Source organism: Stenotrophomonas sp. GD03680, from assembly GCF_029844625.1.
In the GTDB taxonomy this organism is placed as follows: domain Bacteria; phylum Pseudomonadota; class Gammaproteobacteria; order Xanthomonadales; family Xanthomonadaceae; genus Stenotrophomonas; species Stenotrophomonas maltophilia_P.
This window is the reverse complement of sequence record NZ_JAOCKC010000022.1, coordinates 1-51,199: the sequence shown is the minus strand read 5'-3', so window position 1 is coordinate 51,199 and position 51,199 is coordinate 1. Positions and strand designations below refer to the sequence as shown.

50 protein-coding genes, 1 other RNA gene and 1 riboswitch are annotated in these 51,199 nt (G+C 67.1%); of the genes, 25 read left to right on the top strand and 26 right to left on the bottom strand.

Features of this window, described 5'->3' with window-relative positions; genetic code table 11:
- Positions 1–84 precede the first annotated feature (84 nt).
- The 3 genes from N5J29_RS16495 to pepQ all read left to right on the top strand — a co-directional run bounded on the left by N5J29_RS16495 (position 85) and on the right by pepQ (position 4,133).
- Positions 85–2,355 carry a DUF1631 family protein gene (locus N5J29_RS16495; RefSeq protein ID WP_164150883.1) on the top strand — a complete coding sequence of 757 codons (2,271 nt, stop codon included), beginning with the start codon at positions 85–87 and terminating at the stop codon, positions 2,353–2,355.
- Positions 2,352–2,726: a PilZ domain-containing protein gene (locus tag N5J29_RS16490; protein WP_065175725.1), complete on the top strand. Its 375-nt coding sequence runs from the start codon at positions 2,352–2,354 to the stop codon at positions 2,724–2,726. The genes N5J29_RS16495 and N5J29_RS16490 overlap by 4 nt, the downstream gene beginning before the upstream one ends.
- A gap of 75 nt (positions 2,727–2,801) precedes the next feature.
- Positions 2,802–4,133, top strand: a complete 1,332-nt coding sequence (gene pepQ, locus N5J29_RS16485) for a Xaa-Pro dipeptidase (protein ID WP_065181689.1) — start codon at positions 2,802–2,804, stop codon at positions 4,131–4,133.
- Positions 4,134–4,577: 444 nt separating this feature from the next.
- Here the strand turns inward: pepQ and N5J29_RS16480 are convergent, their stop codons facing one another.
- Both N5J29_RS16480 and N5J29_RS16475 read right to left on the bottom strand, forming a co-directional pair.
- On the bottom strand, positions 4,578–5,900 hold the full coding sequence (locus tag N5J29_RS16480; protein WP_111186809.1) for an aminopeptidase P N-terminal domain-containing protein: 1,323 nt from the start codon (positions 5,898–5,900) through the stop codon (positions 4,578–4,580).
- A gap of 5 nt (positions 5,901–5,905) precedes the next feature.
- Complete coding sequence (locus N5J29_RS16475; RefSeq protein ID WP_164150881.1) at positions 5,906–6,454, bottom strand: UPF0149 family protein; 549 nt, start codon at positions 6,452–6,454, stop codon at positions 5,906–5,908.
- A gap of 153 nt (positions 6,455–6,607) precedes the next feature.
- On the opposite strand from N5J29_RS16475, the gene N5J29_RS16470 reads away from it, so the two are divergent.
- The 8 genes from N5J29_RS16470 (at position 6,608) to N5J29_RS16435 (ending at position 10,678) form a co-directional block, all read left to right on the top strand.
- Positions 6,608–6,829: a TIGR02449 family protein gene (locus N5J29_RS16470; protein WP_005410898.1), complete on the top strand. Its 222-nt coding sequence runs from the start codon at positions 6,608–6,610 to the stop codon at positions 6,827–6,829.
- Positions 6,826–7,122 (top strand): cell division protein ZapA, encoded by a 297-nt coding sequence (locus N5J29_RS16465; protein WP_279924483.1) that lies wholly within the window; start codon positions 6,826–6,828, stop codon positions 7,120–7,122. The genes N5J29_RS16470 and N5J29_RS16465 overlap by 4 nt, the downstream gene beginning before the upstream one ends.
- A gap of 98 nt (positions 7,123–7,220) precedes the next feature.
- A non-coding RNA gene (ssrS, locus tag N5J29_RS16460) (6S RNA) lies at positions 7,221–7,406 on the top strand.
- An 83-nt stretch (positions 7,407–7,489) separates the two neighbouring features.
- On the top strand, positions 7,490–8,083 hold the full coding sequence (locus tag N5J29_RS16455) for a 5-formyltetrahydrofolate cyclo-ligase (protein ID WP_111186786.1): 594 nt from the start codon (positions 7,490–7,492) through the stop codon (positions 8,081–8,083).
- Positions 8,080–8,559, top strand: a complete 480-nt coding sequence (locus N5J29_RS16450; protein WP_053519831.1) for an EVE domain-containing protein — start codon at positions 8,080–8,082, stop codon at positions 8,557–8,559. Before N5J29_RS16455 ends, N5J29_RS16450 begins: the two co-directional genes overlap by 4 nt.
- Before the next feature lie 22 nt (positions 8,560–8,581).
- A complete protein-coding gene (rpiA, locus tag N5J29_RS16445) occupies positions 8,582–9,229 on the top strand; it encodes a ribose-5-phosphate isomerase RpiA (RefSeq protein ID WP_065175077.1) in 648 nt (215 codons plus the stop codon).
- A 23-nt stretch (positions 9,230–9,252) separates the two neighbouring features.
- Positions 9,253–9,699, top strand: a complete 447-nt coding sequence (locus tag N5J29_RS16440) for a DUF192 domain-containing protein (protein ID WP_164150879.1) — start codon at positions 9,253–9,255, stop codon at positions 9,697–9,699.
- 133 nt (positions 9,700–9,832) lie between these two features.
- On the top strand, positions 9,833–10,678 hold the full coding sequence (locus N5J29_RS16435) for a SirB1 family protein (protein ID WP_053519834.1): 846 nt from the start codon (positions 9,833–9,835) through the stop codon (positions 10,676–10,678).
- Between the two features lie 39 nt (positions 10,679–10,717).
- Here N5J29_RS16435 and N5J29_RS16430 read toward each other — a convergent pair whose 3' ends face one another.
- Positions 10,718–10,942 carry a rubredoxin gene (locus N5J29_RS16430; RefSeq protein ID WP_053519835.1) on the bottom strand — a complete coding sequence of 75 codons (225 nt, stop codon included), beginning with the start codon at positions 10,940–10,942 and terminating at the stop codon, positions 10,718–10,720.
- 34 nt (positions 10,943–10,976) lie between these two features.
- Between N5J29_RS16430 and thiE the strand changes: the two genes are divergently transcribed.
- Positions 10,977–11,603, top strand: coding sequence for a thiamine phosphate synthase (gene thiE, locus N5J29_RS16425; protein WP_164150877.1), 627 nt, complete (start codon positions 10,977–10,979; stop codon positions 11,601–11,603).
- Between the two features lie 15 nt (positions 11,604–11,618).
- A complete protein-coding gene (gene hemL / locus N5J29_RS16420; protein ID WP_164150876.1) occupies positions 11,619–12,908 on the top strand; it encodes a glutamate-1-semialdehyde 2,1-aminomutase in 1,290 nt (429 codons plus the stop codon).
- Positions 12,909–13,067: 159 nt separating this feature from the next.
- Here the strand turns inward: hemL and azu are convergent, their stop codons facing one another.
- A complete protein-coding gene (gene azu / locus N5J29_RS16415; protein WP_050509801.1) occupies positions 13,068–13,517 on the bottom strand; it encodes an azurin in 450 nt (149 codons plus the stop codon).
- Between the two features lie 123 nt (positions 13,518–13,640).
- On the opposite strand from azu, the gene N5J29_RS16410 reads away from it, so the two are divergent.
- Positions 13,641–14,243, top strand: coding sequence for an HAD-IA family hydrolase (locus N5J29_RS16410; RefSeq protein ID WP_164150874.1), 603 nt, complete (start codon positions 13,641–13,643; stop codon positions 14,241–14,243).
- A 110-nt stretch (positions 14,244–14,353) separates the two neighbouring features.
- On the opposite strand, the gene N5J29_RS16405 is transcribed toward N5J29_RS16410, so the two are convergent.
- Positions 14,354–15,580, bottom strand: a complete 1,227-nt coding sequence (locus N5J29_RS16405; protein WP_164150873.1) for an acetylornithine transaminase — start codon at positions 15,578–15,580, stop codon at positions 14,354–14,356.
- A gap of 63 nt (positions 15,581–15,643) precedes the next feature.
- On the opposite strand from N5J29_RS16405, the gene N5J29_RS16400 reads away from it, so the two are divergent.
- Complete coding sequence (locus N5J29_RS16400; RefSeq protein WP_053519846.1) at positions 15,644–16,516, top strand: ion transporter; 873 nt, start codon at positions 15,644–15,646, stop codon at positions 16,514–16,516.
- Positions 16,517–16,621: 105 nt separating this feature from the next.
- Here N5J29_RS16400 and N5J29_RS16395 read toward each other — a convergent pair whose 3' ends face one another.
- Together N5J29_RS16395 and N5J29_RS16390 are read right to left on the bottom strand one after the other, a co-directional pair.
- Positions 16,622–17,602, bottom strand: coding sequence for a YiiG family protein (locus N5J29_RS16395; RefSeq protein ID WP_164150871.1), 981 nt, complete (start codon positions 17,600–17,602; stop codon positions 16,622–16,624).
- 76 nt (positions 17,603–17,678) lie between these two features.
- Positions 17,679–18,497, bottom strand: a complete 819-nt coding sequence (locus N5J29_RS16390) for an NAD(P)-dependent oxidoreductase (RefSeq protein ID WP_065181697.1) — start codon at positions 18,495–18,497, stop codon at positions 17,679–17,681.
- 108 nt (positions 18,498–18,605) lie between these two features.
- Here N5J29_RS16390 and N5J29_RS16385 point away from each other — a divergent pair, with 108 nt between their 5' ends.
- Positions 18,606–19,289 carry a hypothetical protein gene (locus N5J29_RS16385; RefSeq protein WP_111186792.1) on the top strand — a complete coding sequence of 228 codons (684 nt, stop codon included), beginning with the start codon at positions 18,606–18,608 and terminating at the stop codon, positions 19,287–19,289.
- A gap of 34 nt (positions 19,290–19,323) precedes the next feature.
- Here N5J29_RS16385 and N5J29_RS16380 read toward each other — a convergent pair whose 3' ends face one another.
- Complete coding sequence (locus N5J29_RS16380; RefSeq protein ID WP_053519843.1) at positions 19,324–19,830, bottom strand: DUF2867 domain-containing protein; 507 nt, start codon at positions 19,828–19,830, stop codon at positions 19,324–19,326.
- Positions 19,827–20,489 carry a phosphotransferase gene (locus N5J29_RS16375; protein ID WP_164150869.1) on the bottom strand — a complete coding sequence of 221 codons (663 nt, stop codon included), beginning with the start codon at positions 20,487–20,489 and terminating at the stop codon, positions 19,827–19,829. Before N5J29_RS16375 ends, N5J29_RS16380 begins: the two co-directional genes overlap by 4 nt.
- A gap of 85 nt (positions 20,490–20,574) precedes the next feature.
- On the opposite strand from N5J29_RS16375, the gene N5J29_RS16370 reads away from it, so the two are divergent.
- The gene (locus N5J29_RS16370; RefSeq protein WP_164150867.1) at positions 20,575–22,572 is read left to right on the top strand and encodes a bifunctional DedA family/phosphatase PAP2 family protein; all 1,998 of its coding nucleotides are present in this window, start codon (positions 20,575–20,577) and stop codon (positions 22,570–22,572) included.
- Between the two features lie 44 nt (positions 22,573–22,616).
- On the opposite strand, the gene N5J29_RS16365 is transcribed toward N5J29_RS16370, so the two are convergent.
- The 3 genes from N5J29_RS16365 to N5J29_RS16355 all read right to left on the bottom strand — a co-directional run bounded on the left by N5J29_RS16365 (position 22,617) and on the right by N5J29_RS16355 (position 25,442).
- Entirely contained in the window at positions 22,617–23,195 is a 579-nt protein-coding gene (locus tag N5J29_RS16365; protein ID WP_065175087.1) for an LON peptidase substrate-binding domain-containing protein, read from the bottom strand.
- Complete coding sequence (gene mpl, locus N5J29_RS16360) at positions 23,192–24,556, bottom strand: UDP-N-acetylmuramate:L-alanyl-gamma-D-glutamyl-meso-diaminopimelate ligase (protein WP_065181702.1); 1,365 nt, start codon at positions 24,554–24,556, stop codon at positions 23,192–23,194. Before mpl ends, N5J29_RS16365 begins: the two co-directional genes overlap by 4 nt.
- A 322-nt stretch (positions 24,557–24,878) precedes the next feature.
- Positions 24,879–25,442, bottom strand: a complete 564-nt coding sequence (locus tag N5J29_RS16355) for an adenylate kinase (protein ID WP_053519211.1) — start codon at positions 25,440–25,442, stop codon at positions 24,879–24,881.
- Positions 25,443–25,577: 135 nt separating this feature from the next.
- Between N5J29_RS16355 and N5J29_RS16350 the strand changes: the two genes are divergently transcribed.
- Positions 25,578–26,834 (top strand): 6-phosphofructokinase, encoded by a 1,257-nt coding sequence (locus N5J29_RS16350; protein WP_053519209.1) that lies wholly within the window; start codon positions 25,578–25,580, stop codon positions 26,832–26,834.
- Between the two features lie 8 nt (positions 26,835–26,842).
- Positions 26,843–27,232 (top strand): DUF488 family protein, encoded by a 390-nt coding sequence (locus N5J29_RS16345; RefSeq protein ID WP_164150863.1) that lies wholly within the window; start codon positions 26,843–26,845, stop codon positions 27,230–27,232.
- Between the two features lie 119 nt (positions 27,233–27,351).
- Here the strand turns inward: N5J29_RS16345 and N5J29_RS16340 are convergent, their stop codons facing one another.
- Positions 27,352–27,855 carry a hypothetical protein gene (locus tag N5J29_RS16340; RefSeq protein ID WP_065175090.1) on the bottom strand — a complete coding sequence of 168 codons (504 nt, stop codon included), beginning with the start codon at positions 27,853–27,855 and terminating at the stop codon, positions 27,352–27,354.
- Between the two features lie 282 nt (positions 27,856–28,137).
- Here N5J29_RS16340 and N5J29_RS16335 point away from each other — a divergent pair, with 282 nt between their 5' ends.
- The gene (locus N5J29_RS16335; RefSeq protein ID WP_065175091.1) at positions 28,138–30,165 is read left to right on the top strand and encodes a sodium-translocating pyrophosphatase; all 2,028 of its coding nucleotides are present in this window, start codon (positions 28,138–28,140) and stop codon (positions 30,163–30,165) included.
- 49 nt (positions 30,166–30,214) lie between these two features.
- Here the strand turns inward: N5J29_RS16335 and N5J29_RS16330 are convergent, their stop codons facing one another.
- The gene (locus tag N5J29_RS16330; protein WP_065181703.1) at positions 30,215–30,646 is read right to left on the bottom strand and encodes a YbaN family protein; all 432 of its coding nucleotides are present in this window, start codon (positions 30,644–30,646) and stop codon (positions 30,215–30,217) included.
- A gap of 31 nt (positions 30,647–30,677) precedes the next feature.
- Positions 30,678–31,265, bottom strand: coding sequence for a biliverdin-producing heme oxygenase (locus N5J29_RS16325; RefSeq protein ID WP_164150861.1), 588 nt, complete (start codon positions 31,263–31,265; stop codon positions 30,678–30,680).
- A 107-nt stretch (positions 31,266–31,372) separates the two neighbouring features.
- Here N5J29_RS16325 and N5J29_RS16320 point away from each other — a divergent pair, with 107 nt between their 5' ends.
- On the top strand, positions 31,373–31,630 hold the full coding sequence (locus N5J29_RS16320; protein WP_053519195.1) for a DUF2789 domain-containing protein: 258 nt from the start codon (positions 31,373–31,375) through the stop codon (positions 31,628–31,630).
- 67 nt (positions 31,631–31,697) lie between these two features.
- Here the strand turns inward: N5J29_RS16320 and N5J29_RS16315 are convergent, their stop codons facing one another.
- The 5 genes from N5J29_RS16315 to N5J29_RS16295 form a co-directional block, all read right to left on the bottom strand.
- Positions 31,698–34,613 (bottom strand): TonB-dependent receptor, encoded by a 2,916-nt coding sequence (locus tag N5J29_RS16315; RefSeq protein ID WP_164150859.1) that lies wholly within the window; start codon positions 34,611–34,613, stop codon positions 31,698–31,700.
- Between the two features lie 169 nt (positions 34,614–34,782).
- Positions 34,783–35,721 carry a FecR domain-containing protein gene (locus tag N5J29_RS16310; RefSeq protein WP_164150857.1) on the bottom strand — a complete coding sequence of 313 codons (939 nt, stop codon included), beginning with the start codon at positions 35,719–35,721 and terminating at the stop codon, positions 34,783–34,785.
- Positions 35,722–35,826: 105 nt separating this feature from the next.
- Positions 35,827–36,333 carry an RNA polymerase sigma factor gene (locus N5J29_RS16305; RefSeq protein ID WP_164150855.1) on the bottom strand — a complete coding sequence of 169 codons (507 nt, stop codon included), beginning with the start codon at positions 36,331–36,333 and terminating at the stop codon, positions 35,827–35,829.
- Positions 36,334–36,412: 79 nt separating this feature from the next.
- The gene (locus N5J29_RS16300; protein ID WP_164150854.1) at positions 36,413–36,889 is read right to left on the bottom strand and encodes a hypothetical protein; all 477 of its coding nucleotides are present in this window, start codon (positions 36,887–36,889) and stop codon (positions 36,413–36,415) included.
- A complete protein-coding gene (locus N5J29_RS16295) occupies positions 36,889–37,389 on the bottom strand; it encodes a hypothetical protein (protein ID WP_164150852.1) in 501 nt (166 codons plus the stop codon). Before N5J29_RS16295 ends, N5J29_RS16300 begins: the two co-directional genes overlap by 1 nt.
- A gap of 187 nt (positions 37,390–37,576) precedes the next feature.
- On the opposite strand from N5J29_RS16295, the gene ppa reads away from it, so the two are divergent.
- On the top strand, positions 37,577–38,116 hold the full coding sequence (gene ppa, locus N5J29_RS16290; RefSeq protein ID WP_053519183.1) for an inorganic diphosphatase: 540 nt from the start codon (positions 37,577–37,579) through the stop codon (positions 38,114–38,116).
- A 151-nt stretch (positions 38,117–38,267) separates the two neighbouring features.
- Positions 38,268–39,389: an HDOD domain-containing protein gene (locus tag N5J29_RS16285; RefSeq protein ID WP_053519181.1), complete on the top strand. Its 1,122-nt coding sequence runs from the start codon at positions 38,268–38,270 to the stop codon at positions 39,387–39,389.
- A 68-nt stretch (positions 39,390–39,457) separates the two neighbouring features.
- Here the strand turns inward: N5J29_RS16285 and N5J29_RS16280 are convergent, their stop codons facing one another.
- The 6 genes from N5J29_RS16280 to thiC form a co-directional block, all read right to left on the bottom strand.
- Positions 39,458–39,667, bottom strand: a complete 210-nt coding sequence (locus N5J29_RS16280) for a hypothetical protein (RefSeq protein WP_164150850.1) — start codon at positions 39,665–39,667, stop codon at positions 39,458–39,460.
- Between the two features lie 166 nt (positions 39,668–39,833).
- Entirely contained in the window at positions 39,834–42,713 is a 2,880-nt protein-coding gene (locus N5J29_RS16275) for a TonB-dependent receptor (protein ID WP_053519177.1), read from the bottom strand.
- Positions 42,714–42,762: 49 nt separating this feature from the next.
- Positions 42,763–43,662, bottom strand: a complete 900-nt coding sequence (locus N5J29_RS16270) for a helix-turn-helix transcriptional regulator (RefSeq protein WP_053519175.1) — start codon at positions 43,660–43,662, stop codon at positions 42,763–42,765.
- 114 nt (positions 43,663–43,776) lie between these two features.
- Complete coding sequence (locus N5J29_RS16265) at positions 43,777–46,089, bottom strand: winged helix-turn-helix domain-containing protein (RefSeq protein ID WP_164150848.1); 2,313 nt, start codon at positions 46,087–46,089, stop codon at positions 43,777–43,779.
- Positions 46,090–46,349: 260 nt separating this feature from the next.
- Positions 46,350–47,021, bottom strand: a complete 672-nt coding sequence (locus N5J29_RS16260; protein WP_053519170.1) for an ion channel — start codon at positions 47,019–47,021, stop codon at positions 46,350–46,352.
- Positions 47,022–47,118: 97 nt separating this feature from the next.
- Entirely contained in the window at positions 47,119–48,963 is a 1,845-nt protein-coding gene (gene thiC, locus N5J29_RS16255; protein WP_128990693.1) for a phosphomethylpyrimidine synthase ThiC, read from the bottom strand.
- 82 nt (positions 48,964–49,045) lie between these two features.
- A riboswitch (TPP riboswitch) is annotated at positions 49,046–49,146 on the bottom strand.
- Between the two features lie 244 nt (positions 49,147–49,390).
- On the opposite strand from thiC, the gene N5J29_RS16250 reads away from it, so the two are divergent.
- Both N5J29_RS16250 and N5J29_RS16245 read left to right on the top strand, forming a co-directional pair.
- The gene (locus N5J29_RS16250; protein ID WP_053519166.1) at positions 49,391–50,968 is read left to right on the top strand and encodes a BCCT family transporter; all 1,578 of its coding nucleotides are present in this window, start codon (positions 49,391–49,393) and stop codon (positions 50,966–50,968) included.
- Positions 50,965–51,199, top strand: a 235-nt coding sequence (locus tag N5J29_RS16245; protein WP_279924482.1) for a hypothetical protein, incomplete at its 3' end; no start/stop codon positions are given. The genes N5J29_RS16250 and N5J29_RS16245, both read left to right, overlap by 4 nt.

Genomic DNA, 51,199 nt, shown 5'->3' with positions numbered 1-51,199 from the left:
GCATTCACCCTAAAGTAGCGCCGGCCTCGGCCGACACGGTAAATTCACAGGATCGCTCCGCGGGAATCCGGGTACCGCACGCCGATGTCAGCTGTCTTCTCCCTCTCCGCCACCGACGCTGCCCGCCTGGCCAGCACCGACCTGCCACCGCGGGTACGTGAACTGCTGGGGGCGTTGACCGGCCTGTGCCGGCAGGCACTGACCGCGCCGCTGATCCTGACCGTCGAAGCGCTGGAACAACTCCTGTTGCACGATGCCGACCGCGCGCGCAGTCCGCAGCAGCAGGCTGAACTGATGGCGCAGCGTAGCCAACTGCATGCCTTCGCCGGCCACTTCAGCGAGCGCATGCTCGATGCGGTGGCCGAGGCACTGGCGCGGCTGCGCGAACCGACCGCCTTCACGGCAGCAGCACCACCGCCCGCACTGCCGGGCACGATCGGCCTGTCGCTGGTCGACGAGCACGAGGTCGACCGCGACCTGCTGCTCACCGAAATGGTCCGGCGCGAGACGCAGCGCTCGGCCAACGCCCTGAACCTGCTCGGCCAGCGCCTGGGCGTGCTGGCTGCGGCGCCTGCGTTCGAAGCCGATACCCTTCCGCTGGCACCGCAGGCGCTGTGCGCGATGGTGCGCAGGGTCGCCGAACAGGATGGCCTCGGGGCAGAGGTGCAGCTGGCGCTGTATCGCAGTTTCGAGCGCCAGGTGCTGGAACGCCTGGGCGACCTGCTTGATCGGGCCAATGCCCTGCTCGCCCAGCAAGGCGTGCTGCCGGGCCTGGTCTACACCCCGTATCTGGCCCGCTCGTCGAGTACGCGACGGATCATCACCCAGTCCGTCGCTGGCGGCCGTGCCACGCAGCCAGCCAGGCGCGCGGCGGCCCCCATGACCGGCTGGGGCGAGAACCTGCCTGCCGGCTCCTGGTCGACCCTGATGCAGGATGCCTTCCAATCCGGTTCCGCATCCACTGCAGCGCCCCCCGGGCTGACCACCGCCACCGGCACCCTGCTGCACGACCTGCTGCAGCGCGCGCGTACCACGCCGGCGGCAGACGCGCCTGCGGTACCGACTGCTGCCGTCGATGCGGTATTGGCAAGGCTGCAAAACCAGGCCAGCGCCGCTACCGGTGTGGTCGACCTGCAGGCCGCCGTGGTCGCGCAGCTGCGCAGCGAGCATGGCCCGCATGCGCAGATCGGCAGCCATGATCGCGACAACCTGGACCTGCTGCGCCTGTTGATGCAGCAGATCCAGCAGCAGCAGCGCCCGGACCCGGTGCCCGCCGCCCTGCTGGCGCGCCTGCAGGTACCGTTGGCACGTGCAGCGATGGCCGATCCGGGCTTCTTCGTACGCGACGAGCATCCTGCGCGCGAGCTGCTCAACCATATCGCCGAAGCCGGTGCCCGCTGGCTGGGGGACGACGACGTCGATCCGCAGTTTCTGCAGCGCATGGCACAGAGCGTGCAGAGCCTGCTCGGCGAGGATGCACGCACGCCGGAAGCCTTCGCTGCTGCCAACGAAGAGGTGCAGCAGCACCAGCGCGCGGCCGCCCATCGCGCCGAACTGGCCGAACGCCGCCACGTCGAAGCCGCGCGCGGCAGGGAGCGCCTGGAACTCGCGCGGCGCCAGGCCAGCGCCCAGATCGAGCAGTGCTGCAGCACGCAGCAGCCGCCGCGCTTCGTCCAGACCCTGCTGCGCCAGGCCTGGTCCGACGCGCTGACCCTGACCCGGCTGCGCCATGGCGAGGACTCGCCCCAGTGGCAGGAGCGGCTGCAGCAGACCGAGCGCATCGCGGCCGTTACTGCAACCGCCGCCAACGGCGTCGATGGCACCGATGGCGCCTTGGCCGCCGATGTGGAGGCCGCGCTGCTGCAGGTGGGCTATCACGCCGAGGAAGCCTCAGCGGTGGCCCGTCGCCTGGCCACGCCCGGGGGCGAGGACGACAGCACGTCGCGTACCGAACTCAGCGCGCGGCTGAAGGCCCGCGCCCGGCTGGGCGAGCACACCGACAGCCGCAGTGCGTCCGCCCCTGCCGCGCCACGCAGCAGTGCGGAGGAGGCCGCCTACGAACAGCTGTGCTCCCTGCCCTTCGGCAGCTGGTTCGACATCGACAACGGCGATGGCACGCTTCGCCGCCAGCGCCTGTCCTGGTACAGCCTGCTGACCGGCCATGTGCTGTTCGTCAATCCGCGCGGGCAGAAGATTGCCGAAACCGACCTCGACAGCCTGGCGCGGCAGATCAGCGCTGGGCGTGCGCATCTGGTCACCGAAGACAAGGGCCGGCTGGTCGACCGCGCCTGGAAGGCCAGTCTGGGCGCCCTGCGTGCCCTTGCCGGCCGCAACCCGCAGGACACCCCCGCATGAGCATGACGCCGCCGCAGGACACCCGTCGCGCCCCCCGACGCCAGGTGTCGGACCTGGTGCCGGTGACCGACCAGATGCGCGACTGCGTGGTCGGTCGCCTTGGCAATGTGTCCGAAACCGGCATGCTGATGCTGGCCAGCACTGCGCTGCGCGACGACGCGCTGTATCAGTTCCGCTTCCCGCTGCCGCTGGGCGATGGCCAGCAGGCAGCCATCGACGTGGGCGTGCACCTGTTGTGGAGCGAGCCGGCGCACGCCCCGGGACAGAGCTGGGTGGGCTTCCGGTTCCTCACCCTGTCACGCGAACACCGCCAGCTGCTGCGGCAGTGGGTAGGCGAAGACAGCGACGAAGGACCGCTTTCGACGGACTGACTGCCGGTTCCGGCACAGCGGTTTCCGCCGGTATGCGGCAGAATCTAGGGCCGTTTTCCGTGTCGAGCCACCGCAATGATCCAGCAAGACCCCGGCGCCCTGTATCCCGATCACCTGGCCGTGCTGTGCCGACGCGCCGAGCAGGCGCTGGCGCGCGGCGGCTTTGATCACCTCGTCGTGCCCAGCGGCACCCTGCACTACCAGGTGTTTGATGATCGCGACTATCCCTATGCGGTGAATCCGCAGTTCAAGGCATGGTTGCCGCTGACGCGCGTGCCCAACAGCTGGATCGTGTTTACGCCCGGCAAGCGGCCGGTGGTGATCTTCCATCAGCCGTTCGATTACTGGCACGTAGTGCCGGACGCGCCGAGCGGCTGGTGGGTGGAGCACTTCGACATCCACATCATCCGCACGCCGGATGAAGCGCTGGCGTTGCTGCCGGCCGATCCGTCGCGCTGCGCGATCCTGGGTGAGCCGCAGAGCGCACTGGGCAGCCACGTGCCGAACAATCCTCCGGCGGTGGTGAATTACCTGGAATGGCACCGTGGCAGCAAGACGCCCTACGAGATCGCCCTGATGCGCCAAGCGCAGGTGCTGGGCGTGCGCGGCCATCGCGCCGCCGAAGCCGCGTTCCGCAACGGTGCCGACGAGTTCAGCATCCACATGGCGTACTGCCAGGCGGTGGGCCAGGACGCCAATGAACTGCCCTACGGCAACATCGTGGCGTTGAACGAGCACGCCGCCGTTCTGCACTACACCGAATTGGGCCGCAAGGCACCGCAGCCGCTGCGCAGCTTCCTCATCGATGCCGGCGCCAGCGCGCACGGCTACGCCAGCGACATCACCCGTACCTACGCGGCGCACGGCCACGACGAATTCGCTGCGATGATCGCTGCCGTCGATGCCGCCCAGCAGCAGATGTGCGCGGCGGTGCGCCCGGGCGTTGATTACAGGACGCTGCATGTGGACGCGCATCTGTCGCTGATGGGCGTTCTGAAGGACTTCGGCGTCATCAGGGTATCGCCGCAGACCGCGCTGGAAACCGGCGTCAGCGCCGCATTCTTCCCGCACGGCATCGGCCATCTGATCGGCCTGCAGGTGCATGACGTGGCCGGATTCGCCGCCAGCGACGAAGGCGGCCGGATCGAACGTCCGGCGGGTCATCCCTACCTGCGTCTGACCCGCGTGCTGGAACCGGGGATGGTGGTGACCATCGAGCCGGGCCTGTACTTCATCGACATGCTGTTGAACGAGGTCAAGGACGCCGGCCATGGCGATGCGATCAACTGGGAGCGCGTGGACTTCTTCCGTCCGTATGGCGGCATCCGCATCGAGGACGAAGTGCTGTGCACCGATGGCGAAGCGGACAACCTGACGCGACCGGAGTTTGCGGCAGCCAACGGCTGAGCCCCTCGTGGTTGGCCTCAAAGGTAGAGTCGACTGTTAGTCGACTGGCATCATGCGTGATGCGCGCTGGGCGGGGCGGGTAGGCCATGCAGGGGACGCTGCAAGTACGTCCCTGCATGCCCCCCCGCCCCACCTCTGACAGTCTTCTGCGCGCATCCAACCACGGAAAAGAAGAAAGAAAAGCAAAAGCGGGTCGCTCGCTGCGCTCGCTCTGTGTCGACCAAGGTCGACACCTACCAACAGCCACCGGCCAGCTGTCGAAGGCGGGGCACTGTGGGTTTGCGGGGTGTGAGCCGCATGGATGCGGCGACCAAGCCTCCAGGGATGGATTCACGGCGTCCCCGCAAACCCACAGTGCCCCGCCATCCCACGGATAGCCCGCTGTTGCTGTTGCTCCAGCTGTTGCGTCTGCGGGTGCAGGGCTGCAAGCCCTGCCGGCAACCCTCAACCCGCCATCACCGCTTCGATCTCGTCCGCACTCCGCGCCAGCCCTTCGGTCAGCACGCGATGGCCATCGTCGGTGATCAGCACATCGTCCTCGGTGCGGATGCCGATGCCACGCCAGCGCGGCTCCACCGTCGTATCGTCCACGCCGATGTACAGGCCCGGCTCGATGGTGAACGCCATGCCCGGCTCCAGCAGCCGCGAGTCCCCGGCCAGGCGGTAGTCGCCCACGTCGTGCACATCCAGCCCGATCCAGTGGCCGGTCTTGTGCCGGTAGAAGCGCTGGTACAGGCCTTCGGAAAGATTCTTCTCCAGCGTGCCCTTCAGCAGGCCGAGCCGCAGCAGGCCTTCGGTCAGCGTCTGCACCGCCGCCAGGTGGCCGGCTTCGTAGGGTACGCCGGGCCGGGCCTGGGCCAGCGCCGCCGCCTGGGCCTGGCCGACCAGATCATGCAGCGCGCGCTGCTCGGCGCTGAAGCGCCCGTTCACCGGGAAGGTACGGGTGATGTCGCTGGCGTAGCCACGGTACTCAGCACCCGCATCGATCAGCACCAGCTCGCCGTCGCGCGCACGCCCGTTGTTGTCGCGATAGTGCAGGATGCACCCGTTGCGGCCGGCGCCGACGATGCTGCAGTACGCCGGCACCGCATCGCTGGCGCGGAACACGCGCTCCAGTTCGGCCTGCAGCTCGTACTCATGGATGCCCGCCTTCGCCGCCTTCATCGCTGCCAGGTGCGCACGCACGCTGATCTGCGCGGCGTGCTGCATCAGCGCCACCTCCGCGCCGGACTTGAACAGGCGCTGCTCATGCAGCAGGTGGCCCAGCTCCAGGAACTCGTGCGGCGGCTGCGCACCGTGGCGCACCTGGGAGCGGACACGGTTGACCCAGCCGATCAGCTTCAGGTCGAAGTCCGCGTCACGGCCGAAGTGGTAGTAGACGCGCGAGCGTCCCTCCAGCAGGCCCGGAAGGATGTCGTCCAGATCGTCGATCGGATAGGCATCGTCCATGCCGAACTGCGCCACGGCGCCTTCCTGGCCGGCGCGGCTGCCGTCCCAGGCCTCGCGCTCGGCATCGCGTTCGCGGCAGAACAGGATCGCCTCGCCGTGACGACGCCCGGGAATCAGCACCAGCACGGCTTCCGGCTCCGGGAAGCCGCTCAGGTACTGGAAGTCCGAATCCTGCCGGTACGGGTAATGGGTATCCAGGCTGCGCACCTTCTCGGACGCGGCGGGCAGCACCAGGATGGCGTCTTCGCCGGCCATGTCCATCAGCTGCCGGCGACGACGCTTGTACTCGCCGGCCGCGATGCCGGTGCGCTGCTTGATGTCCATCAGTTCAGGCGCTGCCGGTGGCGCGCGGCCAGCACCACATCGCCGTGCAGCAGCAGCACCGCCACGCGGATGAATTCCTCGATCTCCGACAGCGCCTCATCGTCGTCCTCGCCACCCGCCTCGAAATCCTCGCTGGAAGCACGCGCCAGGCTGGCCATGTCGGTCAGCGCCTCTTCGCCCTCTTCGGACAGGGCCGGACGACGGCCGCCACTGCCCAGTCCGAATCCACCCAGGAAGGCGCGGGTCCAGCTGAACATGGCGTCGGCCTGCGCAGCCACGTCCTCGCTGTCGCTCAGCAGCAGCTCGAACGCGAAATCGCGGTCCTCCAGCTGCTTGATGGTGGCCTGCAACAACTGCCCGAGGGCGCTGTGGGCCGCCACCGGCGGCAGGCTGTCGTCGGCCAGCACACGCGCCGGCCAGTCGTTGCCGGGAGCTCCACCGGCGGCCAGCCAGCCGCACAGGCCGCCATGCAGCTCGGCAGCGGTGGCGCCCAGGCCCAGGTCCTGGCTGGCGCGGGAAACGTCGTCGACGGAGGGAAGTTCGGTCATCGTGCGGCTCGTTCGGAGAAGGAAACCCCGAGCGCGCACGCGCGCGCCCGTGAGCCCTGTAGTGTAGCAACCCGATAGCGACCTCCCCGTGGCCATCCGGGCGTGCTGCGACAGCGCTTGACCGTCCTGACCCGGCTTGCCTATCGTGCCTGCATGGAACCCGCCGATCCCCTTGCCCAGCTGCAGGACTTCGCCGCCCGCGTGGAAGCGTTGCTTGAACGCAACCAGCGCCTGGCCGAAGAGAACCGCAGCCTGCGCCACCAGCAGGAACAGCTGGTGGCCGAGCGCTCGACGCTGCTGGCCAAGAACGAACAGGCGCGCTCGCGGGTGGAAGCGATGATCAGCCGGCTCAAATCCCTGGAGCAGCACACATGAGCGCCGAACCGGTCAGCGTCCGCATCCTCGACCGCGAGTACACCGTCGGCGTGGGTGCCGATGAACGCGACAGCCTGATGGCGGCCGCGCGCCTGCTCGACGCACGGATGCGCGAGATCCGTGGCAGCAACCGCATGGCGGCGGTCGACCGCATCGCGGTCCTGGCGGCACTGAATCTGGCCCATGAACTGCAGCTGTTGCGTGACGAGAACGCCCGCCAGGCCGTGGCCCTGCAGCAGACGCTGGCCGACCTGAACCGGCGGCTGGACCGCTTCATCGACGGCAATCCCTGACAGATCGCGCGACACGCGTCTTCTCATTTCTGAATTGGCACGGACTGTTGCCGACGAACGGCCTATCCAGATCAGGACCGGCCGCTATAATGGCCCTGCGTTCTCTGCGGTACTCGACGGCATGTGCAAACATTCGCCTTGTCCCTTAAGAACGACACCGGGAGCGCGACAGCGCCGGGAGTGCAGGTCCGCCTTGTAGCGGGAAGCCCGATGGTTCTCCAGCGTTCCCACTTGAGCCCCCGGGTTCAAGGTCGTTTCGCATGCATCGACATTGCGGAGAATGCAATATTCCAGCAAGGGCGGCGTCTTCGGGCGTCGCCCTTGTTCTTTCCGGCACAATGACGGCTGTTCCTTGCCGCACGCTGCCATGACCGACCCGCGCCAGGCCCTGCGCCACGACCTGCGGCAACGCCGCCGCGACCTTTCCGCCAGCGAGCGCATCGCCGCCGCCGATGCCCTTGCCGATGGGCTGCTGGCGTTGCCGTTTGCGCCGCTTCACGGCCACGTTGCCGGCTATTGGGCGCTGGACGGTGAGATCGCGCTGCATCGCTGGCAGCTGCAGCTGCCCGATGGACTCTCCTACTGCCTGCCGGTGCTGGCCGGCGACACGCTGCGCTTCGCGCCCTGGCGGCCCGGTCAGCCCCTGACCGGCAACCGCTACGGCATTCCGGAACCGGACGTGGCCGTGGAAGACACGCTGGAACCGGCGCAGATGGCGCTGGTAGTGACCCCGCTGGTGGGTTTCGACACACAGTGCCGGCGGCTGGGCATGGGGGGCGGCTGGTATGATCGCAGCTTCGCCTTCCGCCACGACCGGCCGGCGCCGCCCTGGCTGGTCGGTGCTGCCTTCGCGGTGCAGCAGGTCGAGTCCTTGCCGGTGGCGTCGTGGGACGTGCCGGTGGATGCGATCTGCACCGAAGCCGGCACCCTGTTCCCCTCCGCTGCCCCCGTGAACGCATGACCGCCCGCAAGCGCTATTGGCTGATGAAGTCCGAGCCGGACGCCTTCTCCATCGATGACCTGGCCCGGGTCAAGGTCGAGCCGTGGAACGGGGTACGCAACTACCAGGCGCGCAACTTCATGCGCGATGGCATGCAGGTCGGCGACGGCATCCTGTTCTACCACTCCAATACCAAGGTCCCCGGCATCGTCGGCCTGGCCACGGTCGCCAGCCCGGCCTACCCGGACGATACCCAGTTCGACCCGAAATCCGACTACCACGACCCGAAAAGCACGCGCGAGAACCCGCGCTGGATGCTGGTGGACGTGGCCTTCGACCGCAAGCTCAGGCAGGTGATCGCGCTGGACGAGATCAAGCTGCACGCCGAAGCGCTCGGCGAGGGCTTCCCGCTGGTTGCCAAGGGCAACCGGCTGTCGGTGTTCCCGGTGACCGCCGCGCAGTGGAAGCTGCTGCTGTCGCTGGAAAAGAAATCCTGATTCCCTGCTGAGAGTTCCTCCCATGTCCGAAGCCAAGCGCCTGGCCGCCGAGAAAGCCATCGAGTACGTCGAAGACGGCATGATCGTCGGTGTCGGCACCGGTTCCACCGTCGCCTATTTCATCGATGCGCTGGCGCGCATCCAGCATCGCATCAAGGGTGCGGTGTCCAGCTCGGAACAGAGCACCGCGCGCCTGAAGCAGCACGGGATCGAGGTGATCGAGCTGAACCACACCGGCAACCTGTCGCTGTACGTCGACGGCGCCGACGAGTGCGATCCCGGCAAGTGCCTGATCAAGGGCGGTGGCGCTGCACTGACCCGCGAGAAGATCATTGCCGAGGCCAGCGAGCGCTTCGTCTGCATCGTCGACCCGAGCAAGCAGGTCCCGGTGCTGGGCAGGTTCCCGCTGCCGGTGGAAGTGATTCCGATGGCACGCAGCCTGGTGGCCCGGCAGATCCGCGACATGACCGGAGGCCAGCCGACCTGGCGCGAGGGCGTGGTCACCGACAACGGCAACCAGATCCTGGACATCCACAACCTGCAGATCACCGATCCGGAAAAGCTCGAGCGCGAACTCAACCAGCTGCCGGGCGTGGTCTGCGTCGGCCTGTTTGCCCGTCGCCGTGCCGACGTGGTGATCATCGGCGGCGAACCGCCGGTCGTGCTCTGACCCTCACGCGAAGGATCCTGACGATGTCGCTGCTGCGTTCGCTGCTGATGCTTCCCTTGCTCGCCCTGGCCGGCTGTGCCACCGATGCGGCCCGTCACTGGGTCGAACTGGACGGCGCCCGCTACCACGTGGAGCTGGCAACCAATGATGAGGCCCGCGCACGCGGGCTGATGTTCCGCGACCAGATGCCCGTTGACCACGGCATGCTGTTCATCCATGACCGCGAGGAAATGCAGGCGTACTGGATGAAGAACACCAAGATCGCGCTGGACATCCTGTACTTCGACAGCCAGCGCCGGCTGGTGAGCCAGCAGCGCGACGTGCCGCCCTGCTCGGCCGGCGACATGTGCCCGCCCTATCCCAGCGGCGGCCCGGCCCGGTACGTGCTGGAACTCAACGCCGGCCAGGCCGAGAAGCTCAAGCTGAAGGACGGTACCGAACTGACCTTCGGCCCGGGCATCGAGAAGTAGGCCCACGCGGCCCGGCGGCCGGCCGGCACCCCGGTCGGGGTCGGATCCCTTTCGCACGCGGACGGGATCTGACCCCTGGATTTTTCACGCCACACCGCTTGAATCCGTCTGCGATTGCCGCCAGTCTGTGACCATGCCGGACCGGATCACACTCCCCGACTGGGATGCACTGGCCGACCTCGAAGACGAGGCGCTGCCGTTGTTGCCGACCGCGCTGCTGATCGCGCGCGATGAATATCCGGATCTGCAGCCGTCCACTTACGACGCGCTGATCCAGAGCCATGTCGACCACCTTCGCGCCGAAGTGGACAGCATCGAGCGCAGTCCGCTGAAAATGGCCGCGATCAATCGCCACCTGTTCGACGAACTGGGCTACAGCGGCGACCACGACGAGTATTACGATCCGCGCAACAGTTATCTCAACCAGGTATTCGAGCGCAGGCTCGGCAATCCGATCTCGCTGGCGCTGGTACAGATGGAGGTCGCGCGGCGGCTGGGCATTCCGCTGGACGGCGTGTCCTTCCCCGGCCACTTCCTGGTGCGCCTGCCGGTGGATGACGGTGTCCTGGTGATGGACCCGTTCAACGGCGGTCGGCCGCTGGATGTGGACGAACTGCGGGAGCGCGCAAAGTCACATCTGGGCGGGCAGATGCCCGACGACCAGGTGCTGGCGCAGATTCTCGATCCGGCACCGTCCCGCGCGATCCTGATGCGGATGCTGCGCAACCTGCACGGCGTGTATGCCGAGGCCGGTGAATGGGACCGTGCCGCGCGCAGTGCCGACCGCCTGCTGAAGCTGGCGCCGGAGCAGGACGACGCCCTGCGCGACCGGGGCCTGGCCTACCTGCAGCTGGAGTACCTGACGGGAGCCCGGCACGATCTGGGGCAGTACCTCAAGCGCAATCCCGAGGCCAGCGACGCGCAGTGGCTGCGCGAGAAGCTGATCGATCTGGGCGGGCCGATGCCACGGCTGCATTGAGGCGGTCGGTGCGCGGACCTGCGGCCCGCCCCACGTCCGTCAATCGACCTCGACCATCTCGAAATCGGCCTTGGTGACGCCGCAGTCCGGGCAGGTCCAGGTGTCCGGAATGTCTTCCCAGCGCGTGCCCGGCGCAATGCCCTCTTCCGGCAGGCCGTCGGCCTCGTGGTAAAGGAAGCCGCAGACCACGCACATCCAGGTACGCAGGGTGGTGGGGGTGGCGTCGCTCATCGGATAATCGGGGTTGAATTCACGGGCCGCCATTGTCCCATCGCGGTCCACTCACCGGTAGCCATCGATGACCTCTGCTTCCCCGGCGCCCCGTGGCGTCTACCTCATCACCCCGGATGAGCCCGACACCGTACGCCTGCTGGCCCGCACCGCGCCCTTGCTGGCCGCCGGCGCCACCTGGCTGCAGTACCGCAACAAGACCGCCAGCGACGCGCTGCGGCTGGAACAGGCCACCGCACTGCAGGCGCTGTGCGCAGAGCACGGCGTGCCGCTGATCGTCAATGATGACCCGGTACTGGCCCGGGCCGTGGGCGCAGCCGGCGTGCATCTGGGCGGTACCGACGGCGACATCGCCAGCGCGCGCGCCCTGCTCGGTGCCGACGCCATCATCGGCGCCTCCTGCTACGACCAGCTGGCCAACGCCGAGGCCGCCGCAGCCGCTGGCGCCAGCTATGTGGCCTTCGGCGCCTTCTTTCCGACCACCACCAAGATCACCACCAGCCGTGCCCACATCGATCTTCTGCGGCAGAGCGGCGCACTGGGCGTACCGCGGGTGGCGATCGGCGGCCTGACGCCGGACAATGTCGGTCCCCTCATCGAGGCCGGCGCCGACCTGGTGGCCGTGGTCAGCGGCATCTACGCCGCAGCGGACCCGGTCGCCACCCAGCGCGCCTACCTCGCCCAGTTCCGGTAACACCCAGGAAACCCGATGAACCACGACCAGTCCCACGCCCTGTTCTCCCGTGCCCAGCACTTGCTGCCGGGCGGCGTCAATTCGCCGGTCCGCGCGTTCAAGTCGGTCGGCGGCGAGCCCTTCTTCGTCGAGCGCGCCGATGGCGCCTACCTGTACGACATGGACGGCAACCGCTACATCGACTATGTCGGTTCCTGGGGTCCGATGATCGTCGGCCACAATCATCCGGCCGTACGCCAGGCGGTGAAGAAGGCCGTCGAACAGGGCCTCTCGTTCGGCGCGCCGTGCGCCGCCGAAGTGACCATGGCCGAGACCATCACCCGCCTGGTGCCGTCCTGCGAGATGGTGCGGATGGTCAACTCCGGCACCGAAGCGACCCTGTCGGCGATCCGCCTGGCGCGCGGTGCCACCGGGCGCAACCGCATCGTCAAGTTCGAAGGGTGTTACCACGGCCATGGCGACTCGTTCCTGGTCAAGGCCGGCAGCGGCATGCTGACCCTCGGTGTGCCCACCTCGCCGGGCGTTCCGGCAGGCCTGAGCGAACTCACCCTGACCCTGCCCTACAACGACTTCGAGGCCGCCACCGCACTGTTCGAGGCACAGGGCAGCGAGATCGCCGGCCTGATCATCGAACCGGTGGTGGGCAACGCCAACTGCATCCCGCCACGCGACGGCTACCTGCAGCACCTGCGCGAGCTGTGCACGCAACACGGCGCACTGCTGATCTTCGATGAAGTGATGACCGGCTTCCGCGTGGCGCTCGGCGGCGCGCAGGCGCATTACGGGATCACGCCGGACCTGACCACCTTCGGCAAGATCATCGGCGGCGGCATGCCGGTGGGCGCCTATGGCGGTCGCCGCGACCTGATGCAGCAGATCGCCCCCGCCGGCCCGATCTACCAGGCCGGCACGCTCAGCGGCAATCCGGTGGCGATGGCGGCCGGCCTGGCAATGCTGGAACTGGTCCAGCAACCCGGCTTCCACGCCGACCTGGCCGAGCGCACCGCACGCCTGTGCGAGGGCCTGGAAGCTGCGGCCGCAGACGCCGGAGTGGCCGTGACCACGACCCGGGTCGGCGCGATGTTCGGGCTGTTCTTCACCAGCGAGAAGGTGGAGACCTATGCGCAGGCCACCGCCTGTGACATTCCGGCGTTCAACCGCTTCTTCCACGCCATGCTGGACCAGGGCGTGTTCCTGGCGCCGTCGGCGTACGAGGCCGGCTTCCTGTCCAGTGCGCACGACGATGCGGTGATCGAAGCGACGCTGGCCGCTGCACGCGTGGCGTTCAAGGCCGCCAAGGGCTGAGCCCTGCCCATGGCGGGTGCCAACCTTGGTTGGCACTGCCTTGCACCGTATCCACGCCTGGCGTGGATCTACTGCAACGTGTAGAGCCGAGCCATGCCCGGCTCATCGTACGCAGCGCGGAAAAGAGCAGTCGAGCATGGTGCGACGCTGCAAACGGCGTCAACCAAAGACGAACGTGCCCTTCATCATCGCGAAGTGGCCGGGGAACGAGCAGAAGAAGGTGTAGTCACCGCCCTTCTGCAGGCCCTGGGTAGAGAAGCGCACGCGCGTGGTCTCGCCGCCGCCGATCACCTTGGTGTGCGCCAACACGCGCTTGTCGGCCTTCGGCAGGTAGCTGTCGGCCAGGGTCATGCGCATGCCCGCCATCGCCACCGGCTGGTAATCGGCACTGCGGGTCAGCACCCAGTTGTGGCCCATGGCAGTGGCGGCCAACTTGCCGGTGTGGCGCAGGGTCAGATCCACGGCGGTGCAGTCGGCGGCGACCTTGATCTCGCGGCTGCTGAAGCTCATCTGGTCGGTGCTGTCGATGCTCACCGCACACACACGCGCCATCGCCGACGGCGCCAGCATCAGCGCGCCCAGTCCCACTGCCACCATCCAAGCCTTCATCGTTGCCTCTCCTGCGGATTCAAGCGCCATTCTAGGCAGCCCCCCGTGGCCGCGTCTGCGACCGTCTGTCGCATGCCCGCTCCAGGGTTTCCCGCACACTTGCCGCAATGGCATGCTCGGCCGATGCGGATCGACCTGTTGCTGCTGGATGTAGACGGCGTGCTGGTGCATTACCAGCGCGCGCAACGCGTGCTGCATCTGGCGAAGGCGCTGGGGGTTCCGACGCAGGCCGTGCAGGCCGCGTTGTACGACAGCGGGCTGGAAGCCGCGCATGACAATGGCTTGCTGGGCGGCCCTGCCTATCTGGCGCGATTGGGAGAGCTTCTGCACAGGACCATCGACGTGGACACCTGGACCGCAGCGCGGCAAGCCGCGAGCCATCCGCAGCGCGCAGTCCTGCAACGGCTGCGGGCCCTGCAGCTGCCGATGGCGGTGCTGACCAACAATGGCGCGCTGATGAAGCAGGCGTTGCCTTCCCTGCTGCCGGAGCTGTTCCCTGCCCTGCTGGGTCGCGTGTTCTGCAGCGCCGATTTTGGCCTGCGCAAACCGGCGCCGGAGGTGTTCCTGCGCACGCTGGAGATGCTTGATGCAGCGCCTGCGCACACGCTGTTCGTCGATGACCTGTTCGCCAACGTGAGCGGCGCACGCGCCGCTGGGCTGCACGCGGAAACGGTGCACGATGGCCGTGGGCTGGGCAAGGTGTTGAAACGCTACCGGATCACGTGACCGCTGTAGAGCCGAGCCCATGCTCGGCTGCTGTTGCCTGACGTGGAGATGAGCCGAGCATGGGCTCGGCTCTACAGCGATTCCGCGGCAGCGGGGTCAGCGCCAAGGCTTCAGCGTGCGGCGACGAACGCCGCAACAGCGGCACGCAGGCGCTTCAGGCCTTCGGCCACTTCTTCGTCGGTGATGTTCAACGACGGCACGAAGCGCAGCACGTCCGGACCGGCCTGCAAGGTCAGCAGGCCGTGTTCGGCCGCGTGATCGAGGATGGCACCGGCCTGCCCGGCGAAGTCCTTGGCCAGGACCGCGCCCAGCATCAGGCCGCGACCGCGTACGCCACTGAACACGCCGAATTCCTCGCTGATGCGGGCGAAACCATCGCGCAGCGCCTTCGACTGGCGGCTGACATTGGCGGCGATCTCAGGCGAGGACAGTTTGCGCAGCGCTACGCGGGCGACGGCAGCAGCCAGCGGATTGCCACCGAAGGTGGTGCCGTGCGCACCGAACTGCATGGTCTCGGCGACCTTCGGGCCGGCCAGCATCGCGCCGATCGGGAAGCCGCCTCCCAGCGCCTTGGCCAGGGTGACCATGTCCGGCACCACGTCATCCTGCCAGTGCGCGAACAGCGTGCCGGTACGGCCCATGCCCGCCTGGATCTCATCCAGCACCAGCAGCGCGCCGTGCTGGTCGCACAGCTCGCGCACGCGCTTGAGGAAACCGGACTTGGCCGGCATCACGCCACCCTCGCCCTGCACCGGCTCCAGCATCACCGCCGCCACGTCGCCCGCGGCCATCGCCGTTTCCAGCTGCACTTCGTCGTTGAAGTCGATGTAGCGGAAGCCACCGGGCAGCGGCTCATAGCCTTCCTGGTACTTCGGCTGGGCGGTGGCGGTCACCGCGCCCAGGGTGCGGCCGTGGAAGCTGCCGCGGAACGTGATGATCACCCGCTTGTCAGCCGGCCGCCCCTGGCTGGAGGCCCACTTGCGCACCATCTTGATCGCCACTTCATTGGCTTCGGCGCCGGAATTGCACAGGAACACGCGCTCGGCGAAGCGGCTGGCCTTCACCAGCTCTTCCGCCAGGTACAGCGGCGGTGCGCTGTAGAACACATTGCTGGTGTGCCAGAGCTTGCCGGCCTGCTCGACCAGTGCCGCCACCAGATCCGGGTCGTTGTGGCCCAGGCCGCACACGGCGATACCGGCCGCCAGATCGATGAACTCACGGCCCTGGCTGTCCCACACGCGGGCGCCCTGGCCACGCTCCAGCACCACCTGGCGAGGCTTGTAGACCGGCAGGTAGTAGTGCGAAAGGGAGATCAGCGGGTCGGTCGCGGCGGTCATGGCAGTCGGCAGGATTCAGGAATGCCCATTCTCGCGCCGGAACCCCTGCGGCACAATGCGCCCATGCGACCGTTCTCCGCCCCCCAGCTGAACCCCGCCACCGAAACCGGCTGGCGCCGCCAGTGGTTCGACATCATCTACCGGCACGATACCCGGCCCTCGCGCAATTTCGACCTGCTGCTGGTGGTGACCATCATCGCCAGCATCCTGGTGGTGATGATCGACAGCGTGCAGCACCTGCACGCCGAGTGGTCCACCAGCCTGTACGTGCTCGAGTGGGGCTTCACCCTCATCTTCACCGCCGAGTACCTGCTGCGGCTGGCGGTGGTCAAGCGCCCGCTGCGCTATGCCGTGAGCGTGTGGGGCATCATCGACCTGCTCTCGATCCTGCCCGCGTACCTGTCGATGTTCATCCCCGGCGCGCAGAGCCTGCTGGTGGTGCGCGCACTGCGCATCCTGCGCGTGTTCCGCATCCTCAAGCTGACCCGCTACATCGAGGAAAGCGGCGTGCTGATGCAGTCGCTGTGGCGCAGCCGGCGGAAGATCCTGGTGTTCCTGTTCACGGTGATCACCATCACCATCATCGCCGGCGCGCTGATGTACGTGATCGAAGGACCGGAGAACGGCTTCAGCAACATTCCTGCCAGCATGTACTGGGCGGTGGTGACCATGGCCACGGTCGGCTTCGGCGACATCGTGCCGCAGACCGTGCTCGGCCGCTTCGTCACGTCCGTGCTGATCCTGATCGGCTACAGCATCATTGCCGTGCCCACCGGCATCTACACCGCTGAACTGGCCAGCACCATGCGCGAGGCCGAGCTGGCGGCACGCCGCGATGCCCGGGGTTGCCCGCACTGCGGGCTGGAAGGCCACGAACCGGATGCACGCCACTGCCGGGCCTGCGGCAACGCGCTGCCGGAAGCCTTCAACCGCTGACCCGTACCTGCGCGGGGCGGTGAGCGGCCTGCCGCCGCTCCCGCCTCAGCGCATCTGATTGCTGGCACTGACCAGTGCGTCGGCACACTGGACTGTCACCCGGATCTACTGCCGGTTGCTCTGGAACACCAGCGCGTTGTAGATATGCAGCAGTCGCCCGGCCGAACCCCGCGGGGCCATCGACGGCGAATCCAGCATGCGCCGCTCGAAGTCGTTGTACGGGGTCTTGCTGCTGACCCGCTGCAGGCGCTCCTTGCCCTCGCGACGGAAGTTCTCGGCTTCGCGCTCGAAGCTGTTCCAGTCCAGCTTGCCCGGCTCCTGATCGGCCACCTTGGCATGTGCTTCGTCGGAAATGCGATTGAAGGCCTGCAGCCGTTCATCGGCCTGCGCCGGATCGAAATCGTCGTCGCCCATCAGGTCCATGATCGCTTTCGCTTCCAGCATCATCGCCAGCCGGTAGTACTCGCGGGTGCGGCCCTCGGCCTGTTCCAGCGCCTTGAGGTGCTCGCGCTGGGCAGCATCGTTCTGGCGTTCCAGTTCAACGTTGAACGTTTCGCTGGCGCCGGCGAAGGCCTTGAACGCAGCCATAAGCGGCGCGTGCAGCTGCTTGCCCTTGGCGAACTGGTCGTCCTCGTAATCCTGGCGCTCGTAGTAGTCGTGTGCCTCATGGCTGACCGGCACCAGTGCCTTCAGCGCCTGCAGGTAGCGGCCAGCCGCCGCATCGAGTTCCGGCAGCGCGGGCTGGGCCGCGATCGCCTCGGTGATCGGTGCGTCGCACTGCTTCATGTCGTAGTCGTCGATCTCGCTCGGTCCGTACACACGGGTCTCGCGTCCGCTCGGACCGGCCTCCAGATCCTTGATCCAGCCCGTGTAGGCGCGGGCGCTGCCATGCACCTCGGAATCGACCGCGTTGAAGCAGCCGATATAGGCGTTGAGCTTGGCGGTCAGCTGCTGCTGGGCATCCTGCGTAGGCGCGGCATCGGTCTTGTCGGACGTGCCGGGCGAAGTGGACGGCTTGCCACCACAGGCGACCAGGGCAAGCGACAACGACGCAGCGAGCAGCGCTGCAGTGGTACGACGGAGCATCTACGCACATCCTTGTTGAAAACGATTACAGCCGCGAATTCTATCGCAGTTGGCCGATCATGACACTCGCATCGGATCAGTCGAGGAACAGATCCGGCACCAGCGGCCGCGACGGATCCACCGCGTAGCCGGACAGGTCGGTGATGCCGGCCTGTGCCAGCACCTCGTCATCGATCAGGAACTGGCCGTGGAAACCCGCGGCTTCGCGTACCAGCACTGCATGCGCGGCATCGGCCATGATCTGCGGCGTGCGGCATCCCGCCGCGTCAACGCCGGGGATCATGTTGATGGCGTCGGTGGCGATCACCGTGCGCGGCCACAGCGCATTGACCGCCACGCCCTGCGGCCCGAACTCGGCGGCAAGACCGAGGGTGACGAAGCTCATGCCCATCTTCGCCAGCGTGTAGCCGGTATGCGCGCCCCACCACTTCGGTTCCAGGCTCGGCGGCGGCGCCAGGGTGAGGATGTGTGGATTCGGGGCCTGCCGCAGGTACGGCAGGCAGGCCTGTGCGCACAGGAAACTGCCACGCGCATTGACCTGCTGCATCAGGTCGAAGCGCTTCATCGGTGTCTCCAGCGTGCCGCGCAGCCAGATCGCGCTGGCATTGTTGACCAGGATGTCGATGCCACCGAAGGTATCGACCGTCGCGGCGACGGCCGCCTGCACCTGCTCTTCCTCGCGGATGTCGCATTTCAACGCCAGGCCCTGGCCGCCGGCCGCATTCACCGCATCGGCAGCGCTGTGGATGGTGCCCGGCAACTTCGGGTTAGGCACCGACGACTTGGCCGCGATGGCCACGTTGGCACCATCGCGCGCGGCACGCAGCGCGATCGCCAGGCCGATGCCACGCGAGGCACCGGTGATGAAAAGGGTCTTGCCCTGCAGACTGCCCACGTTCCAGACTCCAGCGTATGCAATGAGCGGCTAGTATGCCGCGGCGACGCGGAGTTCACCCCGTCTTGACGATACTCGGGCCTCCAGTCAACTCACGAGGTCCACGCCATGCGCCGTTCCCGTCTGCTGCTGCCTGCCCTCGCACTCGCCCTGATGACCGCCTGCCAGGGCAGCTCGCCCGAGCCCGGCAAGGAACCTGTCGCCACGGACACCCCCAGCGCGGAGAAGGCAGCGACCGATGGCCGGATGCGCTGGAGCGAGGCGGTGGTGTGGGACGGCGACCTCAACGCCTGCCGTCAGGGAGGCGATGCGGCGACGCGCGACTGCCTGCGCGATGCGATGCGCAGCGGCGGCGCCAGCTCGGATGCAATCACGGCCGCCGAGCAGCTTTCCACCGGCGGCGAACTGGCCTATGTCAGCGCGTGGCATGAGCATGACGGACTGGGCGTGGCCACGGTTGAATATCCCTTCCGCGCCAACACCAACCAAGGCACGCGCCTGGTGGATGCAGGCGGCAAGCGCATCGATGTCGATGCGGTGCAGCTGGACGATGCGCTGCGCGCCGACCCGACTGTGCAGGCAGTGCTGAAGGCCAACCCGCAGGCGACGCCGTTCGCACCGGCGCAGGCCGCAGGCACCGCACCACTGGAAGGCGGCGGCATCCGCCTGCTGTACCGCACGCCGCTGCGCGACTGCCATGCCTGCCCGGATGTGGGGCAGCTGCAGATCGGCTATGACTTCGATGCCAAGCGGAACTTCATTGGCCAGCAGCTGGTGCCGGCAACGCCCTAGCGCTCCGGTGGCGCCGGGTGCCGCCGGGCCCGGCCTACCCGTACGCGCGTACCTGCCTGCGCAGCAGATGCGGCACGATCAGCCGGTGCATCGGGTCCACAGGCAGCATGTACAGGCGCCCGAACGCGTTGTGCGTATGCACCACCGTCGCCACTTCCAGCGTGTCACCCTGCCACTGCAGCGCCAGCTGCACGTGCAGGTGCCGGTCGTCATCCTCCAGCACGATGGCATCATCGTGCAGCGACTGCAGGGTGAAAATGCCGAGCCGCTGCCCGGGACTCGGATGCTGCGCAGCCTGCACCGCACGCAGCGAACCCAGATCCTTCATCCCGAGCAGGCGCATGCCCTGGTTGCGCAGCGCCATCAGCCCGTCAAACCACGCGGGGACTGTCGCTGCCATGTCGCGATAGGCCTGCAGTGCACTGCGCCCCTGTCGATGGGTGGCGACGCGGCAGGCATGCACGAAACCCGCACCCGCCAGCTGCGGATGCAGGACGCTGGCCGCGCTCGGCAGCGTGGTCACTACGTTCCACCGTCTCACGGCTTCGGCCCCTGCCCTTCGTTGTCTTCCCAGTGCAGGATGCGCCGTGTGACGAAGCGGTAGACCGGCTTGCCGGTGGCGAACCACAGTTCGCGTACCCACGACGTGCGCTTGAGCACGCGCTTCTCCACCGGCGTCAATGACTCGCGGCAGTACATGCGTTTGTGCTTGAGCAGATGGCGCAGATCCTCGCGGGCCAGCAGGCGCATCCAGGGCGAACGCGGATTGCCGATCACCGCCAACTGGAAGTCGATCAGCGCCGGACGACCATCGTCGGTGACCAGCCAGTTGGCCTCCTTGGCCAGGTCGTTGTGGGCGACGCCGCGCCGGTGCAACTGCCGCAGCAGGCGCCGCGCGGCGCGGAACCAGGCGAGGTCGCCGCGCGGCGGGCGCTGGTACATGGCATCGCCGGCCATGAAACTGCGATCCAGGTGGCGGCCATCCCAATCGATCAGCTGCGGGACATCGGCCATGCCGTGGATATGGCGCAGCGCGCGTGCTTCGCGCCGCGCCAGCCACCACGCCGGCAGGCGCAGCCACAACGGCGTCGCCCCCAGATCGCGGCGCACGAACGGCCCGTCGGGGCCCTCCATACGAAGGATGCGGCCGAAGCTGTCGGCCTTCAATGCATGTGGTGGGACGTCTGGCGAATGCGGCATGGCGCCATTCTAGGCGATGCCGACGGTGGCAAACGGTCGGCAAGCGGCTGGGAACCAGTCACCTTCACGCCCTTATAATCGGGCAATGGACTCTTCATGGATCGACGCCACCCTTGCGTGGATTGCCGCTCATCCCGTGCTGGCGGGCGCGGTCATTTTTCTGATCGCGTTCTGCGATGCGGTCATCATTCTCGGCGCCATCGTGCCCGCACTGCCCCTGCTGTTCGCCGTGGGCGTGTTCATCGGCCTTGGCCAGATCTCCGGGCCGTACGCGGTCGCTGCGGCAGCGCTGGGTGCATTCGCGGGCGACGGCATCAGCTACTGGATCGGCCGCCGCTGGGGCGATCGCCTGCGCGGCGTGTGGCCGTTCAGCCGCTACCCGCAACTGCTGGACCGTGGCGAGAACCTGTTCCGCCGCAATGCCTTCAAGAGCATTCTTGTGGCCCGCTACGTCGGCGCGATCCGGCCGTTCGTCCCCGCCATCGCCGGCATGATGAACATGCCCGCCAGCCGCTACATGCAGGCCAGCGGCATCGCCAGCATTTCCTGGGCCGTGCTGTTCCTGGCGCCAGGCTGGATCCTGGGCGAAGCCTATGACGCGGTCGCGGCCGTGGCAGGTCGCCTGGTGGTGGTGGTCGGCCTGCTCGCGGTGATCCTCAGCCTGGTCTGGGCGATCGTGCTGTACGGCTACCGCTGGTCCGCCGCGCGCATGGATCATTGGCTGTCGCGCCTGCTCGACTGGTCCAACCGCCATCCGACTCTGGGCCGTTACACGGTCGGCGTGCTCGACCCGAAGCGGCGCGAGTCGGTGCCGTTGGCGATGCTGGCACTGATGCTGCTGCTGCTCGGCTGGGGCTGGTTCGCACTGCTCACCCTGGTGGTCGCGCACGGTGAACCGCTTGCGGTCGATCTGCTGGTGCACCAGGCCATGCTGGCGCTGCGCAACCCGCTGGCCGACTACCCGATGGCGGCGCTGGCCTCGCTCGGCGCATGGCCGGTACTGCTGCCGGCCACCGCCGCGGCGATGGGCTACCTGATCTGGCGCCGGCGCTGGATGGCTGCGGCGCACTGGCTGGCCGCGCTCGCCTTCGGCCTGGCCCTGACGCTGCTGCTCGGCGCGACCGTGGATGTGGTCCGCCCTGTCGATGCCAGCAGCGGCTTCGGCTTCCCGTCGGTATCGGTGACCATGGCCACCATCACCTTCGGCTTCTTCGCGGTCCTGATCGCGCGCGAGATGCCCGGCCGCACCCGCGTCTGGCCGTACCTCGTATCGGGCATCGTGGTCAGCCTGATCGGCTTCTCGCGCCTGTATCTGGGCGCACACTGGCTGAGCGATGTGATCGGCGGCATGCTGTTCGGCACGTTCTGGCTGCTGGTGCTGGGCATTGCTTACCGCCGCCGGTTCAACCGGTCGTTCTGGGTCAAACCGGTCGCCTGGCTTTTCTACGGCGTCTTCGCCGTTGCCGCGATGTGGTATGCGCCGCGCAACATCGCGGTGAAGCTGGAACGTTTCGAGCCGTCCCTGCCCGCCGCGCAGGCGATGGATATGCAGGCGTGGTGGCAGCACGACTGGTCCGCGCTGCCGGCGCGCCGCAACGAGTTCGACGATGACCAGCGCTGGCCGCTCGATGTGCAGGTCGCCGGCCCCCTGGCCCCGTTGCAGGCACAGCTGGAGGCACGTGGCTGGACGCTGCAGGAGCAGGCCGGTTGGCAGGAAGCATTGCTGATGCTGGACAAGGACACCGGTGCGGAGCAGCTGCCGGTCTTGCCGGCAACGCTGGACACGCGCGTGGAAGCATTGCTGATGGTGCGCCAGGGGGCGCGTCCGGACGAGCGCTACGTGCTGCGCCTGTGGCCGGCCGCCGTGCAGCTGCAGCCGGGCGACACGCCACTGTGGCTGGGCAGCGCACAGACCCTGCGCTACGAGCGCCACTTCCAGTGGATCGGCATGTGGCATCCGCTGCGCGGCGTGGATCCAGCCTTGAACGCGGTGAAGGACGCCGTGCAGGAACTGCCGCAACGCGAGGATGTGCACGGCGAAACCGGGTTGCCGGTACTGCGGTTGAAGACCGTCGCACCGTGAGGAGCCGCCGGGCATGGCCCGGCGCTACCGCGCGGGATGATTCTTTACGGCATCCAGCCCAGCAGCTGCTGCAGGCGCTGATGCGGGTCGTCCATCTGCAGCAGTTGCAGGCGCTGCTGTTCGCTCAACGGCAGCAGCTCGGCCAGGCGCCAGCCGACCCAGCTTGCCTGGTCCAGCAACGCGGGGTTGGCCGGAGCGTAGGCTTCGCCGGCCTGCTCGATGATGTGACCGAGCACGGTGGCCAGCAGCGCATGCTGTGGACGCAGCTCGTCATCCGGGTCTTCTTCGCACCAGCGCACATCGGCCACCACCAGGCCGTTGTCGCGCACCCGGGTGCGCTCGACATGGAAGCGGCGGGTACCGCGCAGGCGCAGCTGCAGCACGCCGTCGGCGCCGACATCGAAGTCCTCGATGCGTACCTGCACACCGTAGGCGGCCGGCGTTGCCGGCGCACCGACCTCCTGGCCATCAAGGATCAGGCAGACGCCGAATCCCTCCGCACTGCGGCCGCTGTCGCGGATCAGGTCCAGATAGCGGCGCTCGAACACGCGCAGGCCGATCGCCGCGCCAGGCAGCAGGGTGGCGTGCAGCGGGAACAGGGGCAGTGACGCGTCCGTGCTCATCGCGCCTGCAATGCTGCGAGGAAACGGCGCGGCGCGCCGTCGAAGCCACCATTGGACATGAACACCACGTGGTCACCGCGGTGCACGCGCTCCTGCAGCTGTGCCAGCAATGCGTCGGTATCGGGTACCGCGTGCGCGTGGCCGCGCACCGCTGCGATCACCGACGCTGCGTCCCAGGCCAGCTCGGGACGATGCAGGAACACCACCTCGTCGGCCAGCGCCAGCGAAGGCGCAAGCGCGTGTGCATGTGCGCCCAGCCGCATCGAATTGCTGCGCGGTTCCATCGCCACCACGATGCGTGCATCGCCCACCTTGGCGCGCAGGCCCTCGAGGGTGGTGGCGATCGCGGTGGGATGGTGCGCGAAGTCGTCGTAGACGGTGATGCCGTCGTGGCTGCCGATCACTTCCATGCGCCGCTTGACGCTGCGGAAGCGCGCCAGCGCCGGGATCACCTCGGCCGGTGCCACGCCCACCGCATGGGCAGCGGCCAGCGCAGCCAGGCCATTGAGCACGTTGTGCCGCCCCAGCAGCGACCATTGCACATCGCCCAGCGCTTGCCCGTGGTGGTGCACGCGGAAGGCGCTGCCATCGGCGGCCAGCAGTTCGGCATGCCATTCCAGCGCCGGATCGAATCCGAAACGCTCGACCGGCGTCCAGCAGCCCATTGCCAGCACTTCGGCCAGGTGCACGTCCTCGCCGTTGACGATCAGGCGGCCGCGCGCCGGCACGGTGCGCACCAGATGGTGGAACTGGCGCTGGATCGCGGCCACGTCCGGGAAGATGTCGGCGTGGTCGTATTCGAGATTGTTGAGGATGGCGACCAGCGGCCGGTAGTGGACGAACTTGCTGCGCTTGTCGAAGAAGGCGGTGTCGTACTCATCGGCTTCCACCACGAACTCACGGCCCTGGCCGAGGCGGGCGGAAACGCCGAAATCCTCGGCCACGCCACCGATCAGGAAACCCGGTGCGCGACCGGCATTCTCCAGCAGCCAGGTGAGGATGGTCGTGGTGGTGGTCTTGCCGTGGGTGCCGGCCACAGCCAGCGTGTCGCGGCCCGGCAGCACCTGCTCGGACAGCCACTGCGCGCCGGAACTGTAGCGCTGGCCGGCGTCGAGCACGGCCTCCACGGCCGGGTTGCCACGCGAGAGCGCGTTGCCGATCACCACCTGGTCGGTGCCCGCCGGCACGCTGTCGACCCGGTAGCCCTGGTCCAGGGTGATGCCCAGCTGCTCCAGCTGGGTCGACATCGGCGGATAGATGGCCTGGTCACTACCGCTGACCGTATGGCCCAGTTCCCGCGCCAGGGCGGCCACGCCACCCATGAAGGTGCCGGCGATTGCAAGGATATGTACGCTGCTCATGAGCGAGGATTGTGACCGATCACGGCTGTATAGGGCCAATGTCCGTAATGGGGTCAGACAAGTCCTACACCCGATGTGAGAAAACTCCAGCCACCTGTCAGGGAATTCCCGATAGCGATGTTCTGTGAACCCGGACACAATTCGGATTGCCAGCCGCAGTACCCGAACCGGTCCTACTCCCCAAGAGGCCATCCCCAAGGGAGCTCATGCTGCGGGGCCCTGAGCAAGCCCTCCGCTGGCACCTATGAAAACGACACAGGCCTGGTCCGCAAGGACCAGGCCTGTGTTCTGCATGCCGACCGCAGCCGCCCGCGCGTCTGGTTCAGGCCTTGATCGCGGCCAGGATGCGGGCTTCGATCTCGTCGAGCTCGCCGACGCCATCGACGCGGGCCAGGGTGCCCCGGCCTGCATAGAAATCCACCACCGGCGCGGTCTGGTCGTTGTAGACCTGCAGGCGCTGGCGCACCGATTCGGGATTGTCGTCGGCGCGGCCCTGCTCCTTGGCGCGGCCGGCGATGCGTTCGACCAGCAGTTCGGTGGCCACATCCAGCTGCACCACCGCATCCAGCGGCTGACCGATCTTGGCCAGCAGGCCGTCCAGCGCATTGGCCTGCGCCACGTTGCGCGGGTAGCCATCCAGGATGAAGCCCTTGGCGACATCCGCCTGGGCCAGCCGCGACTCAAGCATGCCCAGCAGGATCTCGTCCGACACCAGGTTGCCGGCATCCATCACCGCTTTCGCCTGCTTGCCCAGCTCCGAGCCCGCAGCGATCTCCGCACGCAGCATGTCACCGGTCGAGATATGGGCGATGCCCAGCTTGTCCTTCAGGCGCGTCGCCTGTGTCCCCTTGCCCGAACCGGGCGGTCCCAACAGAACCAATCGCATTGACCTGACTCCAACGTGTTGAAAACAAAGAAGGTTCGCGTCCCGGACGGTCCGGTATCGCTGCACCGCAATAGCGCCACTTTACCGCATCCGGGTAATGTCCCTGCAATGTCCCTCCCCTGAGCAGGTAGAAGCATGCGCAACGGTACCCTCCTCTATGCCCAGTCCGGTGGTGTCACCGCGGTCATCAACGCCACCGCTGCGGCGGTGATCGAACAGGCCCGGGCCAAGGGCATCAAGGTCCTGGCGGCCCGCAACGGCATCCTGGGCGCCCTGCGCGAAGAGCTGATCGATACCAGCAGGGAGAGTGCGGCGGCCATCCGCGCCCTCGCCCATACACCGGGCGGTGCCTTCGGTTCGTGCCGCTTCAAGCTGAAGTCGCTCGATGCCGACCGTGCGCGCTACGAACGTCTGCTGCAGGTCCTGCGCGCGCACGACGTGCGCTGGTTCCTCTACAACGGCGGCAACGACTCGGCCGATACCGCGCTGAAGGTCTCGCAGCTGGCCAAGGCCTCCGGCTACGACCTGACCTGCATCGGCGTGCCGAAGACCATCGACAACGACCTGGCTGTTACCGATACCTGCCCCGGCTTCGGCTCGGCGGCCAAGTACACCGCGGTGTCGGTGCGCGAGGCGGCGCTGGATGTCGCGGCGATGGCCGAGACCTCCACCCGCGTGTTCATCTACGAGGCGATGGGCCGCCATGCCGGATGGCTGGCCGCTGCCGCAGGCCTGGCCGGCAATGGCGACGATGAGGCCCCGCACATCATCCTGCTGCCCGAACGTGCCTATGACGAGGCCGCCTTCCTGGCCAAGGTCAAGGCGGTGGTCGAACGCGTCGGGTACTGCGTGGTCGTGGCCTCCGAGGGCATCGCCACGGCGGATGGCCGCTTCGTCGCCGATGCCGGCGGCAGCAAGGATTCATTCGGTCATTCGCAGTTGGGCGGCGTCGCCGCGCACCTCGCTGGCCGGGTCAAGGACCAGTTGGGGCTGAAGGTGCACTGGGCCCTGCCCGATTACCTGCAGCGCTCGGCACGTCACATCGCCAGCCGCACCGACTGGGACCAGGCGCAGGCCGTGGGCAAGGCGGCCGTGCAACTGGCATTGAAGGGCCAGAACGGGGTGATGCCGGTGATCGTGCGCAGCAGCGACGCACCGTACCGCTGGAAGATCGAGTCCGCGCCGCTGTCGAAGATCGCCAACCACGAGAAGAAGATGCCAGCCGGCTTCATCCGGCGCGACGGCTTCGGCATCACTGCCCGGGCGCGCGCCTATCTGTCACCGCTGATCAAGGGCGAAGCGCCACTGCCGTACGGCGCCGATGGCCTGCCGAAGTATGTGACGCTGAAGAACGTGGCAGTGAAGAAGACGCTGCCGGCCTTCGAGGTCTGACTGCGATCATGGCCCTGCGGATCGTCCGCCTCGGTTCTCCGCGCGTTCCGGGCGAAGGCCTGCGCATCGGCACCGTACGCCGCCCGCCGCGCGGCGTGCCACGCAGCGAGTTCGTCCGCCAGGACTGGTACGACGTCTGGTTCCCGACGTTGTCGCCCAGCGCGGAACGAGTGAAACAGGCTCGCGGGGCGACCACCGCGGCCGACTGGAATGCCTTCTTCCGCAGCTACCGTGCCGAGATGAAGGCGCCCGACGCAGCCCACGCGCTGGATCTGCTGGCCGCGCTGTCGCAGCACACCGACATCAGCGTGGGCTGCTACTGCGAGGATGAGGCGCACTGCCATCGTTCGGCACTGCGTGACCTGCTGGTGGCCCGCGGTGCGAAGCTGGCCGAGTGATGGCAGGGGTGCCGGCCAGCGGCCGGCACTACCGGGTTCTCCGCCGGGCATGGCCCGACGCTACCGGTGCGCGCCGAAGTACATCCACGCCCTGCGTGGCTTCGCCCTGCCGGACGGCGTCAGTTGCAGGCCTTGCCTTCCACCTGCAGCTGCGCGGCGAACATCGTCACCTGCGGAATCTTGCCGGCGGCGGCCTGCTTCTTTGCTTCTTCCAGATAGATGCGCGACTGCCCCTGGCCGTCCAGCGCCTGGCGGTTGTCGACCGGCAGACGCCACACCCGCACCACCGCCTGCTGTGCCGGGCACGTCGCGCTGGGCACGCGGATCACGTCATTGAGCTTCCAGCCCTTGTCGACAGCGGGCTGCGCCTTGGCGAAGTCGACAAAACGAGCGCGCGGCTGGCACTGCTCGCTGGTACGGACCACGGCGAATCGATACGGCTCGGCAGCCTGGCCGGTGAAGGCGCCCTCCAGCCGCGCACAGGCTTCGGGAATCTGCCGCAGCGTGTGTACCGCTCCCACCGCCTGCGGCGCACCCACCGCGCGTTGCAGTTCCGGGGTCTCGGCGGCAGATGCAGGCATTGCCGGCACAAGGGCGGCAAGCATCAACAGGGACAGACGCATGGGAGGGTCTCCTTCAGGACTGAGCGCAGGCTTGCAGAGGAAGGCTTAACAGGGTGCAAAGGCGCGTCGGTGGAGGGGCAAGCGCTGCGCCTTCCACGCACGGCGCTACCATCCGGGCGCATGTGCACGCATACTGCGGCCACCAGGGAATGCTGAACACCGCCATACGTCGGACGACCGCCACGGTCGGCACGGGTTGGTTCCAGGCTGCAGCCCGTCGTCCCCCTCGTGGTGAAGTTCATCGCCACTGGATGCTCATCATCCATTCTGCGGAGGGGTCTAATGCTGGAACGTCACGGGCTGTCATTGGCGCTGGGCTGCGCCATTCTCGCGATCCTGTTCGGAATCGTCTCGGCGCGCTGGATCCTGCGCCAACCCACCGGCAATGAGCGCATGGTCGCGATCGCCACCGCGATCCAGGAGGGCGCACGCGCCTATCTGAACCGCCAGTACCTGACCATCGGCATCGCTGGCGCGGTGTTGTTCGTGCTCGTAGGCGTGTTCCTGAGCTGGTACACCGCTGTCGGCTTCGCGGTGGGTGCGGTGCTGTCTGGCGTTGCCGGCTACATCGGCATGAACGTGTCGGTGCGCGCCAACGTGCGGACCGCTGAAGCCGCACGCAACGGCATCAGCGCCGCGATGGACGTAGCGTTCCGTGGCGGTGCGATCACCGGCATGCTGGTGGTCGGCCTGGGCCTGCTGGGCGTGGCCGGCTATTACGCCCTGCTGCTGCGGCTCGGGCTGCAGATGGACCAGGCGCTGCATGCGCTGGTCGGCCTGGCCTTCGGCTCTTCCCTGATCTCGATCTTCGCGCGCCTGGGCGGCGGCATCTTCACCAAGGGCGCCGACGTCGGCGCCGACCTGGTCGGCAAGGTCGAAGCCGGCATTCCCGAAGACGATCCGCGCAACCCGGCGGTGATCGCCGACAACGTCGGCGACAACGTCGGTGACTGCGCCGGCATGGCCGCCGATCTGTTCGAAACCTACGCGGTCACGGTGATCGCAACCATGCTGCTGGGCAGCCTGATGCTCGCCGAAGCCGGCGCCAACGCCGTGCTGTATCCGCTGGTGCTGGGAGGCGTGTCGATCATCGCATCGATCATCGGCGCGCTGTTCGTCAAGGTGAAGCCCGGTGGCTCGATCATGGGGGCCCTGTACAAGGGCGTGATCGTGTCGGGTGTTCTGGCGGCGATCGCCTTCTACCCGATCACCACGGGGCTGATGTCCGACAACGTGCACGGTCCATTGGCGCTGTATGGCTGCGCCCTCATCGGCCTGGTCCTGACCGGCCTGATCGTCTGGATCACCGAGTACTACACCGGTACCCAGTACAAGCCGGTGCAGCACGTCGCCCAGGCGTCGACCACCGGACATGGCACCAACATCATCGCCGGCCTCGGCATCTCGATGAAGTCCACCGCGCTGCCGGTGGTGGCGGTCTGTGCCGCGATCTGGGGCGCCTACGCGCTGGGCGGCCTGTACGGCATCGCCATCGCCGCTACTGCCATGCTGTCGATGGCCGGCATGATCGTGGCCCTCGACGCCTACGGACCGATCACCGACAACGCGGGCGGCATCGCGGAGATGGCCGAACTGCCCTCGGAGATCCGGGACATCACCGATCCGCTTGACGCGGTGGGCAACACCACCAAGGCAGTGACCAAGGGCTATGCGATCGGCTCGGCGGCGCTGGCGGCGCTGGTGCTGTTCGCCGACTACACGCACAACCTGCAGGCGGCGAATCCCGGGCAGGAGTTCCGCTTCGACCTAAGTGACCACACGGTGATCATCGGCCTGCTGATCGGCGGCCTGATTCCGTACCTGTTCGGCGCGATGGCCATGGAGGCGGTGGGTCGTGCCGCCGGCGCGGTGGTGGAGGAAGTGCGCCGGCAGTTCCGCGACATCCCCGGCATCATGCAGGGCACCGGCAAGCCGCAGTACGACAAGGCCGTGGACATGCTGACCCGTTCTGCGATCCGCGAGATGATCCTGCCCTCGCTGCTGCCGGTGGTGGTGCCGGTGGTGGTCGGCCTGCTGCTGGGCCCACGCGCGCTGGGGGGCCTGCTGATCGGTACGATCGTCACCGGCCTGTTCGTGGCGATTTCGATGACGACCGGCGGCGGTGCCTGGGACAACGCCAAGAAGTACATCGAGGATGGCCACTTCGGCGGCAAGGGCAGCGAAGCGCACAAGGCCGCGGTGACCGGCGACACGGTCGGCGACCCGTACAAGGACACGGCAGGGCCGGCGATCAATCCGCTGATCAAGATCATCAACATCGTGGCGCTGCTGCTGGTGCCGCTGCTGTAGCGGATCGGTGGAGCCGGGCGTGGGCCCGGCTCCATCCCCTCACGCGGACTCAGCGATTCCAGCGACGCCCACAGCGGCGCGGATCGCCGACATCGCCACGTTCGACACTCTGGGGCGGCTCCAACCGTGGCGCTGGCCGGCTGAGCACATAGCCGGCGCTGACCGCGAAGAACAGGCCCACGCCCAGCAGCAGCCGCCAGGAAGGGTGTGCGCCCCAGCAGAACAAGGCGAACCCCACCGCCATGCCAGCGCTGGCCAATGCCTTGCCCCGGCGCGACACGGCGCCCTGTTCCCGCCACAGTCGCAGCGGCGGGCCGTAGCGAGGATGTGCCAGCAGCCGTTGCTCGAACCGTGGCGAACTGCGCGCGAAGCAGCCCAGCGCCAGGATCAGGAAGATGGTGGTGGGCATCACCGGCAGCAACGCGCCGATCACCCCCAGCCCGACCATCATCCAGCCCAGCGCGAACCACAGCCAGCGCATCAGCGCATCGCCCGCAGGCAGAGCCCGGGCATCAGCCGAACTCGATTTCAACGTGGCCATGCACGCTACGGAACGCGGCATCGGCGGCATCGATCACCTGCTGTTCCTGCGCGGCGCTCAGGGGCACCGCATCCAACGCGGCGGTGAATTCCCGCCAGTGGCGGGCCGCGCCATCCGGGTGCGCAGCCAGGTGGCGGGCACCGAACCCTTGGTCCAGGCCAAGCCGCGCGGCCATCTTGTACAGCACCGTGCCCCCCAGGTTGGAGCCTTCGGCCACGTACAGCCACCCCAGCGCCACCGGCAACGGCAGGTCACCTGCCAACGGCGCCATGTCCGCGCCAGGGAGATCCTGCCCCAGGTCGTGCAGATCAGCTGCCACCTGCTGCAGACGCCGACGCCCGGCCAGCTCCGGCAGCAATGCCTCCAACGCCGGGCTGGCGTACAGCCGGTCGATGCTGCGATGGAAGCGGTACTGCACGCGCAGGAAGCGGGCGAAGCTGCCGAGATCGGCAAAGATGTCACCGGCCATGATGCGCTTGTCCAGTGCGCCGTGGCTGTCGCGCGTGGCGGCCTTGAGGCGCAGGCTGCGGCTGTCTTCAGGAGCGATATGTGCGTTCATGGAGGGTACCTGGGAGAGAGGTCCTGCTGTAGACGTGCGGCGCGGGGCTTTCCCCAAGCCCGCTTGCGTCGATAATGCCCCTCCCTCTTTCCCGCCGGGAACCGATGATGATCACCACCGAACCGCGCATGACCAACCTGTTCCTGCAGCTGGGCCTGGATGCCAGCGCCGAGGGCATCGCCCGCTTCATCCGCGACCACCAGCTGGCTACCGGCGTGGCGGTGGCCGACGCGCCCTACTGGAACGATGGCCAGCGGCAGTTCCTGGCCGAATCGCTGCAGGCCGATGCGGCCTGGAGCACGGTGGTCGATGAACTGAACGAGTCGCTGCACGAAGATGCGGTGAAGGCAGCGACCGGGCTGTAAGCCCGCGGTCGCGGCAAGGCGGTGCGGACCAAGGTCCGCACCCACCGAAGGCGCTCTGCGCAGGTAATCAGTACCTCCAGGTGAATGCAAGGCGCGCGGTGCGGCCCGGGGCGGGCATCACGCCCAGGGCGAGCGGATCGAGATAGTAACGATCCGTCAGGTTGTCCACATTCGCCTCCACCGACAGCTGGTCGCTGAAGCGCCAGCTGGCGAACAGATCCACCAGGGTGGTGGGCCGGTACAGCTGCTGGATCGCCGAAAGGCCGACATTCCAGTCCTTGTCCAGTCTGCTGATCGGGCCGGCGTTGTGGATCACCCGGGTGCCGAAGGTCAGGCGCTCGTCGAACAGGCGCGATCCAGCCGTCAGGTTCACCATGTAGCGCGGCGGGTTCTGCGTATTGGTGTAGGAACCCTCGAAGCCACCGTCCACGCAGTTGGGCGTACTGGCCAGTTCATCATTGTTGCGCTGTGCACCGTACGCCCGGCGCTCGGCGGCGATGTCCGGGGCGCAGGTCTTGGCCTTGAAGTAGTAATGCGCGGACAGGTCGGCAAATACCTTGCCGCTGTCATAGCTGGACTGGAACTCCATGCCTGAGACCTTGAACTGGTCGACGTTGCGGATCAGGCCGGCCGACAGCGTGCGGTAGTCACGCGTGATCAGGTCATCAATGCGCGTATCGAAGTACGCCAGCTTCAGCGCCAGGCGATCGCCGGCGGTGAACAGGTCATGGTGGACGGTGCTGGCACCGATTTCCCAACTGCGCGCGCGCTCCGGCTTCAGCTCTCCGACGGGTTTGGCAGCGGTGAACAGGCCCAGTGTCGTCTCGAACAGGCTCGGAAGCTTGGTGCCCTCGGCGTACTTCACGTAGACCATCGTGTCCTCGCTGAAGCGATAGGCCACGCTGGCGGTGGGTGAGAAGGCACTGTCGCGGCGACGGATCGGCTGCGACCAGGTCCAGCTGACCGGCACCTCCAGGTCTTCCGGTGCGTCAGCGTCGTAGAAGTTCCAGCCACCGATGTCAGCCACCGTGCCTTTCTTGTACGGCGAGGCCAACAGCGAGGCCTGGGTGAACGCACCCTCGGCGTCCGGATACCAGTTCAGCAGCGCGATGCGCTTGGCGCGCCAGGAGGGCAGTGCCGGGTTGCCATCCAGCAGCTCGGTGTAGCGGTACTGTCCCTGCACTTCATAGGCATCGGGTGTGGCCAGACGATTGCGGTCATGCACGTCCACCCGGTTCCAGCGGCCACCGGCCATCAACTCCCAGTGTTCGTCGGGCTGCCACTTCAGCGACGCCACGGCGCTGTACTCCTTGCGCTCAGCGTTGCGCAGGAAACGGTTGTTGACCAGATCATCCTGCTTGATCGGTGCGGAGCTGCCCGGTGCGATGTCCTCGTCGCTGTAGGACAGGCCGTAGTCGAGGGTGAACACGCCTGCACGGGTGTCGAAGATCGAGGTGTTGCTGGCATCCAGGCCGAAGCGCTTCTGTCGCAGCGGATTGCGGTAGGCATCCTTGTAACCCGGATCGCCGCTGAAACTCGGCGCGTCGTACCACTCGGTACGGCGGTCGAAGTACCACGGCGTGATGCCGGTCAGGCTGTTGTACATCACGCTGTCGGCATCGGTGTACCAGGCGTTGACGCGCAGATCGATTCGCTCGCTGTCTGGATCGAAGCGATAGCGCAGGCTGTAGCTGTCCATGTCGACATGGCCCGGGTCCCATTGTGGAATGCGATCCCGCTCAACGCGGATGATCTGCGAGGCCATGATCTCGCCGGCGCGGCCCTCATAGCGGCGATAGCCAGCTTCGAGGGTCTGCGCATCGTCGATGCGCCAGGTGCCCTTGAGCAGGGCCGACGTCGAGCGCGAGGAGGTGTTGAACACTTCGGTGCGCGGCGGATTCAACGGTGCCAGCGTGCGCCGGGTCTGCGGAAAGTCATCGTATCCGTGCCTGCCGGAGAAGTAGTTGCCGTTGTCGCGGTGGGCGTACGCCGCGACCAGATCGAAGCGGTCCCACTTCCCAGCGGCGGCAACGTTGAAGAACTGGCTTCCGGTGGCGCTGCGGTCCGTCCGGGGCACGGCGCTGTAAGCCGGCACGCTGTTGGCGCTGGCGTTGGCCAACCCAGCGCGCACGCGGACGCCGACGTCGCGGCCCTCGCGCAGGATGTCGCCCACGTTCAGCGTCTCCATCTCCACCACGCCGCCGATGCCGCCGGACGCGTTGGCCTGCAGGCTGGGGCCCTTGGTGATGGTCAGGCGTGAGATCAGGTCCGGATCAAGATAGCTGCGCTGTGACTGGCCGGCGTAGCCTCGGTAGGTGTCCATGCTGGACTGCCCGCCATCGATGATGACGGGCACGCGGCTCTGGCCCTGGATGCCGCGGATGTTCACGTCGAAACCGTTGCCCACGCGCGGATCACCGGCGGTGACCCCGGCCACGCCCTTGACGATGTCGCCGTTGGATGTGCCACGGAAGCGCTCCAGCGTTGTGCGATCCAGCGTGGTGGTCGAGCCGACGCTGCGATAGGTGTCGAGCAGGCGCGCCTCGTCGCTGCCGATGCCTTCAGCGACGCGATCGCCGGCCACACGCAGCGGGCCGGTGATTGTCGGCGATTGCGCCTGCAGGGCGCCGGCCGCTGCCAGTGTCACTGCACCGTCGCCGACACGGCGCACGCCCATGCCACTGCCCTGCAACAGCCGCGCCAGCGCCTCGTCTGCGGTGAGCGGGCCGCTGACCGCCTGCGACGTGACGCCGCTGGCCAACGCAGCCGGATAGACCACCTGTACGCCGGACTGCCGCATGTAGCTGCGCAACGCGCTGTCGAGCGGCTGCGCGGGAATGTCGAAGCGCTGCGCGGCTGCCTGCGGGTTGGCAGTGTCCTGGGCCAGCGCGGGCGGTACTGCGCCGGCAATACCGGCGGCGAGCAGTGCGACACACAGGCGGGACGGGCGCGGAGTGCGGCCCGGACGTGGGGAATCGAACATGGAGAAACCTGTCAGGAAAGCGGAGCCGCAGGCGCGGCGTCATCCACGGCACGCGTGGACACGGCGACGTACGTGGCGGCTGCGGGTACGTTCGTGGAGTAAGACGAACGGCAGCGCCACAGCCCCAAGGGGGATCACTGCCGATCACGTCTCCACACGTGACACGGCGTCATCTGTGAACGATGACCACACCCATCGGCAGGCGGGTGATCCTCAGCCCCGTCGTCTCCGCGAGTGCATCCAGGGCCTGTTCGGGGCGATCGATACGCAGTGCGGCGCTCACGGCCGGCAAGGTCGAAAGGTCGCCCTGCACGAAGGTCGGACCAGCACGATAGCGGCCGAGCAGATGCACTGCATCGGCGACACTGGCCTGCTCAAGCAGCAGTTCGCCCTGGCGCCACGCACCCACGCTGTCGGCAGCGACATCGCTAAGGCGGACGACGCCGGACGCGGAACCGTACTGCGCACGCTGCCCCGCCTGCAGATAGGTCCAGCCACTGTCGGCCGGGGCGGCCACGCGCACCCTGCCCTGCCCGACCTGGGTTTCAACCGCTTCCTCGACCCGCGACACGGAGAATGCCGTGGAGATGTCTTCAACCACGCCGTTGCCTGCGGCCACGCTGAAGCGCCGCTGCGGATCGGCGACCACCTCGAACCAGGCGCGGCCACGCAGCAGATCGACCCGCCGAGTGCCCGCATCGAAGTGCACGGCGATCGCGCTGTCCGCGTCGAGCACCGCACGGCTGCCGTCGGGCAACTGCACATGCTGGACGCTCTGGCGGCTGCGGTGGTCCGCCTGCAAGCGCAGGGACGCCTCGGGCCAGACCATCAGCATCGCCAGGGCGGCAGCGGCAGCCGTCATCCAGCGCAGCCGCTGACGCCGGCGCCGCACCGCAGACGCGACAGCCGGCCGGGGGCCGAGGCTGCGCCACAGCGTGCGCTGCTGCTCGAAGGCGTGGCGATGGCCCGGTTGCGCCAGCCACTCTTCGAATTCGCACATGCCAGCATCGGTGATGTCGCCCGATGCCAGCCATGCGATCCAGCGCATGGCCTGTTCGGCCACGACGTCTTCGCAGGCGGCGGGAGAAGAAGTGTTCGGCGGGCTCATTGGCTGGCGGACAGGAATATTCACGCGCGGGGAGAGGGAACTGGACCGCAGGTACAGTCCAGCCATCAAGACGTTTGAGCCAGCCCCATCCCCAAGCGCGTCCGCTCAGCGGCCGCTGCGGGCCCAGGCCAGGCGCTGCAACGCGGCGCGGATGTGGTTCTCCACGGTGGTGACCGACACGCCAAGATGACGCGCGATCTCGGCCTGGGTCAGGCCCTGCAGCCGATTGAGCCGGAAGATGGTGCGGGTCGGCTCCGGCAGGTGGCTGGCCGCATCGAGGACACGCTGCAGCTCATCCTGCGCCATCACCTGCTCTTCGGTGGACGTGGACGTAGCCTCGTCCGGTCCCCACAGGTAGTGATCGGCCAACAGGCGGTTGCGGCGCGTCGACTCGCGTCCATGATCGGTCGCCAGGTTGGCTGCCAGGCGGTACAGATAGGCCCTGGGATTGTCGATCAACGGGGCGTTGCCCACCCCGCGGGCCTTGAACCAGACAGCCTGGATCACGTCCTCCGCACCCGGGTCGCCCCCCAGGATGCGCTGCACCCGGCGCAGCAGCGCCGGCCGCTCTCGGATCAGCAGTTCGGTGAGGGTGGCGGCATTGGATGGCATGCGCGGAGCCGGTACGACGGGAGGGCGCCGCGCATGCTACACCGTCAATGCGAATCAGTCACGTTCTCATTTGAGGCGATCACAGGCACCCGATCAGCCCTTCGTGAATCGAAATGCGGCTGCCCGGCGGCGTCACATGGATCGCACGGTCGGGCGGGGCCTGCTCCAGCGCACGCAGGAAGTCCTCAAGCCGTGTTCCCGTCGCCACGGGCAGTGGACAGGCGAAACTGCGCAGGTCGACATCGATCCGTCCATCATCAGCCACCGTGGTGGCGCTGCCGGCGAAGGTCCAGATGCAGCTCTGGATGGCGCCGCTCGCCGCATGCACAGAGCAGCGCAACCGCATCGGCAGCAGATTGCTGTATTCGCCTTCGCAGAAGGTGTCACCGCAGACGTGGTCAAAGCTCTGCCGCAGCGACCGTTCGACCGCCAGGAAGCGTTGCCACCCAGCCGCCTGGCTGGGGACCAGGCGTGCATCCACATAGGCCGGCGCAGCGTGTGCCGCGCCGGCCAGCCCCATCAGGCCTGCAAGAACAACCCTCTTCAGCGCGCGCATCAGGCGGCCCCCCCGGCATTGCCCGGCCGCCCCAGGCAGGTCGGCAGTGTGTCGAAGACCGTCACATCGGTTCCGGGGAAGGGCTCGAACGCGCCCTCCTCCTGCTCCAGCGTCGCGTGGAACACCTCCACCGGAATCCCCTCCCCAAGGGTGACGGGGCAGATCCAGCGCGCATTGTCCACCTGCACTTCGCCGCGGACCGGTTCGACCCGCAGCTCGCTGGCCACGATGCCCCAGGCGCAGTGGCGTACGGTACCGGCGTCGGCCTGAACGGCGCAGCGGAACGTCAGTACCCGGTAGTTGCTGTACTCACCTTCGCAGAAGGTGTCGGCGCAGATGCCGTCGAACTCGCGCACCAGCGACGCCTGCAACCGGTGGAAGCGGTCCCAGTTGGCTTGGGGCGAGGGGTAGTCGACAAGGTCGACATGGCTGGCGTGTGCCAGCGCCGGCAGGGTTGCGAACAACAGGAACGTGCCGCAGCAGCGGGTTGTCCAGGACATGGCGGATATCTCCCAGGGAACGAGCCAGCAGCCTGCGCCGGCCGGCCTTCCGGGCCCATCGGGCAAGGCGGGCGCCGCAGGTCGTCCACCTGCGCAGCGGCCTGTAGGGGTCGCCCCACCTGCACAGCGGCCTGCAAAGGCATAAAATGGAGGGCTATCCGCCTACATCCCCACCTGGAGCACGACCATGGGTCTGGAACTCGTCTCGCCCGGCAAGAACCCGCCGGAAGAAATCAACGTCATCATCGAGATCCCGAAGGACTCGGAGCCGGTGAAGTACGAAGTGGACAAGGAAACCGGCGCGATCTTCGTCGACCGCATCCTGTCGACCCCGATGCGCTACCCGTGCAACTACGGCTACGTGCCCAGCACCCTGTGCGGCGACGGCGATCCGGCCGACGTGCTGGTGGTGCTGCCGCTGCCGCTGGTGCCGGGCTCGGTGGTGCGCTGCCGCCCGGTCGGCGTGCTGAAGATGAGCGATGAGGCTGGCAGCGACGAGAAGATCCTGGCCGTGCCGGTCGCCAAGATCTTCAGCGGCTATGCCCACGTGGAGGACATCGAGCAGGTCTCCAGCCACTGGCTGGAGCGCATCGGCCACTTCTTCGAGCACTACAAGGACCTCGAAAAGGGCAAGTGGGTCAAGCTCGACGGCTGGGGCGGCGCGGCGGAAGCCAAGCAGATCCTGGTCGAAGCGCACGCGCGCTACCTGGAAGGCAGCAAGGCCTGATCCTGAACCGCGTCGCTCCGGTGTGTCCTGCCGGAGCGATGCGGGTCACGTTTCAACACCACGGCACAGCACTCCGGGTGCTGTATTAGGTAAATTGCGTCACTTCACACGTCGTCGACATCCAGCGTCGAGACAGCCAGGGGATTGTGTCGTGCGTATTCTGCTTGTTGGAGATGCAGCCAGCCTGCCGGCCGAGCTGACCGAATTCATTGCCGATCTTGGGGAAGACTGGCAGCCGTTGACCGCCGCCGACGGCCACACCGCGATGACGGCAGTGGCGACGCAGGGCGTGGACGCGGTGATCGTCTGCCCGCAGCTGCCGGACCTCAATGCCACCACCTTGCTGGGGCAGATCCGGACACTGCGCCCGGAAACCATCCGTATCGCCCTGGTCGATGCCCAGCACGGCAACCGGCCACCACCGGCGCGCCTGATCGGCGTTGCCCACCGCTTCCTGCCGCTGCCACTGGCGCCGGAAGTGCTGCTGGAGGCCTTGACCAGCCTGGAAGAGCTGCGCGAGGTGCTGGACAGCCCGCGCCTGCGTGATGCCATCGGCCGCATCGAGAAGCTGCCTTCGCCGCCACACCTGTACCTGAGCCTGACCCAGGCCCTGGAACACGATGACGATACCGACAGCGCCGACGTGGCCAAACTGGTCGCCGCCGATCCTGCCATCGCCGCGAAAGTCCTGCAGCTGTCCAACTCGGCCTTCTTCAGCCAGGGCCGCACCATCGCCGATCTGCGCACGGCGGTCACCCGACTGGGCCTGTCCACCCTGCGCGACCTGGTCCTGGCAAGCGAGGTGTTCTCGGCACCGACGCTGTCTGCGGCCGAACGCAACTCGCTGCAGCAGCGCGCCCTGCTCGCCTCGCGCCTGGCCGCCCGCCTGCTGCCCGATTCCAGTGCGGAACTGGGTGCCACCGCGGCGCTGCTGGCTGACATCGGCCTGCTGTTGCCGGGCGTCCGCAACGAGCGCAGCGAGCCTGCGCTGGCCGGCGACCTCCGTCCCGGGCACGCCGAAGCCGGCGCCTACCTGCTGGGGCTGTGGGGCCTGCCGATGCCGATCATCGAAGCGGTGGCGTTCCACCTGCAGCCGCAACGCGCCACGACCCGCAGTTTCTGGGTGACCGGCGCGGTGCACGTGGCGCTGGCGCTGGTCAACGGCGATCCCGTTGACGAGGACTATCTGCAGCGCGCAGGCGTACTCAATCGATTGCCGCAGTGGCGTGAGCATGCCAATGCACTGATGGGGCTGACACCCACTGACGCCTGAGCAGCACGCAGGCGACTGCCGTCACCTCGCATGAGGGCGCGTCCAACGGACGCGCCCTTTTTTCTCTCTCAGCGCTGCGGACAGGCGTCCAGCACGCACAGACGCCATTGACGCTCGCACAGGGCCGGGGCGCTGCCTTTGGCCAGGCACTCCAGCCGGAGTTGCTCGCAGTACACACCGCCGCCGCAGACGATGATGTTCTGTGCGGACAGCGAGCCCACCAGCGTTGCATAGATCAGGACGGCGGCCGATACCTGGCGGAAAAGCGTGCGCTTCATATCCATCTCCCAGTGTCCGGTATTGGACGCACCTACTGTGCTGAATGCGACAAGAGCAGACAGTGACCGCACTCACTTTCCCGACCTGATCAGAATTCCCTTACAGAAACGAAAAGGGCGGACCTTGCGGTCCGCCCTCCTCGTTCTGCTATCGCACTTCGATGGATCAGAAGCGCTGGGTGTACTTCATGTACAGGAAGCGACCCACGTCGAAGCCGCCGTAGTAGGCGAAGCTCGAGTTCGGCTGGGTGAACATGATCGGACCCTTGTGGTCGAACACGTTGTTGGCGCCCAGCGCGATGGTGGCATCCCACGGTGCCTTCCAGCTGACCTGCAGGTCGTGGAAGGTGTTGGAGCCGGTCTTGCGCAGCGGCGACTTCTCACCGTTCTGGTAGCGGTCGGCGTCGTCGCACGGACGGTTGGCCACGCAGGCTTCGTTCATGCCCGAGTAGTAACGCGCGGTGTACGCCACGCCGAAGTCACCCTTCGACCAGGTCAGGCCCAGGTTCGAACGCACGCGGAACAGGCCCGGCTCACCGACACGGCCGATGGTGATGTTGTCACCGTCAGCGTTCTGGCCCTGCTCGTCGTACTTGGCCAGGTAGCTCGTCTGCCAGTCGATCGCGAACTGGCCGATGGCCAGCTCCGGCAGGCGGTACTTGATGCCCAGGTCGTAGCCCTGGGTTTCCATCTGGCCGAGGTTGGCCAGGCCGTAGGTCATGCCGTTGATGTGGCCATCGCCTGCACGGGTGTGCGCGGCGCAACGCGAAGCATCGCCCAGCACGTAGCAGTCACGCAGGATGCGGTCGACGCTGTCAGCGATGATCATGTCGCTGATTTCGTACTTGTACCAGTCCAGCGAGATGTCCAGGCCCTGCACCCAGCGCGGGCTCCAGACCAGGCCGACGGTGGTGCTCTTGGAGGTTTCCGGGGTCAGGTTCGGGTTGGCACCCGAGATGAACTGGTCCGGCGTCGCACACGGGGTCGAGGTGCACGGAATCAGGCCCTGGCCCAGCTGGGTGTAACCGACCGGGACGCCCGCCGCCGAGCAGGCCGCGTTGCCGTTGACCGAACCCGGCGCGGTGATGCCGCACGGATCGGTGTACGACTCGAAGCTGCTGCTCAGGCCACCGTACAGGTTGTCGATGGTCGGAGCACGGAAGCCCTCAGCCCAGGTACCGCGAACCAGCAGCTCGTCCAGCGGACGCCAGGTGAAGCCGAACTTCGAGTTCAGGGTGTCGCCGAAGTTGCTGTAATCCGAGTAACGGGTCGCAGCATTCAGGGTCAGCTCCTTGGCAAACGGCATGTCCGCCAGGACCGGCACGTTCAGTTCCAGGTAGACCTCGTCCAGCGAGTACTCACCCTGGGTGGTCTGCGCGCCCAGGCCGGTGGACTGGCCCGACTGTGCGAAGGCATCCGGCGAGAAGCGGCCTTCTTCCTTGCGGTGCTCGACGCCCACGGCGAAGCCCAGGTCACCGGCCGGCAGGGTCACGATCGAACCCGACAGGTTGGCGGTGAAGCTGGTGGTCTTGGTCAGACCGGTATCGGTGAAGTACGGGAACAGGAAGTCCTGGGTGGCCTGGTCGGCCAGCGAACCGGCACCGGCAACGCCGAACGGCAGCAGCGGGTTCCACGGACGGCAGCCGCTGGTGGCGAGCGGATCGGACATGCTGGTGCCGCAGCGGGCGACGCCATCAGCACCGATGAACGAAGCGCCCAGCGCCTGTTCCGATGCGATCAGGCTCATGTCGCCGTGACCACGCTTGGTGGTTTCGTTGCGGTTCCACAGCGCGCCGACGTCCCAGTCGAAGGTCTTGCCGGCGAAGTCGAAGAAGCCGCTGATGCTCGGGGCGAAGCGCAGGGTCTTGACCTGGCTTTCGGTGGTGCGCGGCACTTCCCACAGACGGCGGCGGAAGGTCAGGTCTTCACCGGTCGGGTTGAACGCGCTGTCGGCCGACAGCGGGGTGTCGAAGGATGCCGACTGGTACGGATAGCCTGCGATCTGCTGGGTGGTGTTGCGCTCGTTGTAGAGCACGTCAGCGTTGAACGAGATCGCGTCGGTGAAGTCGTAGTTGCCGTTGACGTACAGCGACTTACGCTCGATACCGGTCTGCACCATCATCTGCTGGTTGGCATTGACGGCGTCAGCGGAGGTTTCCAGACGGTAGTCGGCGCGGTTGGCCGGGTTGCCGCCATCACGCAGGGTGTACCAGCGCTGGTCGCTCGGGCCGACATAGCCCGGCTCGCCCTGCTTCAGGTTCGGGGTGACGCACGGGTCGCAGAAGCCACCCTTCTGGTTGATCGGGCTGGCGCCCGAACCCGGGTAGTTCGGGCCGGCGTTGCCGTCACGGCTGAACCAACGGTCCTTCGCCCACACCGGATCCTGCTTGGAGTACTCGGCGGACATGGTGACACCGCCGCGCTCGCCCATGCTGCCGAGGGTGAACGAATAGGTTTCGGTGTCGCCGTCGCCCTTGCCGTACTGACCGACATAGACGCTGGCTTCAGCGCCGTCGAAGCGCTTGCGGGTGATCACGTTGACCACGGCCGCGATGGCGTCCGAACCGTAGATGGCCGAGGCGCCGTCCTTCAGGATCTCAATGCGCTCGATGGCGGCCATCGGGATCTGGCTCAGATCCTGGTAGCCGGCGGTGGTCGCGCCCAGGCGCTTGCCGTTCATCAGCACCAGGGTGCGCTGCGCGCCCAGGTTGCGGATGTCGACGTAGTAGCCACCGACGTTTTCGCCCGAAGCCAGCGACTCCGAACGGGAGATGGCCGGGGAGCCGGCCGAGGTCAGGTTCTGCAGGACGTCGGCAACCGAGGTGTAGCCCTGCTTTTCCAGGTTCTCACGGCTCAGGGTGACGATCGGCTGCTGGGTTTCAACGGCAGCGCCGCGGATGCGCGAGCCGGTGACCGAAATGCGGTCCAGGTCGGTGGTGCCCTTTGCTTCCGGTGCTTCCTGTGCGGAAGCGAAGGCGGGCGCCAGCGCCAGCGCAATGCCGGCCGGCAGCAGGCCGAACCGCACTGCGGGGTTACGAACGTTCATCAATCTCTCCAAGGTACGTGTTAGCAGCGTGTTAAAACACCCCAGCACGTTACGATTGCGTTGCAGCGCTGTATTTGCGCGAACCAACCAGAGACTTTGCGGATTGTGGCGGGAGCAAGCCGCCGTTTTCCCTGAAGCGCGAAGCGGACTGCCCGTAGCGGGCGCGGAACGCCCGGGCGAAGCTGCAGCAGTTGTCGAAACCACTGGCCGCGGCGACCTCTCCCACCATCATGTCGGTGTCGCGCAGCAGGTCGGCGGCGCGCTCCAGGCGCAGCCGTGCCGAAAGCGACTGCGGGCTTTCTTCATACAGGCTCTGGAACGTCTTGGAGAGATACCAGCTGGAGAAGTTGGTCAGCTCGGCCAGTTCGCCGATGCGTACGACGCGGTGGCTGTTGCCTTCCAGATAGAGGCGGGCGCGCTGCATGCGACCGAACACCTGGCGCTTGCGGCTGCGCGAACGGCCAGGGCAGCGCTGCACGTTGTCGGCCAATCCACGCTGCAGGCCGGCCAGATGCAGCAGCAGCGGGCGCAGGTGCTGCGCCGGGTGGCCACTGGCCAAGGCATCACGCCACAGGCGCAGCGCGACGCGAGCGTCACTGCGGCCCATCCGGCCGCGGCCCGCGTACAGGCCGCAGTCGGCCATTTCCGCCAGCACACGCAGCGCTTCCACGTTCAGGTTCAGGCCGATGCACAGCCCGTTGCGCCCTGCCTGCACCAGCGGGCGCGATTCCTTCTCGAACGCGATCCATTCGCCGTGGCGCAGGCGGAAGCGCCCCTCCTTGGCCTCCACCCAGGAGCTGCCGCGCACCTGCATCCACACGGTGAAGCTGCTGCCCGCGGTCTGCAGGCTGCCGAGCCGGGCCACGCCCAGACAGGTCGGCACGACGTCATCGAGTGCCTTGTCCAGGGAGACGGATTGGCCACGATCGGCCAGTGAGAGTTGACGCATGGTGCACCACGGATTTGCCAAGTACAGGCCTCCGTTTTGCCCAATCAGGCGGCACCGCGTCAGGAAAGACCGACGAGATCGCCACGAATTCGCGGCGAGATCCCGACGAAAAAATTACGAAGGCCCATTTCCCTTGAACATCAACATCTTGGAGAAGGCCGGGAACAGCGCTGGCGCCTTTTCGGGCAGCCGCATCACGCCGATGTCGGCGCCATCACTGACTGCCAGAGCGACAAACAGGGCCGTCCCGTCTGCGCTGGCACTGAGTCCGTTGCTCGCGCTCAAGCGCTGCGCGTCCAGGCAGCGCCCGGCATCCTCCTGCCCGGCGGCGATGCGGACGAGGATGGTGCTGCAGCGGGTGGAACTGCCGAGATAGCCGATGCTGTCGTGGCCGGTAACCGTCCACGAGCGGTAGCGCCAGCGGCTGGGTTTGTCCTCGCTGATCTGCCGCACGCTGTCCGGGGACAGCGCCGCGTCCGCCGCCCACAACCCCTCCGCCGCCAGGCGGGTGAACAGCACCCGACGGCCTGCGCGGTCGAAGCGGACCTGGGAGACGCCGTCGATGCTCGCCAGCCGCCGCCAGGGTTGGGTGCTGCGATCGAACAGACTGAGCCGCGTACGCTGGTCGGCATCACGTTCGACCACCAGCAGCTGCTCGGGCGTGGCGCCATACAGCGCCTGCAGCGGTTGTTCGGCGGGCACAGGCAGCGGTTGCAGACGCTCGTCGCGGGGGGCGATCTCGTAGACCACCGCGCGACCGTGTGCATCGCGCCCAACCACCAGAAGTTGCCGGCTGTCGGCCGACCAATCGGGGGCCTGCCGTGCTTCCGGGCGCAGGCCCTCGATCGGCCGCAGCGAATCGGGGCGTTGCATGTCCGCCCACCAGAGAGCGAAGCTGCCCGAGCGGTCAGAGGTGAATACCAGCTGGCGACCGTCCGGTGCTGCCATCGGTTGACCGTCGCGGCCGCTGGACGCAAACAGGCGCTCCGGTTCACCGCCCTGCATCGGCACCTTGAACACGCCGAACTGTGCACGGCGATGGACGAAGGCCAGCATGCCGCCATGCCGCGATACCGCCGGCCACTGCGCATCGTCCAGTCCGGCATCACGCAGCGTGCGCCGCTCGATGTCGAGGTAATAGAGCCGCACCTCGCTGTCGACCCGGCGGCCGAACACGATGGTGCGGCCGTCGCCAAGCCAGGCCCATCCGCGCAGCTCGGCCGACTCGCTGGTCAGCTGCTCCGGCGTGCCACCCGCGGCAGGAACCCGCCACAGGTCGCCCATCTGCGGGTTGCGCACGAACACCAGCCATTTGCCGTCCGGCGAATAGCGCGGCGCGTAATCGAAATCGTCCTGATCGACGGCGTACTGCAGCGGCTGCCACTGTCCGCTGGCCAGATCGAGTACTCGGATACCGCGGTGGGCATAGCGGCCCACCATGCTGCCGAATACCAGGCCGCGCCCGTCGGGTGTCCAGTCGAAGCTGAGCAGCTCGGTGCCATCGCAGCGCGTGGCCTGACGCAACGCGCCGCCGGTCGCACTGGCGATCAGCACCTGACAACCCCCATCGGCGGAGAAGCGGGCAAAGGCGATGTCGCGTCCATCCGGCGACCAGTTCGGGAAGCGATCAACCGCACCCTCAGGAGGAACAAGCAGCTGCCGCGCCGGCGCGTTGCCGGACGTCTGTACCTTGATCGCACCGCCGCCCAGGCCATCCTCGCTGGCACCTTCGTAGGCCACCTGCGAACCATCCGGCGACAGCGTGGGATAGGTTTCGAAGCCTGCGGTGGCGGTGATCAGCCGATAGGGCCGCTGCGGGCTGCCGATCACCCGCGTGCCGTTCTCCACCGCCGCCTCCACCGGAGAGCTGGCCGGCGCACGGCGCAGCAGCAGGACCGTCATCACCAGCAGTGCGGCCAGCATCAACAGGCCCAGCACCAGCAGCAATCGACGTCGCAGGTAGCGCCAGCGACGGCGTCGCATGTCCTCCGGGGCTGGCGTGTGCACTTCCACGACCGCGTTGGAATCGCCAGCCGCGCCTTCGGCATCGACCGCCAGTTCCGCTTCGGGCTCGGGCATGGCCTGCACCGGCACGCGCAGGCGGTAGCCGGTCTTGGCGATCGTCTCGATATACGCCTGGCCGTTGTCATCGTCGTTGGCGAAGGCTTTGCGCAGCTGGGTGACCGCCTGCGTCAGCACATCGTTGGTGGGCAGCGTATCGGGCCACACCTCGGCGAACAGTTCTTCGCGGGTGACCACGCGCCCGGGTTGCCGCAGCAGCACACGCAGCACGCCCAGCGCCTTCGGCGTCAGCCGGCGCGGGCGACGCGCGCCGGCAACTTCGACCTCTCGCGAGGACAAAGTGACGACACATTCGCCAATCCGGATCCGATCAGATTCGGTGGGCTGGATTTCGCTGCGGTTCATTTTTTGCTAAACAGTAGAGACAGTTTCCGGGCAGTGTTCGCCTTCGATACCGTCCCCAACGGGGAACAGCGAAAAGCCAGACTCCGCACAAAGCATCGGCGCATACCGCAAAAACAATGGAGCGCGCGAATACTAGCCTATGCCGGTTACCTCGCCTATCGCGTGGTCGACATCAGGCTCTCTCTCGCCGACGCATTCACATAACTTCGCACCATCATTCGCGCCCTTTCGGGCGCGAAATTTTTATCTGCCATTCATTTTCAGAACCGCCGCAGCATGGTCAATCCGACCAGCCGCGAAACCACCAAAGCCACGTACATCACGCCTGAGAACTGCTCCAGCATGACCAGTGCGCGTGCCTGCGGATGCAGCGGCACGACATCGCTGAGGCCGACCCCGGACAGCAAGCTGAAGCTCAGATAAAGCAGCTCCATCCAGCTTCGCTGAGGTCCCTCGCTGCTGCCCTGGAAACTGCCCGGATACCACTGTTGGCACACCCCAAATGCGAAGGCGAATGCCCACGCGAGCAAGGTGAAGGTGGCGCCGGCGGCGAACAGTTCGTCGCGGGTGACTTTGTGGTCCTGCAGCATGTAGGCGATCAGGGCGCCGGCCGTATAGAAGTAGAGCAGGCTCTCCAGCAGCTGCGCGGTGGTCACCAGCGCGGCGCGGTCCAGCAGCGCGCCGGCGATGGAGAACACCACCGCCGGAATCGCCAGCAGCAGTGCCAGCCATGTACCCAACGGGCTGCGCTGGACCACCCACAACGCCAGGCCCAGCACCGCCATTCCAAACATGCCCAATGCGGCGCGGCCGGCGGCCGTGTCGTCCAGCGCGGGATACAGCATCACCGCCAGCAGCTGCGCGCCCAGCAGCCACGCGGACGGATGGCGGCGGGCGATGGCCAGCCAGCGGGTGGTCACGGCAACAGGCATGGCGTCCCTTCCCCGGAAAGATGGGCGGAGGATAACGGGATGCGCGTGAGGCGCGCGATGCAGCGCCGCCGGGGCACGCCCGGCGACGCCAGTCCGATCAGCCCTGCTGGTAGACCTCCGCGCCCGCAGCGCGGAACTGCTCGGACTTCTCCTTCATTCCGGCCTCGGCGTACTCCCGCACGTCCTGGGTGATCTTCATCGAGCAGAAGTGCGGCCCGCACATCGAGCAGAAGTGCGCCAGCTTGTGCGCGTCCTTGGGCAGCGTCTCGTCATGGAATTCCTTTGCCTTCTCCGGGTCCAGCCCGAGGTGGAACTGGTCTTCCCAACGGAACTCGAAGCGCGCCTTGCTCAATGCGTTGTCGCGGACCTGCGCGCCCGGATGCCCCTTGGCCAGGTCGGCCGCATGTGCGGCGATGCGATAGGCCATGATGCCGTCGCGCACATCCTGGCGGTTGGGCAGGCCAAGGTGTTCCTTCGGCGTCACGTAGCAGAGCATCGCGGTGCCGAACCAACCGATCATCGCTGCGCCGATGGCACTGGTGATGTGGTCATAGCCGGGCGCGATGTCCGTGGTCAGCGGCCCCAGCGTATAGAACGGAGCCTCACCACATTCGCGCAGCTGCTTGTCCATGTTTTCCTTGATCAGCTGCATCGGCACGTGCCCGGGACCTTCGATCATCGTCTGCACATCATGCTTCCATGCGATCTTCGTCAGCTCGCCCAGCGTTTCCAGCTCGCCGAACTGCGCCGCGTCGTTGGCGTCTGCGATGCAGCCCGGGCGCAGCCCATCGCCCAGCGAGAAGGTCACGTCGTAGGCCTTCATGATTTCGCAGATGTCCTCGAAGTGCGTGTAGAGGAAATTCTCCTTGTGATGGGCCAGGCACCACTTGGCCATGATCGAGCCGCCGCGACTGACGATGCCGGTCACCCGCTTGGCGGTCAGCGGCACGTAGCGCAGCAGCACGCCGGCATGGATGGTGAAGTAGTCCACGCCCTGTTCGGCCTGTTCGATCAACGTGTCGCGGAAGATCTCCCAGGTCAGTGCCTCGGCACGGCCATCGACCTTCTCCAGGGCCTGATAGATCGGCACCGTGCCGATCGCCACCGGCGAGTTGCGGATGATCCACTCGCGGGTCTCGTGGATGTGCTTTCCGGTGGACAGGTCCATCACCGTATCGCCCCCCCAGCGGATCGCCCACACCAGCTTCTCCACTTCCTCGGCAATGCCGGATGACACCGCGCTGTTGCCGATGTTGGCGTTGATCTTGGTCAGGAAGTTGCGGCCGATGATCATCGGCTCGCTTTCCGGATGGTTGATGTTGTTGGGCAGCACCGCCCGGCCACGGGCGATTTCGTCGCGGACGAACTCCGGGGTGATGATCTTCTGGATGGATGCGCCGAAGGCTTCGCCCGGATGCTGCTGCAGCAGGCCTGCATCGCGGATCGCGTCCAGCCGCTGGTTCTCGCGGATGGCGACGAATTCCATCTCCGGCGTGATGATGCCGCGGCGCGCATAGTGCATCTGGGTGACATTGCCACCCGCACGGGCGCGGCGCGGCAGGCTGCGGGCCGGGAAGCGCACCGCATCGAGCTTCGGGTCGTGCTCGCGATCGCGGCCGAAGGAAGAGCTCAGGCCATCAAGCTGTTCGGTGTCACCCCGCGCTTCGACCCAGGCACGGCGCAGGGCCGGCAAGCCCGCGGACAGGTCGATGCGCACGTCAGGATCGGTGTAGGGGCCGGAGGTGTCATACACCGTGACCGGCGCGTTCTCTTCGCCGCCGAACAGGGTCGGCGTGCGGCTCAGTGCGATCTCGCGCATCGGCACGCGCAGGTCCGGGCGCGAGCCGGTGACATGGATCTTGCGCGAGCCGGGAATCGGCCGGGTCACGGATTCGGAGAGTTGCTGGGCCTGTTGCTGCAGGGCGGAGAGCTGTGCGTTCATCGGGCATCGTCCAGGAGGGTCAGGGACGAAGCGGCGGCGCACTGCCCCCGCACGCGGACGGCCCTTGGGCCGCGTCCGGGTTCGGTTGCATTGCAAAGCTTCCCTACGCCGGTATGAGCCGGATCAGGTTCCAAGGGACTGTCTCAACCGTGGCCGATGGCCGCGGTACCCCCGCTTCTTGCCGGCATTAGACCATAGAAGTCCTGCAACAGGGCGAGCCTACAGGGCAGCTGCGCGTCACGCGACATTGATGAATTAACGCAACCATGACGTCGCGTTCAGTAACGTGCACGCGCATCGTGTCGCTGCGACCGATGACGCATCGCCGCCATCGCGGCCCCTGCCCGGCTCGCGCTCGAGTGCCGCCGGCCCCTCGCTGCAAGCATTTGCTCGCTCCCTCAATCCCTTTGATCGGAGAAGCTCCTTCATGGTGTTTCGTGTTTCCATCGCACTGGTCCTGTTGCTGGTGCTGCTTGCCGGCGTAGCACCCGGTCCCTTCAACGCCGTGGTGCAGAGCATCCTCGGCGAACTCATCCGCGGCATCGGCTGGCTGTACCTGCTGGTGGTGTTCCTGGCGCTGGTGTTCCTGATGTACCTGGCGTTCGGCCGCTTCGGCAACCTGCGCATCGGTGGCGAAGACGCCGAACCCGAATTCTCGCGGGCCAGCTGGATGTCGATGCTGTTCGCCGCCGGCATGGGCATCGGCCTGGTGTTCTGGGGGGCGGCCGAGCCGATCTCCCACTTCAGCAAGCCGCCGGAAGGACTGGCACCGGAAAGCATGGACGCCGCACGTGCAGCGATGCGCTATGCGTTCTTCCACTGGGGCCTGCATCCGTGGGCGATCTACGCGCTGATCGGTCTGGCAATGGCGTGGTTCCAGTTCAACCGCAACGGCCGCGGGCTGGTCAGCGACATGCTGCAGCCGATCATCGGTCATCATCATCGGGGCTGGATCGGACGGATTGTCAACATTGCCGCGGTGGTGGCCACGGCAATCGGTGTGGCCACCACGTTGGGCTTCGGCACCATCCAGATCGCAGCCGGCATGCAGCGCGTGTTCGGCGTGCATGCCGGTGTGCCGCTGCAGCTGACCATCATCGCCGTCGCCTTCGTGTTGTACATGGCCTCCACCCTCAGCGGCGTGGAGCGCGGCGTGAAATGGCTGTCGAACTTCAACCTGGCACTGGCCGCCCTGCTGCTGGCACTGGTCCTGGTGCTCGGGCCGACCGGCGCGATCTTCAATACCTTCACCACGACGCTGGGGTCCTACCTGAACCAGCTGGTGACGATGAGCCTGCGCATGTCACCGTTCTCCTCCAGTACGTGGGTCGCCGACTGGACGATCTTCTACTGGGCCTGGTGGATTTCCTGGGCACCGTTCGTGGGTTCGTTCATCGCGCGCATCTCGCGTGGCCGCAGCGTGCGCGAGTTCGTGGTGGGCGTGGTACTGGCGCCGACGCTGCTGGGCTTCTTCTGGTTCTCGGTGTTCGGTGGCACCGCGATCTGGTCGCAGATCTTCGGCCATGCAGACCTGGTACAGGCGCTGGGCAATGGCTATGAGACCGTACTGTTCACCCTGTTCGACAGCATGCCGCTGCCATTGCTGCTGTCGTGCATCGCGCTGGTTCTGCTGATGATCTTCTTCGTGACCTCGGCTGACTCGGCGGTGCTGGTGCTGGCCAGCATGTCCACCGACGAGGCAGGCGACCCGCCCGCCAAGCGCAAGCTGGCCTGGGGTGTGGGCATCGCACTGATCGCAGGTGCGTTGCTGCTGGCCGGTGGCCTCGACGCGCTGCAGGGCATGATCACGATCTCGGCACTGCCATTCGCGCTGCTGATGGTGCTGGTGATGGTCTCGCTGTACCGGGTACTGGACCAGGAGTACACGCGGGAGCGGCGGCAGGCACAGCGCCAGCGGCACATGATCGATGCGTGGATCGCGCGCGAAATGGCGGCACAGGAAGAAACCCAGGCCGAAGCAGCGCGCGCGCAGGATTCGGATTGAGGGTGTTCGGCAGCCTGCGCCGGAAAAACACGAAGGGGTCGGATCCGTTTCCTCTGGAAGACGGATCCGACCCCAACCCACAGCGCGCGGCTGTTGCTGTTGCTTTTGATCTTCTTCTTTCTCTTCCGTGGCTGACGCGCACGGAAATTGTCGGGGGGCGTGCGGGTGGGAAGGACGGGGGACGCCGTGAATACGTCCTTGTAGGCCTGGCCGCGGCATCCATGCTGGCCG

What these genes read in the sequence shown, in the direction of transcription:
- N5J29_RS16495 (WP_164150883.1), top strand. Translation starts at nt 85, where the DNA reads ATGTCAGCTGTCTTCTCCCTCTCCGCCACCGACGCTGCCCGCCTGGCC.
- N5J29_RS16490 (WP_065175725.1), top strand. Translation starts at nt 2,352, where the DNA reads ATGAGCATGACGCCGCCGCAGGACACCCGTCGCGCCCCCCGACGCCAG.
- pepQ (WP_065181689.1), top strand. Translation starts at nt 2,802, where the DNA reads ATGATCCAGCAAGACCCCGGCGCCCTGTATCCCGATCACCTGGCCGTG.
- N5J29_RS16475 (WP_164150881.1), bottom strand. Translation starts at nt 6,454, where the DNA reads ATGACCGAACTTCCCTCCGTCGACGACGTTTCCCGCGCCAGCCAGGAC.
- N5J29_RS16470 (WP_005410898.1), top strand. Translation starts at nt 6,608, where the DNA reads ATGGAACCCGCCGATCCCCTTGCCCAGCTGCAGGACTTCGCCGCCCGC.
- N5J29_RS16465 (WP_279924483.1), top strand. Translation starts at nt 6,826, where the DNA reads ATGAGCGCCGAACCGGTCAGCGTCCGCATCCTCGACCGCGAGTACACC.
- N5J29_RS16455 (WP_111186786.1), top strand. Translation starts at nt 7,490, where the DNA reads ATGACCGACCCGCGCCAGGCCCTGCGCCACGACCTGCGGCAACGCCGC.
- N5J29_RS16450 (WP_053519831.1), top strand. Translation starts at nt 8,080, where the DNA reads ATGACCGCCCGCAAGCGCTATTGGCTGATGAAGTCCGAGCCGGACGCC.
- rpiA (WP_065175077.1), top strand. Translation starts at nt 8,582, where the DNA reads ATGTCCGAAGCCAAGCGCCTGGCCGCCGAGAAAGCCATCGAGTACGTC.
- N5J29_RS16440 (WP_164150879.1), top strand. Translation starts at nt 9,253, where the DNA reads ATGTCGCTGCTGCGTTCGCTGCTGATGCTTCCCTTGCTCGCCCTGGCC.
- N5J29_RS16435 (WP_053519834.1), top strand. Translation starts at nt 9,833, where the DNA reads ATGCCGGACCGGATCACACTCCCCGACTGGGATGCACTGGCCGACCTC.
- N5J29_RS16430 (WP_053519835.1), bottom strand. Translation starts at nt 10,942, where the DNA reads ATGGCGGCCCGTGAATTCAACCCCGATTATCCGATGAGCGACGCCACC.
- thiE (WP_164150877.1), top strand. Translation starts at nt 10,977, where the DNA reads ATGACCTCTGCTTCCCCGGCGCCCCGTGGCGTCTACCTCATCACCCCG.
- hemL (WP_164150876.1), top strand. Translation starts at nt 11,619, where the DNA reads ATGAACCACGACCAGTCCCACGCCCTGTTCTCCCGTGCCCAGCACTTG.
- azu (WP_050509801.1), bottom strand. Translation starts at nt 13,517, where the DNA reads ATGAAGGCTTGGATGGTGGCAGTGGGACTGGGCGCGCTGATGCTGGCG.
- N5J29_RS16410 (WP_164150874.1), top strand. Translation starts at nt 13,641, where the DNA reads ATGCGGATCGACCTGTTGCTGCTGGATGTAGACGGCGTGCTGGTGCAT.
- N5J29_RS16405 (WP_164150873.1), bottom strand. Translation starts at nt 15,580, where the DNA reads ATGACCGCCGCGACCGACCCGCTGATCTCCCTTTCGCACTACTACCTG.
- N5J29_RS16400 (WP_053519846.1), top strand. Translation starts at nt 15,644, where the DNA reads ATGCGACCGTTCTCCGCCCCCCAGCTGAACCCCGCCACCGAAACCGGC.
- N5J29_RS16395 (WP_164150871.1), bottom strand. Translation starts at nt 17,602, where the DNA reads ATGCTCCGTCGTACCACTGCAGCGCTGCTCGCTGCGTCGTTGTCGCTT.
- N5J29_RS16385 (WP_111186792.1), top strand. Translation starts at nt 18,606, where the DNA reads ATGCGCCGTTCCCGTCTGCTGCTGCCTGCCCTCGCACTCGCCCTGATG.
- N5J29_RS16375 (WP_164150869.1), bottom strand. Translation starts at nt 20,489, where the DNA reads ATGCCGCATTCGCCAGACGTCCCACCACATGCATTGAAGGCCGACAGC.
- N5J29_RS16370 (WP_164150867.1), top strand. Translation starts at nt 20,575, where the DNA reads ATGGACTCTTCATGGATCGACGCCACCCTTGCGTGGATTGCCGCTCAT.
- N5J29_RS16365 (WP_065175087.1), bottom strand. Translation starts at nt 23,195, where the DNA reads ATGAGCACGGACGCGTCACTGCCCCTGTTCCCGCTGCACGCCACCCTG.
- mpl (WP_065181702.1), bottom strand. Translation starts at nt 24,556, where the DNA reads ATGAGCAGCGTACATATCCTTGCAATCGCCGGCACCTTCATGGGTGGC.
- N5J29_RS16355 (WP_053519211.1), bottom strand. Translation starts at nt 25,442, where the DNA reads ATGCGATTGGTTCTGTTGGGACCGCCCGGTTCGGGCAAGGGGACACAG.
- N5J29_RS16350 (WP_053519209.1), top strand. Translation starts at nt 25,578, where the DNA reads ATGCGCAACGGTACCCTCCTCTATGCCCAGTCCGGTGGTGTCACCGCG.
- N5J29_RS16345 (WP_164150863.1), top strand. Translation starts at nt 26,843, where the DNA reads ATGGCCCTGCGGATCGTCCGCCTCGGTTCTCCGCGCGTTCCGGGCGAA.
- N5J29_RS16340 (WP_065175090.1), bottom strand. Translation starts at nt 27,855, where the DNA reads ATGCGTCTGTCCCTGTTGATGCTTGCCGCCCTTGTGCCGGCAATGCCT.
- N5J29_RS16335 (WP_065175091.1), top strand. Translation starts at nt 28,138, where the DNA reads ATGCTGGAACGTCACGGGCTGTCATTGGCGCTGGGCTGCGCCATTCTC.
- N5J29_RS16330 (WP_065181703.1), bottom strand. Translation starts at nt 30,646, where the DNA reads ATGCGCTGGCTGTGGTTCGCGCTGGGCTGGATGATGGTCGGGCTGGGG.
- N5J29_RS16325 (WP_164150861.1), bottom strand. Translation starts at nt 31,265, where the DNA reads ATGAACGCACATATCGCTCCTGAAGACAGCCGCAGCCTGCGCCTCAAG.
- N5J29_RS16320 (WP_053519195.1), top strand. Translation starts at nt 31,373, where the DNA reads ATGATCACCACCGAACCGCGCATGACCAACCTGTTCCTGCAGCTGGGC.
- N5J29_RS16315 (WP_164150859.1), bottom strand. Translation starts at nt 34,613, where the DNA reads ATGTTCGATTCCCCACGTCCGGGCCGCACTCCGCGCCCGTCCCGCCTG.
- N5J29_RS16310 (WP_164150857.1), bottom strand. Translation starts at nt 35,721, where the DNA reads ATGAGCCCGCCGAACACTTCTTCTCCCGCCGCCTGCGAAGACGTCGTG.
- N5J29_RS16305 (WP_164150855.1), bottom strand. Translation starts at nt 36,333, where the DNA reads ATGCCATCCAATGCCGCCACCCTCACCGAACTGCTGATCCGAGAGCGG.
- N5J29_RS16300 (WP_164150854.1), bottom strand. Translation starts at nt 36,889, where the DNA reads ATGCGCGCGCTGAAGAGGGTTGTTCTTGCAGGCCTGATGGGGCTGGCC.
- N5J29_RS16295 (WP_164150852.1), bottom strand. Translation starts at nt 37,389, where the DNA reads ATGTCCTGGACAACCCGCTGCTGCGGCACGTTCCTGTTGTTCGCAACC.
- ppa (WP_053519183.1), top strand. Translation starts at nt 37,577, where the DNA reads ATGGGTCTGGAACTCGTCTCGCCCGGCAAGAACCCGCCGGAAGAAATC.
- N5J29_RS16280 (WP_164150850.1), bottom strand. Translation starts at nt 39,667, where the DNA reads ATGAAGCGCACGCTTTTCCGCCAGGTATCGGCCGCCGTCCTGATCTAT.
- N5J29_RS16275 (WP_053519177.1), bottom strand. Translation starts at nt 42,713, where the DNA reads ATGAACGTTCGTAACCCCGCAGTGCGGTTCGGCCTGCTGCCGGCCGGC.
- N5J29_RS16270 (WP_053519175.1), bottom strand. Translation starts at nt 43,662, where the DNA reads ATGCGTCAACTCTCACTGGCCGATCGTGGCCAATCCGTCTCCCTGGAC.
- N5J29_RS16265 (WP_164150848.1), bottom strand. Translation starts at nt 46,089, where the DNA reads ATGAACCGCAGCGAAATCCAGCCCACCGAATCTGATCGGATCCGGATT.
- N5J29_RS16260 (WP_053519170.1), bottom strand. Translation starts at nt 47,021, where the DNA reads ATGCCTGTTGCCGTGACCACCCGCTGGCTGGCCATCGCCCGCCGCCAT.
- thiC (WP_128990693.1), bottom strand. Translation starts at nt 48,963, where the DNA reads ATGAACGCACAGCTCTCCGCCCTGCAGCAACAGGCCCAGCAACTCTCC.
- N5J29_RS16250 (WP_053519166.1), top strand. Translation starts at nt 49,391, where the DNA reads ATGGTGTTTCGTGTTTCCATCGCACTGGTCCTGTTGCTGGTGCTGCTT.